The following is a 57671-nucleotide window of genomic DNA, read 5'->3' on the forward strand; positions in this document are numbered from 1 at the left end:
ATCGAATGCTTAAATGAGCGCATCTCCGGGGATGAGCCGATCGCCGACCTGCACGTCAAGGCGGGTGAGTTAAAAGGCGTCACGGTGCGCGGGAATCTCATTCCGCGCCTGATCGACGAGATTCCGGTGCTCGCAGTCGCCGCCACGCAGGCGGAAGGCGTGACGGAGATCCGCGACGCCAAGGAGCTGAAAGTCAAAGAATCGAACCGCATCGCCACCACCGCCGCCGAGCTGCGCAAGTTTGGCGCGCAGGTCGAAGAGCTGGAAGACGGGCTGCGCATCACCGGGCGCACGAAGCTGCAGGGCGGCGCGGTCGTCGAGACCTATCATGACCACCGCATCGCGATGGCGATGGCTGTCGCGGCACTGGCGGCCGACGGAGCAGCGACGATCCGCGACTGGGAGTCGGTTGACGTGTCGTTTCCGGGATTTGCCCAATTAGTGCAAAATATCAGATAATTTGTTGACAAGGAACTTCCTTCTGGAGTATGATATTGTCAAGAAGCTTAAGTTCTGGTTTCTCTCCACTCCTATCATAGTTTGCCTGCTCCTGCGCGGAGCAGGCCTCTTTTTTTGTTTCCGCGTCTTTTGTGGCCAAGTTCTGAATAGAATGATTTTGAACAAGGGCAAGGGGGCTTTCGCGTGAGGAGTCTAAACCTTTTTTATCACACGGTTACCGCTCAGGTTGTGATCGTCCTGTTTATTTCGATAAAAATATTGCTGGTGCCGTATTTGATTTGGCGTTTCTTGGGCGCATCTTCCGGGGCGATGGTCGTGCTCGACGTGACGACGATCGTGCTGGGCACGCTGCTGGCCCTGTCGATGGGGATGGTCGGCTATTATCAGGCGCGTCATTTTGACCGCGGCAAGGTGCTGCCCCAGTCGTTGTGGTACATGCTCTGCGTGCTGGGTCCGGCCGGGCTGTTTCTGCTCTACAAATGGGTTGTCGGCGCGGCATGGGACACCCATCTGCTGCTGTTTCTCTCCGGGTGGCTCTCAATGTTCTCGCATCCGATGAACCTGGTTGGCTTCTACGGGCAATGGGTCGACGGCGTGGCCTTGCTGGCGATGGCCGGCTGCTATCTGCTTGGCGTGTTTGTCTATCATGACGAGCAGCGCCATGAAAAAGCGGAAAAGATGGACTTCCAGCACCTGCGCGTCAAAGGTCGTTTGAAATGATGGTTTGTTAAATCGTGACGTCCTTATATATCAACCTTACTGTACCACCTCGGACGAGGTGGTATATTTTTTGTTTGCATAACGAACGTTCGTTCGTATATACTGTAGCTAACAACAGGAACATTCGTTCTGAAATTAGTGGCGGTGATATTGTGAAAGGGTACGATTTAACAGACAAACGGCAGATTTTGCTCGCCGATATGAACTCGTTTTATGCCAGCGTCGAGCAGGCGCACAATCCGGAGCTGCGCGGCAAGCCGGTCGTGATCTGCGGCGATCCGGAGCGGCGCAGCGGCATCGTGCTGGCGGCGAGCAGAGAGGCGAAGAAGTTTGGCATCAAGACGGTCGACCCCTTGTGGATGGTGCAGCAAAAATGCCCGCAGGCGGTGATCGTGCGCCCGCGAATGGAGACCTATGTGGAAGTGTCGCTGCGGATCATGGAGATCGCAAAGCGGTTTACGCCGCAGGTAGAAGTGTTTTCGATCGACGAAATTTTCCTCGACGTGACCGGGACGGAGAAGCTGTGGGGCGGCCCGTGGGAAGCGGCGCGCCAGTTCCGCCGCCTCGTGCAGGAGGAGACGGGCGTGGTCTGCTCGGCAGGCATCGGCTACAACAAGCTGGTCGCGAAAGTCTGCTGTGACACCAAGGCCAAGAAGTCCCCGGAAGGCATCTGGGAATGGAAGCCGCAGGACATCCCCCGCGAGATGCACCAGCTGCCGGTGCGCGAGCTGTTTGGCGTCGGCTCGCGGATGGAGCGCCATTTTCACTCGCGCGGGATCGTGACGATCGGTGACCTCGCCGCCTATCCGCTGCACCTTTTGAAGAAGCGCTTTGGCATCATGGGCGAGGTGTACCACCTCTCCGCCAACGGCATCGATTATTCGCCGGTGACGCCAAACACGTTCCGCCAAGACATGAAAAGCGTCGGGCACATGATGACCTTGCCCCGCGACTACGAGAAGCCCGAAGAGGTGGAAGTGGTGCTCCTGGAGCTGTGCGAAGACGTCTGCCGCCGCCTGCGCCGGATGGGGCGCAACGGGCGGACGGTGCACATGCACTGCGGCTACACCGGGCTGATCGGCGGCTTTTCGAAGCAGGTGTCGCTGCCGTTCTCGACGAACATCACCCGCGAAGTGTATGAGACGGCCTGCAAGATCTTCCGGGAGAAATGGAACGGCACAGCGGTGCGTTCGATCGGCCTCTCCGTGGAGAATCTGAGCGACGACCACGAGCAGCAGCTCGACCTCTTTCACGACCGCGAGCGCGAACGGCGTCTCGCCTACACGATCGACAGCATCAAAGACAGATTTGGCAACACCGCGCTGATGCGCGCCGCCTCGCTGACCGGGGCGGGGCAGGCGTTTGAGCGTGCGGGAAAGATCGGCGGACATTACCGATAATCGGGCAAAAGAGAGCAGTGTGCCATCGCGGCGCACTGCTCTTTATTATTTCTTAAGAAATTTTGTACTGGCTTCCTAAGATTTTTCGCGTACAATGAGAACTATACGGTGAATCCGACAAAGGAGAGTGGAAAACTTGGAATACCAACACGTCACAGTTTCCAGACGTTCTGATACATTTGTTTTTCTTTCGAAATTCCTGACTTCGCCCAAGCAAGTGGGCTCGGTCATGCCTTCTTCGCGCTACCTGACCCGCAAGATGATGGAGCCGGTCGACTGGAACCGGGTGCGTGCCGTCGCCGAGCTTGGCGCAGGCACCGGCGTGTTTACGCGGGCGATCAACGACCGTCTGCATCCGAAGGCCCAAGCGGTGGTGTTTGAAGCGGATGTTGCGATGCAAAGACGTTTGAAAGAGCAGAGCCCGTCCCTGCATTATTGGGGAGATGCAACCGAATTGAATTACGCGCGGGAACAGTTGGGGATGGGACCGCTCGACGTCGTTTTCTCCGGGCTGCCGTTTGCCAACTTCGAACAGGACCTGCGCGACAAGCTGCTCGCCGAAGTGGTCGACAGCTTAAAGCCGGGTGGACTGTTCATCGCGTTCCAATATTCGCTGCAGATGAAAAAGCAGCTGCAAGAGCGTTTTTCCAGCGTCAAAATCGGATTTGTGCCGATGAACGTGCCGCCTGCGTTCGTCTACATCTGCCAAAAATAGGGGGCAGATGGTAAAATGAGCGTGGACATTTTACTTGGCTATATTGAGCAGTACGGCTATTTTGCCCTCTTTTTTGCCTTATGGCTGGGCATTGTCGGGCTGCCAATCCCCGATGAGAGCGTCGTGATGACCGGCGGCTTTGTCGCTTCGGCGGGGCTGTTGCATACGCTGCCGGCTTTCTTGCTGACCTATCTTGGGGTCGTATCCGGCCTGTCGATCGGCTATGTGATCGGGTACCGGGCCGGCGCGCCGATTCTGGAGAAGATCGGCGCGAAACGAAAAGGAGCGAAACACCTGGCCCGTGCGCAGCGGCTGCTGGAGCGCTATGGTCCGGCTGCGCTGTGCTTTTCCTATCTGCTGCCGGTGGTGCGCCACATCGTGCCGTATCTGGTCGGCACGAACCGAATGAGCTTTGGACGCTATGCGTTGTATTCCTATACGAGCGGGCTGGTCTGGACCTTGCTGTATTTTGTGCTTGGCTACCTGTTTGGCGGGTATATTGAAGAGATCGCCGCAGCCGTGACCACCTACGGGATGTACGTGCTGTACGCCTTGGCAGGCGCCGGGGTGATCGTGTTTGCCGTGCGGAGGAGGAGAGTACTTTGGAAAAAGAACGCATCCTGATCGTCGATGATGAAAAGGAGATTCGCGATCTGATTGAGATCTATTTGAAAAATGAAGGCTATCGCGTGCTGCAGGCGGAAAACGGCGCCGAAGCGCTGGAGCTCTTGGAACACACCGAGATCGATCTGATCGTCCTCGACATCATGATGCCGAAGTTGGACGGCCTGACCTTTACCTTGCAGGTGCGGGAGAAACAGGACATGCCGATCATCATGCTCTCGGCAAAAACGCAGGACATGGACAAAATCCACGGGCTGTCGACCGGTGCGGACGATTACATGTCCAAGCCGTTCAACCCGCTGGAGCTGATCGCCCGCGTCAAATCGCAATTGCGCCGCCAGCAGCGGATGAACAAGGCGGCCGCTGTGCCGGTCGAAGCGGATGTGATCGAAATCGATGACCTGCAGATCAACACACAGACGCACGAAGTGCGCGTCGGCGGGACGGAAGTGCGCTTGACGCCAACCGAGTTTGACATCCTCGAACTGCTCGCCCGCAACCGCGGCAAAGTGTTCAGCGCCGAGCACATCTATGAAAAGGTCTGGCAGGAGCAGTATTACCGCTCCGGCGACAACACGGTGATGGTGCACATCCGCAAGATCCGCGAGAAGATCGAAGAGAACAGCCGCAAGCCGAAGTACATCAAGACGGTGTGGGGAGTGGGATATAAAATTGAAACGTAGACTGGCCGCCCTGTACCGCAACATCGTCATCAACATCAAGACCAGCCTGCGCACGCAGTTGATGCTGACCTTTCTCGTCTGTCTGGGACTGGCCGCCATCGCCGGGGTGGCGGTCACCGTGTTTATGGAAGACACGTTATCCACGCGCCATGAAGAGGTCGACAGCGGGGTGGAGAGACTGGAGATCGACACGCAGCATCTGGCCGAAGAGGTGGAGCGGATTACCGCGAACTTCCCGGATGACGAAACGCGCCGGAAAAGCGAAATCCAGCTCGCCTTAAACAATGGCGAGTGGAACACGTCCGGCCAAACGGCCAACTTCCGCATCATCGACGAGTCGGGCAATGTACTGCTGAAATCGACGAGCGCGCAGTGGGCGCCGGTTGACCTGCAGTACCTGCTGCGCACCTCGATGGAGCTGAGCGCCGACCTCAGAGCCAACCAGCTCGATTCCAACCAATATGTGGTGCTGGCATCCCCGGTGGAGTATGAAGGCCGGGATGCGTATATGATCTTCGAAGGCATCCCGCAAACGCGCGTGTATTATGTGCAGGACTTTTCGATGATCGGCTCGATCGCGTTTGTGATCGCCTTCTTGTTCCTGTTTTACATGATCACCAAGCGCAAGACCGGCTACATCGAGGAGTTGGCGCACGGCCTGCAGGTGATCTCCAAAGGCCAGCTCGAGCACCGCGTCCGGGAAAAAGGGGAGGACGAGCTCGGCATCCTCGCGCAGACGATCAACCACATGGCCCAGGAACTGCAGGCCAAGATCGAAGAGGAGCGGGAAGCGGAACGGGTGAAAAACGAGCTGATCACATCCGTCTCGCACGACCTGCGCACGCCGCTGACCTCGATCATCGGCTACCTGCGCCTGCTGCATGAAGACCGCGCCAAGACGCTGGAGGAGAAGCGCGATTATCTGCGCGTGGCGTTTGGCAAATCGGAGCAGCTGCAGCGGCTGGTGGAAGACTTGTTCGATTACACGACGCTGACCCACCACGACGTAAGGTTAAACACCCAGCGCGTGTCATTAAATGAAATGGTCGAGCAGATCGCGGAAGAATACGTGCCGCTGATGGAAGAGAGCGGGCTGCAATTGCAGAGAGAACTGCCCGCCGACGAGCTTTTTGCCGAAGTCGATCCGGAAAAATGGTTCCGGGTCTTCGAAAATCTGCTCGGCAACGCGATCAAATACAGCCACAAGCAAAGCATCGTCCGCCTGCGCCTGAAACAGCGCGACGGCGGCGCTATGATCCTCTTGGAAAACCAAAGCGACGCAATCCCCAAAGCGCAGTTGGAACGCCTGTTTGAGCGCTTTTTCCGCCTCGAGACCTCCCGCTCGACGAAAAGCGGCGGATCGGGTCTGGGCTTAGCGATCGCCAAGAGCATCGTCGAGCTGCATGGCGGCACGATCGGGGCAACCAGCGTCGAAAATCGCATCCAATTTCAGATTTGGCTGCCATTAGCAAAATAATTTTCAGTTTTCCGATAATATATCTTGTCATACACTCTTTGTTTTAGTATGATTAATCTCAAATGGGGTAAGAGATTATATCTAACTTTAATGAGGGGGTTTTTCCCAATGAAAAAACGTTCCGCACTGATGCTCGCACTCGCACTCGGCATGACCACTGTTACCGGCCTGACCGTTGACGGCGGACAAGCTCAAGCACAAGCTGGCGAACAGCAATTCCTCGTCGTCTTCAAACAAGACAGCGGTCTTCCGGCTGGGTATGAGTCGGTGATTGCCAATGCAGGCGGCTCCGTTAAGAAAGCCATCCCGCAGCTGGGTGCTGTGCAAGTCACTTCGAGCAACCCGGACTTCTTGAGCACCATCGAAGGCTCCAGCCTCGTTCTGAACGCAGGCATTGAAAATACAATCTACCCGGAAACGGTTGAAGGCGAGTCCTTCGAAATGCTGTCCGCTGCAGACGCAGTGAACACCGGCAGCGCAGACCTGTACAACCGTTACGGCTGGGATATCAAGCAAGTGACCGGCGACGGCGCAGCATGGAACCTGACCGGCGGCACCGGCAAGTCGGTTGACGGCAAAAACATCGTTGTTGCAGTTGTTGACACCGGGATCGACTACACCCACCCGGACCTGCAGAAAAACTACCTGTACGGCAAGTCCTTCGTACCGGGCATCGCTGACCCGAGAGACGACAACGGCCACGGCACGCACGTTGCCGGCTCCATCGCAGGCGTCGGCCGCATCCTCGGCGTTGGTCCGGACCTGAAAGTGGCAGCTTACCGCGTATTTGGCCCGACCGGCGGCGCTCAGACTTCTGACATCGCCAACGCGCTGATGACCGCAGCTGACGACAACGTTGACGTCGTCAACATGTCGCTCGGCGGCTACGACTGGTTCCAAGACCCGTCCTACGCAACGAAAGACGTTGTGGCAGACGTTCGCATGTTCAACCGCGCGATCCAATACGCGATCAAAGGCGGCGTAACCGTTGTTGGCTCCGCAGGCAACAACAACTACGACCTGTCCTCCCCGGGCCAGCTGTCCCAGACCATCGGCGCACAAGGTGCAACGCACCGCAGCCCGTCTTCTCCGACCCTGATCCGCGTGGCGGCAAACGGCTTTGAGCTGAACCGCACCTACTACTCCAACTACGGCGTAGGCAAGATCGACGTTACCGCTCCGGGCGGCGACTACGGCACCGCTTGGATCACCCAGAACAACCCGGCGCTGCGCAACGGCAACCTGCGCGCTCTGTCCACCGTTCCGGGCGGCTACGCTTGGTACATGGGCACCTCGATGGCAGCTCCGAAAACGGCAGCTCTGGCTGGCCTGATCATCGCTCAGCACGGCAAAGACGTGCTGTCCCCGCAACAAGTCAAGAGCATCATCCAGCGTTCGGCGACCGACATCAACAAGCCGGGCTACGACGGCGAATCCGGCTTTGGCCTGATCAACGCAGTCAACGCGTTGAAATAGTTTAAGCAAATGGAAAAGAGTCCCCGCTGAGGGGACTCTTTTTTGCGTGGAGTGGAAAAATGTACAGCTTGTGCAAAAGCTTCGTACAAGTTAACATAATGCTATACCACAACAAATCCAACGTACTCCTTCTGATTGGCATTTGCACTGTGGACTCGAGCAAAATGAACGGAATCCGTGCGGTTGACTCATGACCTTCCGCACGGTTACGACCCGCCCTGGCTAGGCGGGTCTTTTTTTGTGCTTTTTTATACACTGTATTTCCCTGATCTTTTTCGATATAATGGCAGATAGTCAAGGACGAAGAGAAAGGGGATTCAGATGAGCGTAAATAATGAAGGTTTCATTCAAATAGATGACCTCGACCAGCATGCTGCCGACACCCACCGCCCGACAATCGCGGAGCGCCAGCGCGTCGATTACCGCGAGATCGCCAAAGAAGTGGGCCGGCTTGGCGAAGGGAAGACCTACTTTATCCGCACGCACGGTTGCCAGATGAACGAACATGATACCGAAATCATGTCCGGGATGCTTGAAGAGATGGGTTACACGCCGGCACGCGAGATGTATGATGCCGATTTTATCCTGTACAACACCTGCGCCGTCCGCGAAAACGCAGAAGACAAGGTCTGGGGCAACCTCGGCACCTTGAAGCCGTATAAAGCGAAGAATCCCAACCTGATCATCGGCCTCTGCGGCTGCATGGCGCAGGAAGAGGTCGTTCGCGAACGCATCCGCACCACGCATCCGCATGTCGACATCGTGTTTGGCACGCACAACGTACACGTGCTGCCGAGCCTCGTCGAACAGGCGCACCACAGCAAATTGACGATCTTTGACGTGTGGGATGCCGCGCATGACGGCACGATCGAGAACCTGCCGAAAGTCCGCAAAGACGATGTGCGCGCCTGGGTCAACATCCAATATGGCTGCAACAAGTTCTGCACCTACTGCATCGTGCCGTTTACCCGCGGCGAAGAGCGTTCGCGCCTGCCGCAGGACGTCATCGAAGAGATCAAGCAATTGGCGGCGGAAGGCTACAAAGAGATCACTTTGCTGGGCCAAAACGTCAACGACTACGGCATCGACCTCGAAGGTGTCGATTTTGCCGATCTCTTGGAGCTGGCAGCCGGGGTGGACGGGATCGAACGCATCCGCTTCACCACGTCCAACCCGTGGAACTTTACGGACAAGCTGATCGACACGATCGCCCGCCACAAGCAGATCCCGAACTTCATCCATCTGCCGGTGCAGTCGGGCTCGTCGCAGGTGCTGCGCCGCATGAAGCGCGGGTACACCCGTGAGGAGTACCTCGATCTGGTCAGCCGGATCAAGACCCGCATCCCGGACGTGGCGCTGACCACCGATATCATCGTCGGCTTCCCGGGCGAAACGGAAGAGCAGTTCCAGGAAACGGTGTCGCTGCTCGAAGAGGTGCGCTATGAAGGCGCATTCACGTTTGTCTACTCGCCGCGCGCCGGCACGCCTGCGACCCGCCTGCCGGATGATGTGTCGGAAGAAGACAAGAAAAAGCGTCTGTACCGTCTGAATGAAGTGCAGGATGGGATCTCGCTGGAGCAGAACCAAAAGCTGGTCGGCCATGTGCTGAACGTTTTGGTCGAATGCGAATCGAAGAACAATGCGGACGTGCTGCAAGCACGCACCGAATCGAACAAGCTGGTGCATATCGAAGGCGCCAAAACACTGATCGGCCAAATGATTCATGTCAAAGTCACCGAAGCCAAGACCTGGTACTTGCGCGGTGAAGTCCTGCCGCAGGGGGTAATTGTATGAGCAACGCACTCGCCACACATCCCGTGCTCGCCGAGCGCGCCGAACAGATCGGCGCGATGGTGACGCGGTCGCTGGAAATGTCCATTTTTAAACAAGCAGAGCGCGACCTGCACCAAGACGGGGAAGCGCAAAGCCTGATCGCCGAGCTGCAGCAGAAGCAAGCGTCGGGTGAAGAGGTTGACGCTGTGCTCGACCGTCTGGAAGGGCTCGATGTTGTTCGTCATTTCACGTCCGCACAGCAAGGGCTGTCCGAAGTGATCGAGCATGTGACGAAAATTCTGACCGCGACCTTGTCGGGCCGCCTCGATATCGTGCTCGAACAGGAAGGCGGATGCTGCTCGTCCTGCCCGTCGACCGGCTGTGACGGCGTGTCCAGCGCGGCCGGATGTACCGGCAGCGCTTCGACCTGCTCGGCGTAATCGCGCGTTGAGCACATAAATAGAAGTTTTGACAGAAAAAGTCTGGTTTCTCAGAAGAGGAATCGGGCTTTTTTATTTGAATAAGGTTAGGGACAAACAGGACGAATTTTGACGAGTTTTGTTATAATGGACAACGAATGTGTGTAGAGCGGGAGGATTTAGCTGAAATGGCGAAGTTTACACCGATGATGCAACAATATATGGACACAAAAGCACAGGCGCCGGACGCCTTGCTGTTTTTTCGCTTAGGCGATTTTTATGAACTGTTTTTTGACGATGCGGTGACGGCCGCACGGGAGCTGGAGATCACGCTGACCGGACGGGGCAGCGGTTCGGATGAAAAGATTCCGATGTGCGGCGTGCCGCATCACTCGGCGGAGAACTATGTGCTGCGCCTCGTGGAAAAAGGCTACAAAGTCGCGATCTGCGACCAGGTGGAAGACGCTTCGGCCGCCAAAGGCATCGTGCGCCGCGAGATCGTGCGCGTCGTGACGCCGGGCACGGTGATGGAAAGCAAAGCCCTGCAGGAAAAAGCCAATCTGTACCTCGCGTCGATCGTGCATAAGGACGGCGTGTTTGGCGTGTCGTTCTGCGACCTTTCGACCGGGGAACTGCTGGTCGTCGAGCATGGGGACGAGCAGGCGATGCTCGATGAGATGGTGTGCTATCAGCCGGCCGAAGTTGTCGTGCCGGCGGGCGAAGCAGGGAGCGAATATGCGGTGACCGTGCAGGAACTCTTGCGCACGGTGCTGACGGCGGGCGGCGAGAAGTCGCATCGCCATGACCGGGCGAGCGAGACGCTGCTGGGGCATTTTGGCGTGATTTCGGTGGAGTCGTTTGGTCTTGCCGATCATCCGCTGGCGGTGTCGGCGGCGGGGATGCTCTTGTCGTACCTGCAATCGACGCAAAAGCGCAGCTTGAGCCACCTGAAGATGCCGTCGTATATCACGAGTGACGAGTACATGACCTTGGACGCTTTTTCCCGGCGCAATCTGGAGCTGATCGAGACGCTGCGGGACAAGAGCAAGCACGGGGCTTTGCTTGGGCTGCTCGATGAGACGGTGACGGCGATGGGCGGGCGGCTCTTGCGCCGCTTTGTCGAGCGGCCGCTGGCCAACAAGCAGCGGATCGAAGAGCGCCTCGATGCGGTCGGCGAGCTGAATGACCACCTGCTCTTGCGCGAAGATGTGCGCCAACTGCTCGATCTGGTCTATGACCTGGAGCGCCTGGTGGCGCGGGTGGCGTACGGCTCGGCGAATGCGCGTGATCTGCAGGCGATCGGATCGTCCTTGTCGATTTTGCCGCATCTGAAAGAGCGGTTGGGAGGCACGGCTGTCGGGCTGTTGCAAAACATCGCCGGGCGGATTGAAGATTTTGGGCCGGTCGTCGATCTGATCGAGCGCGCGGTGGTGGACGAGCCGCCCGTTTCTTTAAAGGACGGCGGGGTGATCCGCGACGGTTTTGACGAATATCTGGACACGTTGAAGCAGGCGAGCCGCGAAGGGAAGCAATGGATCGCCAATCTGGAAGCGACGGAGCGCGAGAAGACGGGCATCAAGTCGCTGAAAGTTGGTTTCAACAAAGTGTTTGGCTACTACATCGAAGTGTCGCGCACCAACGTGCAGTACGTGCCGGACACGTATGAGCGCAAGCAGACCTTGACCAACGGCGAGCGGTACGTGACGCCGGAACTGAAGGAAAAAGAATCTCTGATCCTGGAAGCGGAAGAAAAGCTGCTCGATCTGGAGTACCAGACGTTTGTGGGCGTGCGCGATGAAGTGGCGACGTGGCTTGCCAAGATCCAGCAGGCGGCAGAAGCGATCGCGCTGACCGACGTGTTGCAGTCTCTGGCGACCGTGTCGGCGAAACGCCGCTATGTACGCCCGATGATCGCGACCGATGACCGGATCGTGATCACCGAAGGACGCCATCCGGTGGTGGAAGCGATGCTGAAAGGCGAGCCTTTTGTCGCGAACGATACTTTGCTCGACAATGGCGGTCATCAGATCTCGCTGATCACCGGGCCGAACATGGCCGGTAAGTCGACCTATATGCGGCAGGTGGCTTTGATCGTGCTGCTCGCCCAGATGGGCAGTTTTGTTCCGGCCGATCATGCTGAGATCGGGATTGTCGACCGCGTGTTTACGCGCATCGGCGCATCGGATGACCTGGCGGGCGGACAGTCGACGTTTATGGTCGAAATGGTGGAGTTGGCGAACATTTTGCATCACGCCACGCCGAAGAGCCTGATCATCCTCGATGAGATCGGGCGCGGGACGTCGACGTTTGACGGCATCTCGATCGCGCAGGCGGTGGTGGAATTCCTGCACCAGAATCCGCAAGTCGGCGCGAAGACGCTGTTTGCGACGCATTATCATGAGTTGACCGAGTTCACCAAGACGTTTGTTGGCGTGCGGCACTACTCGACACATGTGCAGGAGCAAGGCGACGGCATCGTGTTCCTGCGCAAGATTCTTCCGCAGGCGGCCGACCGCTCCTACGGGATTCAGGTCGCCAAGCTGGCCGGGCTGCCGCAGGAAGTGCTGGCACGGGCACGGGAGATTTTGGCCGAACTGGAGCATGGCAAGCCGGAGTCGAAACTCGTTGTGTACAAGCAAAAAGATGAGCTGGGCGGCGCGATGATCCTGCGTGACGACGTGGTGCGCGAGGCGGCGACGGCGTATGAAACGGAAGCGCCTGCCGCTGCTTCTGTGAAAAAGAAGCCGGCCAAAGAGGCGTCGCCGTCGTTGCAGCTGTCGTTGTTTGCCGACGGAGCGGGCGAGCATCCGGTGGTGGAAGAGCTGCGCACGCTTGACGTGATGAAACTGACGCCGCTCGATGCGATGAATCTGCTCTACCAGCTCCAGCAAAAAGCGCGGGGAAGTGAGGCATAATGGGAAGAATTGAAGTCTTGAGCGACCTGCTCGCCAACAAGATCGCCGCCGGGGAAGTTGTGGAACGCCCGGCGTCGGTCATCAAGGAACTGCTCGAAAACGCGGTCGATGCGGACAGCACGCAGATCATCGTCGAGATCGAGCAAGGCGGGCTTGACCTGATCAAAGTCGCCGACAACGGCATCGGGATGGAGAAAGACGATGCTTTGAAGGCGTTTGAGCGCCACGCGACCAGCAAGATCAAGACCGACAAAGACCTGTTCCGCATCCGCACGCTGGGCTTTCGCGGCGAGGCATTGCCGTCGATCGCATCGGTGGCAAAAGTGGAAGTGAAGACGCGGACACTGGAGGCGAATGAGGGAACGCTGGTCAAAATTGACGGCGGCACCCTGGTCACGCATGATGTCTGTGCGGCGAAAAAGGGGACGGAGATCGCCGTGCGCGATCTGTTTTACAACACGCCGGCCCGCTTGAAGTACCTCAAGTCGATTCAGACGGAGCTGGGGCACATTTTGGACTATGTGAACCGGATGGCTTTGGCGCACCCGCAGATCTCGTTTCGGCTGTACCACAACGGGCGGCAGGTGATCCAGACGCCGGGCGACGGCAAGCTCTTGCATGCGGTCGCGGCGATCTACGGCAGCGACATTGCGCGGCAGATGGTGCCGGTGGAGTGGGAGACGTACGATTACAAGATCGAGGGCGTGGCAGGGTATCCTGAACTCAACCGGGCCAACCGCAACCATTGCTCCTTTTTCATCAACGGGCGTTTTGTGCGCAGCTATCAGATGATGAACGCCGTGCAGTCGGCGTACCATACGCTGTTGCCGATCAACCGCTATCCGGTGGTCGTGCTGTCGCTGACGCTCGACCCGGGTCTGGTTGATGTGAACGTGCACCCGAACAAGCTGGAAGTGCGCTTCTCCGAGGAAAAAGACGTGATGACCGCCGTGCAGCAAGCGGTGGAAAGCGCCTTGAAAGGTCAGACCTTTATTCCGAAAGCGACAGCGAAGTCGATCGATACCGAGCCAAAAGAAAAATCGTCGCAGGAGACGATGGACCTGCGCGTCATCTCGCCGCCTTCTGAACCTGCACCTGCACCGACGGCTCCGGCCAGATACATCCCCGGTGCAAACGGCCCCAAATACCGCGAACCCCTGCCCCAAGGCGGCGCCCTCGTCCGCGAAACGCCGACGACCTCGTACCGCCCGAAAGAGCGGGAGCGGGATCAAAATCTGACGCGCAAGCAGGTGGAAGCGGCGCTTGGGGCATACAAAACGCCACCGCCGCCTGCACCTGCACCGGTTGTGGAAGAACCGATTGCTAAAGAACCGATTCTTGAAGAAACAAGTGCCGAAGAAGCACGCTCCAACGTCCCGCAGTTCCAGCCGGTGGCTCAGGTGCTGGGCATGTACATCGTGGCGCAGGATGACACGGGGCTGTTTCTGATCGACCAGCACGCCGCGCATGAGAAAGTGCTGTTTGAGAAGTTCTCCGGCAGGCTGGCCACGCGCCAGATCCATCCCTTGCCGCTCTTGGTGCCGTTGACGCTGGAGCTGACCGCAGCCGAAGCTGCCCAACTGGAAGAGCGGATTCCGGCGCTCATGGAATGCCAGATCGAAGTGGAGAGCTTCGGCGGCAAGTCGTTTTTGATCCGCTCCGTCCCCGACATCTGGGAAGGGCAAAACACGCAAGCTCTCCTGCAGGAGCTGATCGACGAACTGCTCCAGGAAGGCAGCGCGCGCAACCCGCTGCAGCTGATCGAAAACAAAGTCATCACCAAAGCATGCAAAGCAGCGATCAAAGCAAACCAGTGGCTGTCGATGCCGGAGATGATCGCCTTATGCGACCAGTTGCGGGAGCTGAAAAATCCGTTCACCTGCCCGCACGGACGCCCGATCATCATCCACATGTCGAACTACGATCTGGAGAAGCAATTTAAAAGGGTGATGTAGGTGCAAAACCGTCCAATTACCGTAACCACCGGGCTGAAAGTCCGGGATGAATACGTCGAGCAGGCCCACGTCTACGCCGAAGCGATCGGCGGCACGTACGTCGAGCGCAAGAAGCGCGGCTTAGGCAAGATGCAGGAAATCTACGGCGATCCTCTGCTCGTCGTCTCCGAGCGGGTCAAACTGCACATCGGCGACGAAGAATTCTTTTTTCATCCAAGCATGGCAAATACAAGAATTAAGCGGCTTAAATCTGGCGACAATGATATCGTGATCGAATATACCGACGCCCGTCCCGGCGATGTCATCCTCGACTGTACGCTTGGCCTCGGCTCGGATTCGATCGTGTTTGCCCACGTCGCAGGCGAGACGGGACGGGTGATCGGCGTGGAATCATCGCCGGTCATCGCCTACATCGTGCAGCGCGGACTCAAGGAAGTCACCGTCGATGTCAAAGCGGTCAACGAAGCGATGCGGCGCGTGGAAGTGGTCTGTGCCGACCATCTCGACTACCTGCGCTCGCTGCCCGATAAGTCGGTCGACATCGTCTATTTTGACCCGATGTTCCGCCGCACCGTCGAGAAGTCGCAGGCGATGGAGCCGATGCGCGTCCTCGGCAATGACCGCCCGGTCGAACTGGCCGCCATCGAAGAGGCGAAGCGCGTGGCCAGACGGCGCGTCGTGATGAAAGAGCGCTGGTACTCCAAAGAGTTTGCGCGTCTCGGCTTTCAAATTTTGCGCAAGTCTTCCGGTTCGACAAATTATGGGGTGATTGACCTGGAGGAGGCGGGCATATGATGGGGGCAAAACCGAAGATTTTGATCATCGTGGGACCGACCGCCGTCGGCAAAACTGCGCTCAGCCTGGCCTGTGCCAAGGAGTTTGACGGCGAGATCATCTCGGCCGATTCGATGCAGATCTACAGGGGCATGGACATCGGCACGGCGAAGATCACGCCGGAGGAGATGGACGCGATCCCGCATTACGGACTCGATCTGGTCGCGCCCGACCAGCCGTATACGGTCGTGGAGTTCAAAACATACGCCGACCGCGTGATTCGCGACATTGAGGCGCGCGGCAAACTGCCGATCATCGTCGGCGGCACGATGCTGTATGTGAAAGCGCTGATCGATCCGATGGATTTTACGGAAGCAAAAGAAGACCCCGAGTTTCGCCAGCAGCTCTGGCAGCAAGCCGAAGAGCATGGCGGCGAACCCTTACATAAGCAGTTGCAGGAAGTCGACCCGGTCACAGCGGAGCGCCTGCATCCCAACGATGTCAAACGCGTCATTCGCGCGCTGGAAGTGCATCATGCCACCGGCGTTCCGCTGTCCGAGTCTTTTGCCAATCAGGCGGCAGAAGGGCCCTACGACCCGGTGCTGGTCGGCTTGAATCTGGAGGACCGGCAGGAGCTGTACGAGCGGATCAACCGGCGCGTGGACATCATGATCGGGCAGGGGCTGCTCGAAGAAGTGAAAACCCTTTTAGATGCGGGCTACCACCGCGACCTGCAAAGCATGCAGGCCATCGGCTACAAGGAGATCGTCGACCACCTCGCCGGGCGGCTGACGCTTGAGGAGGCGGTGGAGGCGGTTAAACAGGGCTCCAGGCGTTATGCCAAGCGCCAGTTGTCCTGGTGGCGACGGGAAGAGCGGATTCATTGGTTCGATGTCCAAACTGCGAACGAAGCAGAACGTTTGCGAAAAATCCGCAACTTGCTAGAAGGAATTTCATAGAAGGGGTACGAATACCATATAAAAAAAAGAGTGGGGGTAAATATTTTGAACAAACAACAGATCAATATCCAAGATCACTTTCTGAATCAGATCCGCAAGGATAACATTCCGGTGATCATTTACCTCGTGAACGGTTTCCAAATTCGCGGCGTTGTCAAAGCATTTGACAATTTCACGATCATCGTCGAGTCGGAAGGCAAGCAGCAGATGGTCTACAAGCACGCAATTTCTACGTTTACCCCGATGAAGAACGTAAGTTTCCACGCTGCTGAATAAGCGTTGAGATAGAATAACGCTTGAGAAGTGTTCCTTTGGAGCACTTCTTTTTTTATTAGGGCGCTTCTTTTTTATTTTCGGCAGCAGCGGGGAAGACTTGACGGTGAGGTGATGCAACCGTGTACAACCGTGAAGATCAATTGCCGCAGGGAGCTTCGATCGAGCATATCTTTGGCATCTTAAACGATGTCAAAACGGCAGAGCTTCCCGTCTCCGATGCTCTCGATTCGCTGGCCTACTGGTACCACGAAGCGTTTCAAACGGGCGAGATCAACGTCGAAGAGCCGGCCGACACCGACCTGTACGACGGGGAAGACATCTGGACCTAACGCAAGCAGCAGAAAAGACCGCAGGCCGACTGCGGTCTTTTTGTCGCGGATATTGCCTCAGACGGTGACCAGGAACCGAATGCTTGCATTGGTCTGTGGTTTTTTGTCGCGGAACGGCGGTCTTTAGAAGTTGATCGGTACGTTGTGCCCTCTTTTTTTCGGGCCTTTGCGGGTGTCCTTGATCATGCGGACTTCGAGCAGGCCGTTGCGGTATTGGGCGCGCGCCTGCTGCGGGCGGACGCGGGTGGGGAGGATGACGCTGCGGTCGAAGCTCCCGCGAAACCGTTCATCGAGGTGGAAGCGGTCTTTGGCGAAATTGTTGAAGCGGCCGGCCAGCGACCCGGAGACGCTGAGCTGCTCCGGCTGCACGTCAACCTTCACGTCACTCGCCGATTCCAGCCCCGGCACTTCGATGACGGCGACCACTTCCTGGCGGGTCTGATAGATGTCGATGCGGGGGAACTGGCCGCCGCTCGTCACATCGGAGCCGTGCAGACCTTGGCCGCCAAACATGCCTTGCCAGTCCGGCATCGACTGCAACTTGTTCAGCTCCGCCATCGGCAGCTGCTTCATCACGTTTTGCAGAAACTGCGGGCCAAACATGCGGCGCAATCCTTCGTTCATGTTGCCGAGACCGCGCATTTGATCAAATGAGTTCCCGTTGTTGTCATTGTTCATCATGCGCCTGTTTTCACCTTCCTTCGCTGTTACCAGCCTATGCGGATCGAGGCGGGAAAGGTGCTGCGGAGCAGAAAATTGAACCTTTTTCTAGCCAATGGGCGATATTGTGCAGTTTTGTTCGTTCAAAAGCGTTGAAAAGACGCTCTGTCCATGGTACATTATATCTCGTCAGGCGGGCAACAAACGAGCGCTTGACGCTGACAGTGAGATGTGATACAGTAATTCTCACGAACAATACAGGGGTATAGTTCAGTTGGTAGAACGTCGGTCTCCAAAACCGGATGTCGTGGGTTCAAGTCCTACTGCCCCTGCCACTTTCTTAAAAAATACCACTTGCATCACTTTGTGAGATGTGGTACATTATATACTCAGTCGATGGGGAGTCGCCAAGCGGTAAGGCAACGGACTTTGACTCCGTCATGCGAAGGTTCGATCCCTTCCTCCCCAGCCATTGATCTTTGAGCGGATGTGGCGGAATTGGCAGACGCACTGGTTTTAGGTACCAGCGGGCGACCGTGGGGGTTCGAGTCCCTTCATCCGCACCATTTTCTCTACAACTTGATACATGTGCCCATAGCTCAGCTGGATAGAGCGTTTGACTACGAATCAAAAGGCCGGGAGTTCGAATCTCTCTGGGCACGCCATTTTCACTTGGGGGTATAGCTCAGTTGGTAGAGCACCTGCCTTGCAAGCAGGGGGTCAGCGGTTCGAATCCGCTTATCTCCACCACTGTTCCTCAATAGCTCAGTTGGTAGAGCGCCCGACTGTTAATCGGATGGTCACAGGTTCGAGTCCTGTTTGAGGAGCCACTCTGGCTCGTTGGAGAAGCGGCTTAACTCACCGCCCTTTCAAGGCGGCATTCACGGGTTCGAATCCCGTACGAGTCACCATTTGGAGGTTTAGCTCAGCTGGGAGAGCATCTGCCTTACAAGCAGAGGGTCGGCGGTTCGATCCCGTCAACCTCCACCAGTTTTACAACTTAATCATTGTCGCGGGGTGGAGCAGTTGGCAGCTCGTCGGGCTCATAACCCGAAGGTCGCAGGTTCAAGTCCTGTCCCCGCAACCACATGGAGCTGTGGTGTAGTGGCCTAACATGCCCGCCTGTCACGCGGGAGACCGCGGGTTCGAATCCCGTCAGCTCCGCCACTTTTACAATTTGATTGTTCCACGGAGAGTTGGCCGAGTCGGTCGAAGGCGCTCCCCTGCTAAGGGAGTATACTGGAAACAGTATCGAGGGTTCGAATCCCTTGCTCTCCGCCACTTGCGGATGTAGTTCAATGGTAGAACTGCGGCTTCCCAAGCCGCCAGCGTGGGTTCGATTCCCATCATCCGCTCCACACAAGGGCCCATAGCTCAGTTGGCTAGAGCGCACGACTGATAATCGTGAGGTCGGAAGTTCGAATCTTCTTGGGCCCACCATATCTAGTGATAATGTCGCAGAGGTCACACCTGTTCCCATCCCGAACACAGAAGTTAAGCTCTGCAGAGCCGATGGTACTTGGACCGCAGGGTCCTGGGAGAGTAGGACGTCGCTAGGCAAAGAGAAAGACCCGATCCGTTACTGGATCGGGTCTTTTTTTGTCTTCAGTTTTTGGTTGACACCGTGTCATTTTTCGCTGTATAGTAACTCTTGTGACTTAAATGACACGGTGTCATTGTCCCATCAGAGGAGGGGAGAGACCTTTGATCGAAACATGGATTCGCGGCTTGGCGAAGGCCCGCTGGTTTGTGCTGATTTTGTGGGTGGCGCTGGTCGCAGGCTCGGTGTTCGTGATGCCCGATCTCGGGAAGATCATCGCGGAGACAGAGACGAAGTTCGTTCCGTCTGACGCCGAATCGGAGCAGGCGAAACAGCTTCTCGAGCAGATCACCACAGAAGATCAGGCAGGCTCAACAGCGATCGTCGTCATGCATCGCGACGGCGGGCTGTCCGCAGGCGACCGGGATTGGCTAAAGGCAAAATGGGAAGAACTGAACCGGGATAAAACAGAACTCGGCATTCAAAACACCCAGACTGCATACGATGAACCGGCGCTGGCCGACAAGTTTGAAAGCAAAGACAAAACCACACAGATGCTCCTTGTCGGCTTCCCGCGCGAAGACGCGGCAGAAGTGACACAAGAGAGCGTCGACAAGCTTCGTGAACGCCTCACCGAAGCGCCGGACGGTGCAGCAGCATACGTCACCGGCGGCGCGGCGATCATGAAGGACTACATGGCCACGTCGCAAGAGGGCTTGAAAAAGACGGAGTTCTTGACCATCGGGCTCGTGCTCGGGATCTTGCTGCTCGTCTTCCGTTCCCCGGTTGCGCCGTTTGTGCCGCTTTTGACCATCGGGCTGTCCTTTGTACTGTCCCGCGGTCTGGTCGCACTGGCGACCAAATACGGGATGCCGGTGTCCTCGTTCACCGAGACGTTCCTCGTCGCCGTTCTGTTCGGCGCAGGGACCGACTACTGCATCCTGTTGATCCACCGCTTCCGGGAAGAGCTGTCCAAAGGCTTGGATCGCGTCGACGCGCTGGTGAAAACGATGCAAACGGTTGGCAAAACGGTCATCTTCTCCGCTTCGACCGTCCTGATCGGCTTTTTCATGATCGGATTCGCGAAATTCGGTCTGTATCAGTCGGCAGTTGGCGTAGCGATCGGGATGGCGGCGACGCTGATCGCAGGCCTGACCTTAACCCCGGCCTTGATGATGATCCTCGGCCCCAAGATGTACTGGCCGTTCCAGATCAAACCGGGCAAAGATCATGGCGAATCGAAAATGTGGGGCGGCATGGCGGGTCTCGTATCCAGAAAACCGCTGTTGGTGCTGCTGATCACAGTGATCGTGCTCGCACCGCTGACCCTGTTGTTCCAAAACGAGCGCTCGTTTGACGAGATCGCCGAGATCGACCAGAACATCGGGTCGGTCAAAGGCTTCCGCACCATCGAAGACGCCTTCTCGTCCGGGGAGATGTTCCCGGTGACGGTGGCGATCACCGCTGACCAGTCGATGCGCAACGCCGAAAGCTTGGCGGCGCTGGAGAAGATCTCCGAAAACGCCAGCCTTGTACCTGGCGTCAAAGAAGTCCGCAGCGCGGCACGCCCGCTTGGCGAGCAGTTGGAGGAGCTGGTGCTCAGCAACCAGCTCGGCCAAGTCAACGACGCGCTCGGCGAGATGAAATCGGGTGTCACCGAGCTGAAAGACGGTCTGACCGAAGCGTCAAACGGCCTGACCAGCGGCAACGGCGACATCGACAAGCTGCAAAACGGCTTGGGCGAGATTGCGACCAACCAATCCAAACTCGCGCAAGGCACCGGCCAGATCGCGCAAGGCCTGCAGCAAGGCGCTGAGCAGATTCAAGCCGGACTTCCGCAGCTCGAACAGCTCAGCTACGGTCTTGGCGAGTTGAAGACCAACACCTTCAAGCTCCAAACTGGTCTGCAGACGATCAGCGGCGGACTGGGCAGCGTGCAGCAAGGCTTGACCGGCACGGCAACGGGCGTGCAAACCTTGCAGCAGACCTCCGCTTCGATGGCGGCCGATCTGCAGCAGCTGCTGCAAGCCTATCCGCAGCTCGCCAATGACCCGTCCTTCCTCGCCCTGCAAGGCAAGCAGCAAGGCGTGACACAAGGTCTGTCCGGCGTGTCTCAAGGGCTGGGCCAGATCAATCAAGGCATGCCGGCGCTTGTCGGCGGCACCGCTGAGCTGGCGAACGGCCTCGGCCAGATCGGCGCGGCGCAAGGCCAGATGCAGGCGGGCGTCGCTCAACTGCCGGGCCAGATGAACCAACTGGCGCAAGGTTTGAACCAATCGGTGTCCGCGCTGAACCTGATCACCAGCGGCCAAACGCAGCTGGCAGACGGCGCGAAGCAAGCGGGCAGCGGCGTAGGCGAACTGAAGGCCGGCCTGAACGACTTGAACAAAGGGCTTGGCGAAGGCACCGACGCTCTCGGACAGATCGCTGACGGTCTGACGCAGGTCAAAGACGCCCAGACCGGCATGATCGAAAACGGCGCCAAGCAAATCGACGGCTGGTACTTGCCGCCGGAGATGGTCGACGAGAACGCCGACCTGAAAAAAGCGTTCGACAGCTACCTGTCTGCAGACGGCAAAGTGGCGAAAGTGGAAGTGGTGCTTGACGTCAATCCCTATTCCCACGAAGCGATGAATCTGCTGGATGATATTCGCACGTCGATCGAGCAAGGCGCGTACGGCACGGCGCTGAAGAGCGCGGAGATCAAGTTCACCGGCAACACCGCGTCGTACAAAGAGCTTGAAGCCATTTCCAAAGCCGACTTCATCCGCACCGGCGGACTGATCCTGCTCGGGATCTTCATCGTCCTAGCGCTGATGCTGCGCTCGGTGCTGGCGCCGATCTACCTGCTGGTGTCGCTCGGGTTCTCGTACCTGGTGACGATGGGGATCGTCGAATGGCTGTTTGTCGACATGCTCGGCCAGCCGGGCTTGTCGTGGACCGTTTCCTTCTTTGCCTTCATGCTGCTGGTCGCGCTGGGGGTCGACTATTCGATCTTCCTGATGGCGCGCTTCCGTGAAGAGTACAAAGAGACGCAAAACGTCGTCACTTCGATGAAGCGCGCGATGACCACCACCGGCGGCGTGATCATCTCCGCGGCGGTGATCATGGGCGGCACGTTTGGCGCGATGATTTTCTCCGGCGTGGCCGCGATGGTGCAGATCGGCGCAACCGTGCTGATCGGCCTGACCATCTACACCACGATCGTGATGGGCCTGATCGTGCCGGCGCTGGCGATCCTGTTTGGCGAAGCCAACTGGTGGCCGCTGAAGCGTTCCAAAAAGTCTTCCGTTACGAAAGACGAAGCTGTACAATACTAGGGAGAAGGGGCGTGCAAAACGCCCCTTTTTTCTAAAGATTTGAGGTGTGACTTTTGCAAGTGCAGAAGAAAGAAGTTCGCCAGGAGCGGATCTTGGCAGAAGCTGCCCGTTTATTTGCGGAAAAAGGCTATGAACAGACCACCGTGAGCGACATCGTCAAAGCTTGCGAAATGGCACGCGGCACATTTTACCTGTACTTTGACTCGTTGGAATCCGTTTTGACCGAGCTGTTTCGCAACACGACCGACCTCCTGTGGGAGGAGATCACAAGCATCAGCGGCAACAGCCTGACCGGGGACGGGGTGCTGAAGACGATCATCACATCGCTTTTCCACGCCCTGGCTGATAAAAAAGAACTGCTCCAAGTCTACCGCTCCGGCGGCGGGCATGAATTCCAGCTCTTTAAGCACCGCGCCTTTTGTGAAAGCATCGGCAACCGCGTCGTCGATCTGATGAAAGAGGGGCAGGCAGCGGGCGAACTGCGCATCTGTTCTCCTATGCTGGTCTCGCAGATGATCGTGTCGCTGGTCGACTCCATGGCGTATTACACCTTGGTGCTTGAAGAAGGCCGCCATGACCGCGAGCAAGTGGTGGAAGAGCTGTGCGATTTTATCTTATACGGAATTTCAAAATAACCCCTTGCCAAAATGGACAACATAGTCTAAGGTACAGACACAGAACGTTTCATTGGATTGGGGATGCATATGAGTAAAACACCGGCAGAAACCCGCGTCGTCGTGGGCATGTCCGGCGGCGTCGACTCTTCGGTCACCGCTTGGCTGCTCAAGCAACAAGGGTACGATGTGATTGGCGTATTCATGAAAAACTGGGATGACACCGACGAGTTTGGCCACTGCACAGCAGAGGACGACTTTGCCGATGTCCGCCGCGTCTGCGATAAGATCGGCATTCCGTATTACACGGTCAACTTTGAGAAGGAATATTACGAGAAAGTGTTTTCTTACTTCCTCGACGAATATAGAAAAGGCCGCACGCCCAACCCGGACGTGCTGTGCAACCGCGAGATCAAATTCAAGCAGTTTCTCGATGCGGCGCTCGACCTCGGCGCCGATTATATCGCGACCGGCCACTATGCCCGCGTGGAGCTGCATGAAGGCGAGTACCGTCTGCTGCGCGGGGTGGACCAGAACAAAGACCAGACCTATTTTTTGAACCAGCTCAACCAATACCAGCTGTCGAAAGCTCTGTTCCCGATCGGCCACCTGCCGAAGCCGGACGTGCGCAAGATCGCGGAAGAGGCGGACTTGGCGACGGCGAAGAAAAAAGACTCGACCGGCATCTGCTTCATCGGCGAGCGCAATTTCAAAGAGTTCCTGAGCGGATACTTGCCGGCCCAGCCCGGTGAGATGCAGACATTGGCCGGCGAGGTGAAAGGCCACCATGACGGCTTGATGTACTACACGCTCGGCCAGCGCCACGGGCTTGGCATCGGCGGCTCGGGCGATCCGTGGTTTGTCGTTGGCAAGGACTTGGAGCGCAACGTGCTGCTCGTCGAGCAAGGCGAGCATGAAGAGCTGTTCTCGCGCGGACTGTTTGCGACCGATCTCAACCTGATCTCCGCAGCGAACCGCCCGGAGACCTTCACCTGCACCGCTAAGTTCCGCTACCGTCAGCCCGACCAAGGCGTCACCGTACACCTGCGCCCGAACAACACTTGCGAGATCGTCTTCGATCAACCGCAAAAAGCGGTCACTCCGGGCCAGGCGGTCGTGCTCTACGATGGAGATGTGTGCCTCGGCGGTGCGACGATCGACAAAGTGTATAAGACAGAAGCAGAAGTGAAAAATAGAGTAGAAGTCATTGGGTAATTCCCAATGGCTTTTTTTATTTCTACGCGATGTGTAACGTAAAGAGGTGACAATGGTGAACAATCGAAACTTCGTATTGCATGCACTGGGACAGGCGCTTCATGAAGCAAAGCGGAGCGGTGTTCATGAAGCGGTTTTACGCGAACTTCCACAAGCGGAATATGCGTGGATGATTACTGACCGTAAAGGTTTCCTGGTACAGCTCGGGGAAAATCATTTTGTGCTGGACATTTTTACTTCAGAAGAGAAGGCGCATCACTGCGTTGCCCATCTGCAGATGCAAGGTGGCCAGTTCAAAGGTTTGCAACCCACGACATATGCCTTTACCCAAACTTTTGAGGCGATGGCGGCCAACATTAAACCGGCTGTAGCAGTAAACCGATTTTCACCTGAGGAATTGACCGTTTCCTACGAGAACGTGGAGAAGCATATGTCGTTCAAGTAGCTGATTTTAGCAGCATATGGTATGTTGAAAAAGCCATTGGCATGTTTGGCCAATGGCTTTTTTGTTGCTCAAAGGAGTGATTCAACAGATGAAACATAAACTGGCCACCCGCAGCGACTCGGAATTGATGCTGGAAAAAAGTTTTGGGGTCGAGCGGCGGGAGACACCGGAATTTACCGGCTATGTGACAAGAGTTGATATACATAAAGCAAAACGGCAGGCGGTGATGCGCCATGAGGAACACGCGTGGCTGATCATCGACGATCATTATAAATGGATACAATTCTTCCCCGAGCATTCGGCCAGCACGGTGACGCTGATGATGGACGACCGAGATCGCATCGTCATTCGTTATATCGACATCTGCCTGGCGCACGGCATCGACCCGGATACAGGCATTCCGTGGTATGACGATCTCTATCTGGACATCGTCGTCACGCCGGAAGGGACGGTGTACCCTGCTGGACGAGGACGAGTTGGACGAAGCACTAAAAGACGGCAAAATCACGCCAGAGCAGCACGGTTTTGCCTGGCAGGAAGCGAAACGCATTATACTGGAGATCTAGCAGGGAACCAGCCTGTTTCTGACCGTATCATGATCAAAGCGGAAAACTCCGCCCAATTTTTCTTCTCCTTGAAGGATTGAGCCCTTGTGCGTCAAATATTCTTCTGTTGTGGAGAAATGGTTACACGCAAGTAGGAGGCAAGCCTCATGGAACAGATTACAACGGAGTATTTGACTCATTTATATAGCGAGTTACAGGACTGTAAACAGCCGGTTGTCACCCAGCAGCAATTGGAGTCGCACCTGTGGGAAGCGGCGAACATTTTGCGCGGGTCGATCGACTCGTCCGATTATAAGATCTACATCTTCGGGATGCTGTTCCTCAAACGCATGTCTGACGTGTTTGTTGAGGAAGCGGCGCGCATCTACGCCGAGACGGGCGACACGCATCTGGCCTTGCACGACCCGGCGGCGCACCAGTTCTTTGTGCCGGCGGATGCGTTGTGGAGCGGTCTGCAGCAGTACCGGACGATGGTCGGGAAGCAGCTCAACTCGATTTTTTCCGCCATCGAGCAGGCCAACCGCGACAAGATGGAAGGCGTGCTGGAGACGATCGACTTTGATGTGAAGTCGCTCACCGACGGCACGCTGACACAGCTGATCCTTCATTTTGAAAAATTGACTCTGGGCAACTCCAATCTCGAGAAGCCGGACATCCTAGGCGCCGCCTATGAATACCTCGTCGCCCAGTTTGCTGACGACGCCGGGAAGAAGGGCGGCGAATACTACACGCCGCACAAGGTGGTGCAACTGCTGGTCGAACTGCTCGACCCGCAAGAGGGCATGATGATCTCCGACCCGACCTGCGGCTCGGGCGGGATGCTGATCGAATGCGCCAAACATGTTGAGCAAAGCGGGGGTGGAGCCCGCCGCCTGACCTTGCACGGGCAGGAGAAAAACATGAACACCTGGGCGATCTGCAAGCTGAACCTGCTGCTCCACGGGCTGCTCGATCATCAGATCGAACTCGGCGACACGATCCGCACGCCCAAGCTCGTCGAAGCAGATCGGCTGAAACAATATGACCTCGTCATCGCCAACCCGCCATTTTCCTTGAAAAACTGGGGGCTGGAGGAGGCGAAAGCAGACCGCTACGGGCGGTTCGTCTATGGGTTGCCCAGCAACTCCTACGGAGACTATGCGTTTGTGCAGCACATGGTGGCATCGCTCAACCCGCATGGCAAACTCGCCGTCGTCATGCCCAACGGCGTGCTGTTTCGCGGCGGGCAGGAGCATCCGATCCGCCGCGAACTGCTCGAAGCCGACCTGTTTGAAGCGGTGATCGCGCTGCCGCCGAACCTGTTTTTCGGAACGGGCATTCCGGCTTCGATTCTCGTGCTGTCGAAAAACAAGCCGGTGGAGCGCCGGGAGAAAGTGCTGTTGATTCAGGCCACCAACGGCTTTCAGGCGCGGAAAAACCAAAATTTCCTGCGCGAAGAAGATCTGCAGAACATCGTTGGCGCGTACCGGGAGTTTCAAGATCTCCCCGGCTATTGCAAAGTGGCGGCGCTCGATGACATCCGCAAGCAGGACTACAACCTGAACATCTCCCGCTATGTGGACAGCGGCGGGCAGGGCGGACGCGTCGATCTGGAGCAGGCGATCAAGAGCCTGCGTCAGTTGGAAGCGGAGCGCGACGAGGCTACGGCGGCGATGTACTCATATCTGAAGGAGTTGGGGCTGTGATGAGCGGCGGTCATCGTGACGGCTGGGAACGGGTGCCGCTCGGATCGGTCTGCCGGCTGCAGGGCGGGTTTGCTTTTAAAAGCGCGGCGTTCACCACAGAGGGCGTTCCGATCGTCCGCATGTCGAACATGAAGGAAACCGGGCTCGACTTGACAGACGCTGTTTGCTATCCGGAGGAGCTGCTCGACGGGCTGGAGCGATTTTTGCTGCGCCCCGGCGACTTATTGCTGGGGCTGTCCGGGTCGATCGGCTTTTCCGCACAGGTAACGGAAGCGCATACGCCAAGTTTGCTCAACCAGCGCGTCGGGCGTTTTCTGGTCGACCCGGCGCGGCTGTCGGTCAACTATCTGGCTCAACTCGTGAAGAGCAGCCGCTTTCAAAAGACGCTGCACGCGCTGGCATCGGGCGGTGCGCCGGCCAATCTGAGTTCGAAAGACGTGGAAGGCATTCTGATCGACCTGCCGCCGCTTGCCGAGCAGGAGCGCATCGCGGAGATTTTGGGAACGGTCGATCTGGCGCTGGCCAAGACGGACGCGATCATCGCCGGAACGCAGGAAGTGAAGCTGGGGACGCTTGACCATCTTTTGCAAAAGGGCATCGGACATGAGCGCTTTGAGGAGACGGAGTTGGGCGATCTGCCCGCTGGCTGGCAGGCGGTGCCGCTTGGCGAGGTCTGCCGTGTCAACCCGGGCTATCGGCTGGTTAAAGGGGAGACGTACCCCTACATTGAAATGGCGGCGCTCGACACAACGCTCCCGGAGATTCACTACCTCCTAGAACGCGTCGTAAACGCGCCCGGCGGGACGCGTTTTCAGAAAGGCGATGTGCTGTTCGCCCGCATCACACCGTGCACGGAAAACGGCAAGATCGGGCTGGTGCCGGAATTGCCGGGCGGCATTGGCGTCGGCTCGACAGAATTTATCGTCCTCTCGCCTCAGCCGGAGCATCTGCTGCCGGAGTTTCTGTACTACACGGTGCGCAGCGACCGGGTGCGCAGCTACGCGATCTCGCGGATGAGCGGCACGACGGGTCGCCAGCGCGTGCCGGGCGAAGTGTTCAAAGAGGAACTGCTCATCGCCTTGCCGCCATTATCCGAACAAAAGCAGATCGGGGAGATGTTGCGCGGATTTGACCGCAAGATCGCCGCGGAGCAGCAGAGCCGCAAAGGGCTGCTGGAGCTGAAGACCGGCCTCGCCGACCTGCTTTTGAATCCAAAAAAATGAAACTGGCGCGGCGGGAAGCAGGAATAAAGTAAGAATTTGTCGAAATTGACTAACGATTGAGCGGTTTTAAACTCAAGTTTGAATCCAAAGCAACTCCAGCGGAGTAAGGAGCTTTGTTGTTATGAGTGACCATTCACAAGAACGGAAACGCGGATGGCAGCCTGCAGCCAAGGGGACAGGGCTGTTCATTTTGCTGATCGGAGCCCTGTGGCTGCTCGGCAGAGATGTGCTGCCAAGCGCAGAGCGCTGGGGCCTGTGGTATGACGGGCTGTTTGTGCTGCTGGCGGCGGCTGCGGCCGAGTGGCAGGGCCGACGGACCCGCCGCCCCGTGCGCCGGGCGCTGGAACGGTATCAGTCGCTGTACGAATACAACGTGGACGCGATCTTCATGTTGGATCTGCAAGGCAAGGTCGTCGAGTTTAATCCGGCCGGGCACAAACAGGACCCGAAAGGCTATGTCACCGGCTACACGGCTGACGAATTGATCGGGGATAACTGGCTGCTGCGCTTCCCGGAAGAGGAGTCGGCGAAGTGCCAGGCGTATTTTTCCAATGCGGTGCAGGGGCGCGAACAGGTCTTTGAGACGAGAGCGTGGCACAAGGACGGACACCTCGTCGACCTGAACGTCTATTTCATTCCGATGCGCGAAGCAGGCAAGATCGTCGGCATTTACGGCATCGCCACCGATATCTCGGAGCGCAACAATGAGCGGCGCATGCTGATCGAAAGCGAGCAGCGCTACAAGTCCTTGTTCGAAAACAATCCGGACGCCGTCTATTCGATTTCCCTGAAGGGGCGGTTTCGGACCGGCAATCCCGCTTGCCAGAAGATCACCGGTTACACGGTGGCCGAATGGTCGAAGTTTTCGATGCGCCAGATGCTGTCCGAAGCGTCGTTCGAACGCTGCTACGAGCATTTTCAAAAAGCGGTGCAGGGCATCCCGCAAAAATTTGAGCTGCCGTTGGTGCGCAAGGACGGACAGCCGATCGAGTTGACCGTCACTTTGATTCCGATCATCGTCGATGAGAAGGTGACCGGGGTCTACGGGATCGCCAAAGACATCACGGAGCGCAAGCGCAGCGAACTGGAACTGCGCGCGACCAAGGAACAGCTGGAGTCGTTTATCTCCAACTCGCCGGACGCGATCTACATGTGCGACCTCGATGGATTTGTCCATCAGGTCAATCCCGGCTTTGTGCGGATGTTTGGCTACGCGGCGGACGAGGTGATCGGCGGCAAGATCCGGCTGATCATTCCCGATGAGCTGTTTAACGATGAGCTGGAACGGCTCAAAGAAGTCTGGGCGTCGAACTGGCAATACAACTGCATCGATACGATCCGCCGCCACAAAGACGGGCGGTACTTGAACATCAACCTCACCTTGTCGCCGGTGCGCGACAGCAACGGCTATGTGATCGGCATGGTCGGGATCGCCCGCGACATGACAGCGCGTCAAGAGATGGAAGAAGCGCTGCGCCAAAGCGAGGCGAAATACCGCTTGATCACCGAGAACATGTCCGATCTGATCGGCGTGTCGAACCGCGATGGCCTGCTGGAATATGCGTCACCTTCGTTTAAGACGCTGACCGGCTTTGGCCCGGAGATGCTCGAAGGCAAGCAAGGCTTTCCGCTGCTTCACCCGGACGATGGGCGGGAGATGGCGAAACACATCCTCAAGGTGCTGCGTGACAAAGAACCGTTCCAGACCCAGTTCCGCACCTTGCGTACAGACGGCCACTACCTGCTGATCGAAGGGCACGGGGCGCCGGTGCTGAACGAGGAAGGCGAAGTGGACGCGGTCGTCATCGTCGGACGCGACATCACAGAGCGCGAGCGGACCGAAGAGCTGTTGCGCAAATCGGACAAGCTCTCCGTCGTCGGTGAGCTGGCGGCAGGCGTCGCACATGAGATCCGCAATCCGCTGACGGCGATCAAAGGTTTTATCCAGCTCTTACAGATGGGCGGCTCGAACAAGGCGCACTACTACGAGATCATGATGTCGGAGCTTGACCGGATCGAATTTATCATCAATGAATTCCTCGTCCTGGCCAAACCGCAGGCGGTGCGCTATCAGAAAAAGGACATTCGCACGCTTCTGAACAGCATTGCGGCGCTGCTCGACACGCAGGCGATCTTGAACAACGTGGTGATTCGCATGGAATATGAAGCGGACTTCCCGCTCATAGAATGTGAAGAGAACCGCTTGAAGCAAGTGTTCGTCAACGTGATGAAAAATGCGATCGAAGCGATGCCCGGCGGCGGCGAGCTGCTGATCCAGGCGCAACAGACGCCGGACGATCAGGTGATGCTGCGCTTTACCGACACCGGGTGCGGCATCCCGGAATCGCGGATTCCCAAGCTTGGCGAACCGTTTTACACCACGAAGGAAAAGGGCACCGGCCTCGGGCTGATGGTGTCCTACAAGATCATCGAAGAGCACGAAGGCATGATCGCTGTCACCAGCGTCGTCGACGAAGGGACGGTGGTGGAGATCTTGCTGCCGGCTGCCATGAGGGAGAGGGTATAGGTGCAGAACACGTATTTTTTCACCGGTTTCCCGGGCTTTATCGCCAGCCGACTGATCACGCGGCTGGTCAGGCGGGACGAGTCTGCAAGCTTTGAGCTGCTGGTGCATCCCAGCCAGTTGGAAAAAGCGCAAGTCGCCGTGCGCGACCTCTGTGCGGCCGGAACGGGCACGCCGGAGCAGTTTGTGCTGATCGCAGGGGATATTACGGAACAGAACCTCGCGATCGAGGACGAGTATCTGGACGAGCTGGAAGACCGCGTGACGCACGTGTTCCACCTCGCTGCTATCTATGACCTCGCCGTGCCGCAGGACATCGCCTACCGCGTCAACGTCATCGGCACGGAGCAGGTCGGGAAGTTTGTCAGACGCCTGCATAACTTGCAGCGAATGATCTACTTTTCCACAGCCTATGTGTCGGGCGACCGCACGGGCCAGATTTTGGAGACAGAGTTGGAGCTGGGTCAAGGGTTTAAGAACCATTACGAGTCCACGAAGTATGAAGCGGAGCGGATCGTGCAGCAGCTGCGGGAAGATCTGCCGGTGACGATCATCCGGCCGGGCATCGTGATGGGGGATTCGAAAACGGGCGAGACGGTGAAGTTTGACGGGCCGTATTTTGTGATGCGGTTTCTGGATGCGTTTTCCCAGTTCCCGCTGCCGTATGTTGGGGCATCGGAAGCGCGGATCAACCTCGTGCCGATCGACTATATCGAAGCGGCAACGGTGCACCTCGCCCATGCCGGGGCGGAGGCGAACGGCGTGTTCCATCTGACCGACCCGTATCCGTACCGTGCGCGGGAAGTGTACGAGCGCATCTGCCAGGAGCTGGTCGGGAAAAAGCCGATCTTTACGCTCCCGGCGGCGATGATCTCCTCGGCGCTGTCGATCGGGGCGTTTCGCCGGTTTGTGAAGGTGGAGAAGGAGACGATTGCGTACTTCTCCTGCCGGGCCGAGTATGACTCGACGGAAGCGCAGAGGGTTTTAGGGGCGGCTGGGATTCAGTGTCCGGATTTTCATTCGTATATTGAGAAGGCAGTGGATTATTACAAGGCACACCGGAATGATCCGGAGAAGATGATTTTGGTGAGATAGTTTAGAGGGGCAGTTTCTGACGCTTGCAGAGCGGGAGAACTGCTCTTTTTTGAAGAAAAAGAATATGATCTCATAAATGATGAGTTATATGGTTGTGTACACTCACTGATGTAAAAACGAAACACGAATGTATTCGCTTTCCTGCTCAGAATGATTACAGCCGAAAAAAACGAACCTGAGCTCGGTGGAATGCCGAACTCAGGTTATGTTTTAGGTCACAATAAGGTTTTATTCGGGAACAATGCCTTTCCAAACCTTTTCAAAGTCTTCCTTACTAATCTTCATTGGAACAAAATGTCCAAACTCATCCTCAGCAATTTCCTCAATCGTAGGGACCGGAACTTCGCCCAGCCCTGATCCTCCTACTTCAACAGCTTCGTATGCGTATCCATAACGCCCATCTCGATAAAATTCGATCTTACGGACTTCATATCTTTCATCGTCCATTTCCGAGTAAATGAGAATTGGATCATTCTCATCGTCATGTAACCACTCACACTTCATATACTCCACTTTCTATCCCAGCCTTTCTATTTCAGAATCACTCTTCCGTAACTTACAATTCGTCCGCTGAGATCCAATGGTACATCGTTTGGAACTACGTACACGCCAGGTCTCCCCATTTTCACCGGTAAACCTGTCACGTCAATTCCAATATAGTGCGTATATTTTTTCCCTTGCCATGGAATGCTCAAAAATTCCTTGGAAAGTTGTCCCGGTGTCTTCTGACCAGGAACAAAGTCAGACATGTATTGACCATCTCCGTACCTTACATCCTTTGGGCTAACTGACTTCAACGAAGGATTCAATTTGTTGGAGGATACAATCCCGTTCATGCCAGCCTCATTTGTGTAGTGATAAAGAGTGGTGCTGCTACTTGACCCCCCGCCTGCGACTCTAGGAACTGGCGGTCCAAAAATTGCCTCTCCTATAGCTCTACCAACTGCAGGGTTTCCACCGGCATATGGGCCATCCATGTGTTTCTCCATCATCCCTGAAGGGTCGACCAAAAGGATCGGGTTGTTTCTTGAATAATGATAACTTGGCATTTTTGAAATTGGGTCAGCAGACAAGAACACGCTTGTCATCGGGTCATAATATCTTGCGTTAAGGTAGTACAGCCCTGTATCCCGATCATAGCGATAGCCTGCATACAAATAAGGATTAAACTTAGCAGCTTCGCCCGTCTCCGAGAGGAGCACGCCCCACGCATTATACTTGTAGGTGGCTACGATGTTGCCGCTCGAATCGGTCAGATTGATGATATCTCCACGATGATTGTGAACCGTGTAGTACGTAGCGCCTCCGTCATTCATATCGGTGATGCTCAGCAGTTGCCCAGTCGGGCTCCACGTGTAGTACTTCTGGAGGACAGCGTCTGCAAACTCGGCCACTACGTTGTTGCTGTCTCCGTCGTAGAGATACTGGGTGACATGTTCTTGGACCCGCTCCATCACGCGGCGCCCTAAGTGGTCGTACTCGTACGAAGCCACAACAGAATTGTCTGCTACACGTATTACCGCTGTCAAACGACTTGCAGCATCCCACTCATATGTGTAAGTGCCGTTCGACGTAACACGACCCGCTGCATCGTAAGTCCATTCGACATTGTCTACTTTGACTAATTGAGTTTTCGTCGAGTCGTATTGATAGGTAGTAGAAGTAACAGTCCCGTCTGCCAGCTTTGCTTCTTGATGTATCCGATTTCCAAATGCATCGTAGACGTAAGTTATCTCTTCGCCTGTGGAAGCTGTTTCTTTTTCCAACTGGCCTCTTGGGGTGTACTGGTAGCTCCACTTCGTGCCAGTTTGATCTTGGACCGAAGTGAGGTTCTGTTCTTTATCATACTCGTAGGAGAAAGCGGACAACAATGCGCCTGAAATCGTCTGATTGCGGATTTCGGTGACGTGTCCCAAATTGTCGTACTCGGCGTGCATGATGGTGTCGTTACCCTTTTTCAACGTGGAGATCTTGTTGTGCTCGTTGTACAGGAAACGGCTTGCCTTTCCGTCCGCATCGGTCATGGCGATCGGCTGATTGACCAGATTGTAAGAGAACCACTGTGTCTTCACAGTCGCGCTTTCAAGCGATTTCAGCGTTTTTTGTGTGACGTTACCGTTCTCGTCATATGAATACTCGACCTGGCCCTGATTGTCCTTCCAAAGGGTCATACGATTTAGTTCGTCATAATTGGACGACCAGGACAGTGCTAATTTTAGGTCCTTCACCTCTTTGATGTTGCCGTTGGCGTCGATGTTGGCAAACTGGTAGCGTTTCGCTCCGTTCAGCGAGATGTCGGTCTTCCGATCCGCTTTATCATATCCATAGGAGAGGGTCTGCCCGTTCGGCAGTTTGGTTTGTTTCAAGTTCCCGTTTGGCGTATAGGTGTGCGTGGTGATCTTCCCAAACGGGTCGGTTACTTCGGAGATCTGATCAAGCGCGCTATACTTTAAACTGGTCTGTCTGCTTTCCCCTGTCGAAGCGCTGTCTGTGATCGCAAGCAGTTGTCCGTCACGGTCATAAGAGTACTTGATCGTTAAGTTCCCGCCAGGCAGCTTCACCTCGGTCAAACGGTTCAAGGCATCATAGCTTTTGTTCGTAACGTATTGTTTTGGGCTGGTGATCGACGTCTCGTTTCCCGATGCGTCATACTCATACGTGCTGCTGTTTCCGTTTGCATTTGTCGTCTTGCTGAGCCATCCGGTGCCCGCTTTGTATCCGTAACGGGCCGTAACGCTGTCTGTCTGTAGCCGAACGTTGTCGAAAAATACAGTTCCTGTCGTGCTGCCAGTTCGAAGCAGGGGTTTGAGGAACACCGTTCCTGCGATGGCCTGATCATTTGGCAGTTCAACACTTAAGCGTTTCCAATCACTGGTGCCGTACTGACTGTTCGTTACGGCGCCAAGTAAAGCTCCGCTAGAATCGAACATGGCGATCTTGAGAGTTGCCGTTGCGCCGTTTGCAGTTTTGACAAAGGCACTGAAATTGTATGATTTGTTTTCATCGTATTGGAGCAAGGATCCATAGTTGTAGCCCGTCGAACCTGTCGGATCGGAGGTGGTCGATACAGACACGGCACGATTTCCAGCATACACATTGGTGCCGACACCTGCGGCACCACTTACCAAAGAGTACGTGCCGTCAAGTGGCGTTTTCTCCCAAAATTCCGGCAGTTCTGCGCCAGAGATGCCGCGTTCGAAACTGGAGTTATCGAGCAGGTTGTAGGCTGTGTCGACCGGGTTTTTCTGGAGCTGTATTGCGTCAAAAGAGGAACTGCCTTCACCAGTGCCGTTTGCAGTGGCGACCTTCACGCGCACTTTTGTCGTATTCACAGGGAAATCGCCAGGTCGAATTGCCGTGTTCCAGCGCTGCCAATCAAACGCTCCATTCAAACTTATTTTGCCGACTTCACCGAGATACCCATCACTACTGTTGTAGGCCAACACCGAAAGCACTGTGTTTTGATTACCTGATTGCTGCAATGCCTTCAGATACCCGGAAAGGACATATTCTTTTGTTGGTTCAACACTGACCAGATCGGATTGCAGCACCGTGTACCCCAAAGCCTTGCTGCTCGATGCGGACAGACGGAGCGCCTGCTGGCCGACAAAAGCGTCTGCCTCCTGTGCCCACGCCGCTTTTTCTCCAGCGTTAAAGCTGAAATGTGCTGGGGTTCCATCTTCGTTAGGTTCACTTTCAAAACTGCTGTTGTCGACCAGATTGTCTGCCCAGCCAAGGTAACTGGTTTCGCTGGTCACGTTTCCGTCCGCATTGTGCTCTTTCGATTGACTGGTGTAGTAAGGATCGCGGGAAGTCTTTTCGTGCTTTCCACTGTCGTACGTGTAGTAAGACTTTTCCTTTTCCCCGCGTAAACCTTGGCTAGCGACAAGGTTTTGGTCGGCGTCGTAGGAGTTCCAAGCCTCATCGTTTTTGGGATTCTTGCTGTAGGTCAAACTTCCTTGATCATTGTATTGATAATTCCAGACGCGGCCCATCGGATCAGTATGGGATGTTTTTTCATTGGCGTTCCATCCGTATTTATCGGTCAGTTTCAGAACGGCAGGGTCGCGCTGAAGCATTTCCATGTTCAAGTTTTTGTTGTATTGATAGAGCCTCTTTTTGCCTTCTCCGTCATAGTTCGCGGCTTGCATTGTCGGCGCATAGGCGGTGTACTGATCGCCGGAAACGAATTCTCCGACTGCGGATGCTTGTTCCAGCTGTACCGCGTCAAACCAACTCGTCCCTGCACCAGTTCCGTTTGTAGTCGCTAGCTTTACTGCGACAAAAGCGGTGTTTGTCGGGAGCGAAGAGTAAGTTTTCGCGACCCGCTTCCAATTGAACGATCCTTGCTCGGTCGGACGAGTCGCTGACTCCACTTCACCGATTAAAGTTCCGCTCGCGTTGTAAGCAAGCAGCGACAAAAGGGTATAGTGCGCACCTGAAGTCTGGGTCGCTTTCATAAAGCCGCTCAGCGTATACGCTTTGCTACGGTCGACTGAAATTTTTTCGGACAGATAGACCGCGTAAGGTGTGGCAGTTCCGGAAGCCACGCTTACTTTCAGTGCCTGCCCGTAAGGCGAGCCTGCCGCAGCATCCTTAAGACCTGTCGCTTGCCCTTCGTTGCCGATCAGATGATCTGGAATCAGATCTCCGTCTGCATCTACTTCAAAGTTGCTGTTGGACATCCCGTTTCCAACGTTGATCGCTGAGATGAAATCATCGTCTCCATACTGATAGTACGTAGTTTTTCCTTCCGGCGTAACGGAAGCAGCCAGGTTCCGGGCGTTGTCATAGCGGTAGAGGATATCGCCGCCAACCGGGGCGGGTGCCGGTTGGGTCACTTTGGTCAGGTTGCCGGAACCATCATAGAAGTAGGACCACCTTTTACCAGCAGGGTCGGTGGCGGTTGCCACTTTTCCGTTCCCGCCGTATGTCAAGGTGATCGCGTGACCCGCTTTGTCTTTGAAGCTGGAAACCTTACCGTACGCATCCCGCAAAAAGGTGACAGTGTTGCCGGCAGCATCTCGAATTTCGGTTAACCAGCCGCCTTTGCCAAACGTGTAGGTGGTTTTTTCCGGAGTTTTGATCAACAAATTTGAACCGGATCGTTCGAGCTTCCAATACAGGCCCTCCAAAGGCTCATAACCGGTTTTCGACGCGTTTTGCTCAAAGAAATGAATTGAACCGTCAGCTTCCTTCAGCCTCACGGATCCATCAGTTAGCTCTTGAAGACGGGCATCAAACGCCGAGCTCCACCCATATCCAAAGAAACCACTTTCAGTGGAACGACTGTTGTACGCCCGGCTCAATTCGACATCGGTACCAAGCCCTGGGTAGGAGATGTCCATGAAGGACTGGTAAAGATTTAGGTTTGCCATGTTCACTGGCCCGTCAAATGTCCAGAAGGACTGTTCACCTAAAGGCTCGGGAACGTAGTTGATCTCAAGGACAGGTCCATAATGCGGCCCGTTCTCTGGAGAGGAGGCAATTATTTCGCGCATCACGTGCGTCTCATTCTGATAGCGTAACTCTATTCCGTAGTTAGGTTGCTCGCCGGTGTACCAGTCTTTCACGATCTTCGTGATATCGAAGCTCCACCAGTCTCCCTCTGCAGCTTTTGCTGTATAGGAAGCTTTGTTTGTATCATCGACAAATCCTGCGGTGTTCGCCTGATTCCAAGTAACAGTGTCATGTGACCACGGCTTTTTGATTCGCCGAGCTTCCACGATCGGCGTCTGTGTTGTTTCCCAAATCTTAACGTTTTGAACCGCGAAATGTGCCTCGTGTACAACGGCACCGTTCGGCAGATCGGGCAGTTGAAATTGATAGAGCGAGCGGGCGACTCCATGGTTATCTCCGTTACCGATTAGTGTGTTGTACCAGTCGGTGAACTTGACACAATTCCCAGCGCTATTATAGCCGCAAGCGGAGTTCGGGCTGAAAGATTCGACAAATGTATCGTAGACTTTCGTGTTGAATTCAGCTCTGACCGTGGGATCGATCTGCACAGGGTAGGCGCGTTCCGGATCTTGCAGCCATGTTGCATCTGCAACTATGTCAACGTACACTTTTCCATTTTCATCCGATTTAAATTTATATTCGACCTGATGGGTCATGTTCTGGTTTGCATCGACCATGAACGGTCTTTGCAAGGTCAAGAGCGGCGTGTTTTGTCCCTGTTTAAAAAAGGAAACGGAGCCGTCTTCATTGGTTTGGTAGGTTAGATTAGATGACTTCATTTCAAACGAATAGACGGACGGAGCAGATGCATCCTTAAGTATGATCGTCTCCTTCAGGCCGTAAGCTGTCACATCATAGGTCAAATCGACTAGCGGAACAATATTTTCATATTTGATCATGTTGCCGTTGATTATGCCTTCTGTGTCTCCAGCAAACAGCGGTCGGAAGGACAGGGCAGTCCCTTCAAAGTGAAAATCGGTAAACCCAGAGTTTGCCGTTCGTTTCAGTTCAACGGCAAATCGATTTGCTTTGTTGCGGAAGTTTCCATTCGCTTTTTCTTGCAGATTTGAATCGATTGGAAGCCAACTTCCAGTACTTTCGTTTTTATAGTGTATTGGTTGCCCGTATACTTTGACAGTCGTGCTGCCATTTGGGTTTAGAAACCGTTTGGAGTTGATTGTACGTTCTTCCTGGAGCTCGACAGGTTCGGTCGGAGCCGATGAAAAGGATTCATCTTTGCCAAGTGGACGATCTTCGGTCGCTTGAACGGACGATGCGCTCCCGGGTACGGCACCGAGCAAGATCGCGAATGATAAAAGGATGCTCATGGCAGAGCGAAAACGTGATTTTCTTAACACATATTTTCCCCTCTCAGATGTTTAGTTCGATGATGTTAGGAGTTTGATTCCTCTAGGATATATGAGCAGATAGAGATTTATAAGATGTGGAGGTTTGGGAATGCAGGTTAGGATTGAGAGGGGAACCAGAGTTCCTGAACTGTTTGGTCAAAATTGAGGACTCGCATAATCGAAAGTATCAAAGTGATCATAACGGCAACCCCACGTAGATTCGAATCTTGTCCTCTCCGCCAAACGTTAAACAGCAAGGTTTCATGAGGGTTTTCCACTGATTGCGGAGAGACCGCATGGACTCTTTTTTGTTGGCGAGTTCGCAGCTTTGGTGTTGTTCCTGATTCCGCGGGAAGAACCGGCTGATTACGTGTACCGTGAATTTCCTCAAACGCAGGGCTGGGGCAATTTGAAAGTGGAGAATACCACGGAAAGCGATAAAGTTGCTACCCTTGAAGTGACCTACGAGGCAGATAAGACCTTTCAAGCACATGAGAAGTGGTTTATCAAGGAAAGAACCAAGTTGCAGGACCTTCCGGGAGGGCAACTTGAAAAATGGCACGGTTATGTCTATTTAGCAAAAGATGGTCTGCTTTCTTGGGAAGCCGTTCAGTAAGAAAAAAACTGGTGAGAGATTTCTCACCAGCTTTTTAATGCACACGCGGTTTCGATATGCATGTTTTGCTCTATCAAAATACTATGAGAAATTCCCGTCTACAATATGTAGATGGGCATTTTTAATAAATAGGAATGTTAGATCGTCAGTAAGTAGTGGGCTAAGTAAAAGGATTCTTTTGTTTCGTTGCAACTTGCTAGTTCTCACCAATGGTATAGGTGATGCTGTGCTTTACCGACACCGGATGCGGCATCTTGGAATTGCGGATTCCCAAGTTTGGCGAACCGTTTTACACCACAAGGAAAAGGGCACCGTCCTCGGGCTGATGGTGCTGCACGAAGGCATGATCGGTGTCACCAGCGTCGTCGACATGGGGACGGTGGTGGAGATATTGCTGCCGGCTGCCATGACGGAGAGGGTATAGGTGCAGAACACGTATTTTTTCACCGGTTTCCCAGGCTTTATCGACAGCCGACTAATCACGCGGCTGGTCAGACGGGACGAGTCTGCAAGCTTTGAGCTGCTGGTGCATCTCAGCCAGTTGGAAAAAGCACAAGCCGCCATGCGCGACCTCTGTGCGGCGGGAACGGGCACGCCGGAGCAGTTTGTGCTGATCGCACGAAGCGAACCTCGCGATCGAGGACGAGTATCTGGACGAGCGCAGGACATCGCCTACCGCGTCAACGTCATCGGCACGGAGCAGGTCGGGAAGTTTGTCAGACGCCTGCACAACTTTCAACGCCTGATCTACTTTTCCACCGCCTATGTGTCGGGCGACCGCACGGGAAAGATTTTGGAGACGGAGCTGGAGTTGGGGAAGGGATTTAAGAACCATTACGAGTCCACGAAGTATGAGGCGGAGCGGATCGTGCAGAAGTTGCGGGATGATCTCCCTGTGACGATCATCCGGCTGGGCATCGTGATGGGAGATTCGAAGACGGGTGAGACGGTGAAGTTTGACGGGTCGTATTTTGTCATGCGCTTTCTGGATGCGTTCTCCCAGTTCCCGCTGCCCTATGTCGGGGCATCGGAAGCTAGGATCAACCTCGTGCCGATCGACTATATCGAAGCGGCAACGGTGTAACTCGCTCATGCGGGAGCGGAGGCGAACGGCGTGTTCCATCTGACCGATCCGTACCCGTACCGCGCACGTGAAGTGTACGAGCGCATCTGCCAGGAGCTGGTCGGGAAAAGCCGCTCTTTACACTCCCGGCGTCGAAGATCTCCTCGGCGCTGTCGATCGGGGCGTTTCGCCGGTTTGTGAAAGTGGAGAAGGAGACGATCGCGTACTTCTCCTGCCGGGCCGAGTATGATTCGGCGGAAGCGCAGCGCGTGTTAGGGGCGGCTGGGATTCAGTGCCCGGATTTCCATTCGTATATTGAGAAGGCAGTGGATTATTACAAGGCGCCACCGGAATGATCCGGAGATGATGATTTTGGTGAGGTAATTTAGAAGAGCAGTTTCTGACGCTTGGAGAACGGGTGAACTGCTCTTTTTTGAAGGAGCAGAACATGATCGCAAAGTGGCTGTGTAAGTTGGCAAAATCATCATTAAGCAGAATCGTCTGCTTGGGGTTTCAATATGGGAGCGGGCTGCTTCCGGTCAAAAAAGTGTTCGTGTCGCCGCGCGTGATCGGGTTTTATCATCCGAAACCTTCGTACTCTCGGCACATGCTGTTCGTTCCGAAACGGGCGGTGTCTACGCTTGAAGCATCGGACGTTGTTCCCGGCATTGTTGGAAGCAGCGCAGATGGCGGCGAAAGGGCAGGAAATTGAGAGCTATGTCTTTCCGCTAGAACGGCGGTCCGCGGCAAGAAGTGATGCAGGTGCATTTTCACCTCATTGCGGAGAGACCTTGACTGTACAGCCCAAGTGGCGTGGCGAGACCGTGTATGAAGACGAGCAGGTGACTGTGTTTTGGCGCCCGAAGAGTTCTTATGAATGAACAGTATGACGAGATACTGAGTAAGTACCATGTTGAGGATGACCAATTACCGTTCTGAATCATCGACCAACCTGAGCGGTGAGTCATTTACTATACACGACCCGTTTTCAAAAATCGCGCTGCCCAACTTTGTACAATTCCCCAGTGGCTCATATAGCCCTCCAAGAAACTAATCCAACCAACGACAGCCATTAACTAGTAGAGCCACCTTCACGAGCCTTGGAGGGTGTGCTGAGGATCATCAACACTTGTATTGCTAGGGGGCAATGGACACTAATAAGGTCAGATAGCTTGACATCATAGACCGAAAGAAACTGATGTTGCTACAGTCTTCTGCGGTTTCGAGGGTACTTTAACCGATGCTCCAATACCATGATAGTTACAAATAAAACCGATCTCCATACTCCAAGAAGATAGATCCACCAATCGTACCAGAGTTCACCACCTAGTAAAAAGTTTGCGTAAAGGTAAATATAAAATTAGTAAATATTAGCCACGGTGATTACAACTGAGTCTTCTCGTTCAATCGTGTTTTTGTTATAATTATCAGAAATGGCGAAAAATCCGGGAGGTTCATATAAAATGGTGATTGACGGTAAGGGGAATATTGGTGAAAAAATCAGAACATATAGAGAAGAAAGAGGATTAAGCCAAAAGGAGCTTGCTGAAAAGGCGGATGTGTCACCGTCAACGATAAGCAAGGTCGAAGGTGGAGTCTTTACTCCGTCGCCCGATAAACTTCAACGTGTCGCGGACGCGCTTGGTATCCCGTTCCATGAACTGATTGATTTCTCCGCTGAGTTGGAGATCAGTACCCAAGTCATGATTGTGAAAATTTTCGTAGAACGGAAAGAGTACCACTATGCATTGAAACACATTGCTGACCTAGAAAAGCGTGGTGATCTCCTTGAGCATCAAAAGCAAGATGTTATCTTGTTCAAGGCTGAATCATATATGAGGACGGGGCGTACCGAGGAAGCTATTACCCTGCTTTCTGAACTTCGTACAAGCCTAGAAAAATTCCAAGGAGACGAACATCTTATTGCAGATGTATTTAACCGTTTAGGTAATGCCTACTTTCTTGCCTCCAACATCACCCATGCACATGCACATTATGTTAGGGCGCATCAGTTGTCTTTAACTTTCGCTATCTTTGACGAACTGGCGGCGAAAATATCCTATAACCTCGGGATGATATGCAGTTGGCTGAAAAAGCCTTCGGAAGCAACAGAACATCTCGAAAATGCAGAACGATACTTCCGTGACATTTCCGACCACATCAAATTAGCCGACACCCTTTTTAGACAGGGACAATGTTATCGTGATCTAAACAAAATGGAACTAGCGGAGAGGTATTTGAACGAATCTTTTGTCATATATAAATCGCATAACCACCTCGTACTGGCGCAACATGTTCGCTACAACCTCGCAAGCACGGTGACAGCCTTAAACGAATTTGACCTTGCGATCGAACAGCTTCTGGAGTGTATTGACAACTTCAAAGAGTTACAGAGTTGGAATATGGTTGTTTATACCTATGTGCGAATTGCGGAGATTCACTTAGAGAATGGTCGTTACAAAGAGGCTGAGAAGTTTCTAGTGGAAGCGCAACAAGTGTTACGTTCGGTTGAGCTTCCTGAGTATGACCATAATAACGTCTATGCCTTTTACTACAGAGTTTTGGCAAGGTCGTTATACACCATAGGCAAATATTCTGAAGCAATTGAAATGTCGTTTAATTCGTCGGAACTCTACGGTAAAATAGGGGTTAAGAGAGACGAAGCTGATTCTTTAGAGATTGCGGTGGACTCTTACTTAAAACTCGGTGATACAAATGAGGCGATCCAGCTTTCAAGACGTATCAGTGACCTGTTAAGGTACTCTCTCGACATATTCGCCAATCCGGAGGTGTAATGATGGAAAGACTCGTCAAGATCATGGTTTGCGCTGCTCTCGTTGGTTCTGTTTTTTGGACGGCAGCTCTGTCAAAACAGCATAACGCTGACTACACGGGGCCGGGTCCCATGAGTATCGGAATCTCTGTGGCTACCAACATGGGTCCCGAACCGATGACAATTGGAGATGATCAACTAAAGGATGCTATCTTCGAGACTCCTAGGCAACATGGTATCGTCTCTTATACAGCATAGTGACAAGGAAAACTCTTAAAAAAACCCTAGCCAAGCTAGGGTTTTTCTTTGTGTAAACGTGATGAATGATCAAGTCTCGTTTGTCTTGCAATTCAATATTTATTACTGAGTGCAAACCCCTTAACATAGCGTTATAAGCGGTTTCCTAGATTGACATAAAGAATATTGCAGAAGAAGAAAACCGTTTTACCAAGTAAAGGGGGTCACTCCAAATGTCGTTAGGTAGCAAGATCAGAGAGCTTCGCTTGAAAAAGGGGCTTACCCAAATGGAGCTTGCCAAAGGGTTAATAACTTCAAGCATGATCTCGCAAATTGAATCAGATCGAGCTCGCCCATCTTACAGAGTTTTGGTGGCTATTGCTGCCCGTCTGGATGTTCCGCTTGAGGAACTTTTGAAAGATGTGAATCTCGAACTCGAACATTTCAGCAAATACAAGATGGCTATGAGCATGGTTCGAGCAAAAGAGTATCAGACCGCGATTCCGTTGTTAAATGATCTCTTAGAAGTCTCGCTACATCGGATTCCAACAGAGGGGTTGCTTTTGGAACTTGCGCTTTGTCACATTGAAATGGAAAATGTGCTGGAAGCGGAGAAGGTTTTGAATCAGTTGTATCAACTGGTCAACAACGGTCAGAAGGATCGCCTAGCTTCTGAGGTATTGCTACAAATGGGCAAAGTGGCGGCTTTGAAAAGCGAATATCCGATTGCCCTTTTCCATACGAGCAGGGCTTGGGATGAACTGCAAAAGGTCGAGGAGATCGAAGAGGACTTCCATGCGAAAGTTTTGATGCAACTTGCTGTCCTCCACGAAAAGGTTGGTAAGGTAGCAGAAGCGTCCCAGTATTACGAAAAGGCATTGCTTTTGAACCAATCCAACGGCGAAGATCGAGCAACCACGTACCTGAGACTTGCAACGGTGTATGATCGGCAAAAGAAGTACGAACAGGCAGAAGAGTATGCGACAAAGGCGTGTGTGTTGTTAGAGGAACAAGCCAACGAGAAACAGCGGCGAGAGATGCAACACCGTTTGATCATGCTTGAGCGTGGAGCGAGTAATTGGTGGCTGTCCGTTCAAAAATTGTTAACCCTTGTAGAGCAGTTCGAACGAAATGACGAAAAATCAAGTGCCGGAAAGGTTTATGCTGATCTTGGACTCATCTGCTTAGAGAACCAAGAGCTTGATGAAGCCTGGGCATACGCTGAAAAGGCGAAAAGGCGGCTTTCTGATGCTGATTCCACAATGGGGACAGTTCACTGGGTCTTGTCGTTTGTTTATTTTCAAAGTAACGATGAGATAAAGGGACAAGAACACCTCGACAGCGCCGTGAGGATTTTTGAACAGTATGGCAAGTTTGCGGAGTTGGAAGAGATCACGCTGCACGTATGCCGGTATCTGAGCGACAAGGGGGATCACCGTGCAGCATTTGAGCGAATGGAACGGTTTCATCAATACATGATGGGACAATTAGAGCGGCGTGGGATCGTCCTGTGAAAGTAGAGTTGATGAACACGTATGAAAGGTTGAACTGGGAAAGTTATTCCCGCACAAAGGTACGAATCGGGAATTTAGCAGGTTGCCTGTACATTCATAAAAAACATCGAGATCGCTGGTACTTTCGCGGTCATCGAGTAGAAGCACCCAATTTCTCTCTAGCGATGACCAAACTTGAAGAGCGTATTTTCGGCGTAGAGGGTTTGTCGGACGGTGTTTTATGGGAAAGAGTCGGTGTCATGATCGGTGTGAATGGCATCTGGGGATACATGTATAAGAGCGTGACGAGGCAAGGTGTTTGGATATGGTGTGGGCATGAGTTTGAAGCTGAGACAGAAAAGCAAGCAAAGGCAAAGATCGTTAGCGAACAAATAAATTTTTCATCTGATTCTGGATGAAAGTACAAAAGACGAGGTTCTTGCAACCAAGTGAGGGGAACCACAGCGGATCAACAAGACGACTACAGCGGCAGGTGTATCCGAACATTGGGTGCATTTTCTGAACAGATACGAGTACCTTGAAAATGAAGTTGTGACTGCGGTACAGGAGTAAACAGGGCGATCCTAGCGGGTCGCTTTTTTGTATGGTCACGGGGAACGGCAGAGAGTCAGGAAGGTAGGGTAAGTCTAACCTCCCCAGCAGCCCGTGTTATTGTCCTCGATAACAATTATGGAGAGCCGGTCTTTTCCCCGATGTTTACTTGTGTTTTTGTCAATTTGCCTGATGATCACCGACAACGGAATTAGGATACCGCCATCTAGAAGGCTCTGTATGGTGTGTTGGGCGGGGTTAGGTCTGTACGGGCGCGTCTGTAGATCATCGTCAGCGGAGCGAGAAGGGCTGTATGCGTTGGTTGTGGGGGGGCGACAGGGCAACAGTAAAAGGTGAGACTCAAAGCCCTACCCTGAATCTGGATACCTTGTCAAAGGAGCAACGAAAGGTACTATATCAGTTCTATCTATGTTGGAAAAATGCTGAAATAACTGCGGTCGAATTTATGTCGAAGTTGAATCTAAAGAAAAACTCCTTCTACAAGATCGTAAACGAGTATGAAGAACAGAAAGACGCTTCTTGACTACATTTGCCATCCGTTGGATGGCTTTAATTATTCCCATAAAATTGGAATATTAGCAAGTTTAGAAAAGTCATTTTTCATTTTGTAAAAAGAAGGATTTACCATAGACATAGCAAATATAAAGAAAAAGATGATTAGTCATCGAAGAAAATCAGGGAGGGTATATGGTGGAGGAATTAATTAAGGTTAAAAATGAGTGTCAAAACATCAAAATGAAGTACTTAGTTCGTGTGAGAAAACCTGACACGAATGAGTATGTAGCGTTTAATGTTCCATTGGCTAATGATATGCCTATGGAAATTAAGGATCTTATTTTGGATAGTATTATCCAGAAGGTAAGGGGACTTGATTGTGTACCGTTCAATCCTACAATTACCGAAGTAGGAATGCTAGAATGTTTACCAGTATCGGAAGTAAATAATTACGATAACATCCATGCTGCTGTAACAAGCACATTTTCAGAATCTGTTTCCGAACTGGATTTTGATGATATATGGGGTTATTGTATTTGTATCAGGTACGGAAACAACTCAGTAAAAGAAGCAATATTTTTTAAAAAGTTTGCCTACCCGAAAGTGTTAAAACAAAGCATTCTAATGACAATAGTGGGTGACGTTTATAATAAACTGGATAGTGATATTGTTACTGTCGACAATGAGACACATGCTTTTTCGCTAAACAATATTTTATACATCCTCAATAAAGGGCAATTTGAGCGTTTTTTTAACTATAGTAGTAGCTATCAAAAAGTTGTCACTGAATCAATTGAAACACTGAAGGAATTAGATGTAATAGAGAATTTTGATGTATTTGTTGGTAACTGTCTGAATAGTGATACCCTTACAAGACGTTTGGTGAAGATTATTACTGATGAAAGATTCGAAACATTAAAAAGAAACATGCACAATGTGCAAAGTGTGGTAGATGATTTTTCGTTGAATGTTAAATTGGAGGGTGGAAAAATCGTATATGACGAGGATAGTCCTGTTTCAGATATTATAACATTAATAAGAGGAGCATGTGTAATTGGCGCTCTTGACAAAGAAAAGTACCTTGCGAGTGATACCAAAGTAGTGGAGGCGAGGTAGGGAGGGCAGCATGAAAGGAAAAATTCAACGTTTTTTGTTCGCCGGTATTAAACTAGTCTTGTTCCTTTCATCGTATATCCCATTGATCTTCATTTTAATGATGCAATTGATTAAAGCGTCGGTAAATGACCAGCCAAATGATGTCAAAATTAGCTTAAAGAATATGAGGTCTTGGCTGTATTTACTACGGTCTGATTATTTTTGGTATGTACTACTGCTATTGCTTTTCAGTATAATTCTGTGTTTGATTTTATATCTCGTATTGCGCAAAACAAAATCAACCAAAAATTTGGAGTCTTCTCTTAGAATCAAGAGAGTAAATAACATCAATAGCAACTACATAACGAACTATTTTGCGGTATATATATTCCCTTTTATAACTCTTAATATGACACAGTTTGACGGAATTGGTACTGTGGTCTTATTAACGTGCATAATTGGTTATGTATATATCAAAAATGACATTTTGTACATTAATCCTATATTAAATATTTTATTTAAATATAATGTATATTCGGCTGAGATAGAAGAAAACAATGTAACTACGGAAGTAATACTCTTGAGTAGAAAAAGTCGAGCGAAAATTAAGATCAGTCCGGATATTTCAGTCCATAAGATTGGCTACAATGTGTTTATTGAATTATGATACAAAACCATTCAATTGTGATAAAAAAGCCACTACTGAAGGTGGCTTTTTTATGTCCATGAAATCGCAATTTTATTTGATGGGAGGATTGGGGAGAAGGATCAATGACAGGGGGGATGTCATTGATCCTTCTCCCTTTGATGTTTTTTGATGAGGTCAGCGTGATTTCTACGATTAGGTTTGGAATATACTGTTACAGCCAATGCCAATTGACCAAAAGCTGACGCTATTGCCTGTCCAAAAATTGACGGATATAATGACCACGTACAAATTAAAAAAAGGAAAAAGACGACTCTGTATGATGTGCCGCTGCGCTAACAGTTGCACCAGAGTCGTCCCAAAAAATCGCATGATCATTTTATCAAATTATGGGCTCGAAGAAAATAGAAAACGTGGTGTTTTTCGTTAGGAGTGCAGAGCAGCATATCTGCCCTGTCTGTGAGCATGAACTGTTCGTGATCGGTAGCAGGAGTCGCATTGGGCGTAAGCCAACCAGTGAACGGGTCACCTATATCATTCGTCGTTTGCGTTGCAAGGGGTGCGGGAAGATCCATCATGAGTTGCCGGACCTGCTCGTTCCTTATAAACGTTATGAAGCCGAATGCCTTGAAGCAGTCTTGTCTCAGGCGCAGACCTCAGACGTAGCCGCTGATGAATCAACCCTGTATCGCTGGCACATTTGGTTCAAGGTGTGCTGGCAATACTGGGTTAATTGTTTATCAACGGTTGCAGCGCGTCAAGAAAATCCGGTGGAGCCATTGTCCGTACCTTCACCGTCTGCACTCCAAAGGATCGGACATTACGTTGGACAAGAGGCAGGTTGGCTGGCGAGAGTTGTCCGACCCATCGTTCATTCTCAATTATGGGTACATACCCGTTTCGCCTTCTTGTCCGCGATTCCCTAAGGTATCGTGAATCTACATCCTATTGGAAAGGACTGTAGATTCCTATGAAAAACGACAAAAAGGCAGAAGAGATCGCCGTCGAACGGATGCAGTTGATCTCTCCTCTGTTGGCCGATGGTATTGACCCTGGAAAAGCCAAAGAGCTGAAGAAAGCCATTTGTGAACAAACCGGCTTATCCGAAAGAACTCTCCGTCGTTATCTATCTGCCTACCGGGCCGAAGGTTTCGCCGGACTTCGACCTCAAGGGAAGGGTCAAAGGCAAACAGCCGAAGCAATTACTCCCTATCTCCTTGAGCAAGCCATCCTGCTTCGCCGAGAAGTACCCAGCCGCAGTGTTGCACAAATCATTCAGATCTTGGAGTGGGAAGGTTTAGCGAAGCCCGGTGAGATCAAGCGCAGCACCTTGCAGGAAAAATTGATGGAGAACGGCTACAGCACTCGCCACATGCGACTATACTCAACCTCTGGCCTTGCGGCCAGACGCTTTCAACACAAACAGCGTAACCAACTGTGGCAAGCTGACATAAAATTCGGGCCGTATCTACCGATTGGTGAAGGCGGAGCCAACAAGCAAGTCTATCTCGTTGCGTTCATCGACGATGCGACTCGTTATGTGTTGCATGCGGCTTTCTATCCAACACTCGACCAAACGATCGTAGAAGACTGCTTCCGTTTCGCAATACAAACAAATGGCGTACCTGATTCTGTCTACTTTGATAACGGCAAGCAATTTCGAACCAAAAGTATGACTCGTACATGTGCAAAACTTGGCATACGTCTTCGCTTTACTAGGCCATATGCAGCCGAATCCAAAGGGAAAATCGAGCGCTTCAACCGGGTCATAGACAGTTTCCTAACGGAAGCTGCGCTTGAAAAGCCCCAGACACTCGACCAGCTCAATCTGTTGTTCCAAGTTTGGCTCACCGAATGTTACCAGACCAAACCCCATTCCGCACTCGATGACAATTCTAGCCCGCAGGTGGCATTTCGAAGCGGCTCGACGCCGCTCCGGCTCGCCGAGGAATCTCTCATTGCGGATGCGTTTTTACACAGCGAAACGAGAAAAGTGGACAAGGCTGGCTGTATTAGTTTTATGGGGAAGAAATACGAGGTCGGGCTTTCTTTCATTGGACAAAAGGTTGAAGTCGTCTACGACCCGCGTGACATCTCGACGATTACAATTGAGTATGGCAGCCATACACCGTGGCAGGCGAAAGAACTGATCATAGGTGAATGGGCAGGAAGACGCCCCTCTATCCCGTCGACAATTGAACCGCTTATAGTCGAAGGTTCACGGTTACTGGACGCTGCGGAGAAGAAGAATCAAGTCAGGAAAGAACGTCAAACACGCGCCGTCTCATTCCGCAAAATTCGGGAGGAGGCGAAGCGAGATGTTTGAGGCGTTTTATGAAATGGCGAGAACCCCTTTTTCTCGTGATATGCCTACCCATGAGCTGTATGCGTCGGATGTTTTGGAAGAAACGCTTGAGAGATTGGAATATACGGCCGAAAGGCAATGGTTCTCCGTTGTGACCGGCGATTGCGGAACTGGTAAAACAACGACCATCCGCCGATTCGCGGATGTGCTCGACACATCGAGATTTAAACTGTTGTACCTATCCGATTCAAAGCTAACGCCTCGCCATTTTTACAAGGGATTGCTTGAACAGTTGGGGTGTGAAGCGAAGTTTTATCGAGGGGACAGCAAGAGACAACTGCATCGGGAAATTGAGCTGATGCGGGGGATTCATCGCCTGCAACCAGTCGTGGTGGTCGATGAAGCGCATCTGCTAGACAAAGAAATGTTTGAAGAAGTACGGTTTCTGCTGAACTTCAAAATGGATGCCCAGAGTCCAATGGCTCTGATCCTGGTCGGACAAAATGAACTGTGGGATCGCCTTCAACTCCAGATGTTTACGGCCATTCGGCAAAGGATTGATCTACAGTGCAAACTGGTTCACTACGACCGCGCACAGGTTGGGGCGTACATAGCTCGTCATCTGGAATATGCGGGCGTTAGCCGTGACATTTTCACGGATGGTGCGGTCGATGAGATCTATCGTTATTCAAGTGGTACGATTCGCTTGGTTAATAAGGCTGCCACACATAGTCTGATCTATGGAGCAGCAAATAAGCATCGAATCATTGACGACCACATGGTGAAACGGGTAATCGCGGGAGAATTGACTTGATTCTCCCGTTTTTTCTTTCAGGTTTAACATCGCTCACGCGGTCATCTTTTTCGTCAATTCTTGGACAGCAGAGCCTGTCAATTTACGGACATTATAGGGCAGTAGTAACAATATACTTATACTTAGGAGGTAAAATAATGAATAATATGAAGAAATTCATGCTGGCTTCCTTGTTTGTGACAGTCACTATGAGCCCTGTCAACGTATGGGCATCCGCTCCTACGCATGCTGTTCTGAAAACGCAACCTCAACAGGTGACCAGCATTGAAAGTTTGATTCCAAAAAAGATGGCAGCGCAATTGCAGAGCGATGCTTTGGAGTTGATTTCCGATGCGGCTGCGATTGGGATACTCGAAAGCGTCTCCATGGTGGCCGCAAAGGGGGAAGAATCCGCCGATTGGCATCAACGATTTGCAGAGGGACGTTTCCAAGTCGAGCGTGTCGTACCGATTTATAATTTGTTAGGTGAACTGGCTGAAGTGATGGTTGTGATCAACGACGGGTGTGTCATTACAGATGTTGCCACTGGGGAAGTAGTACAGGTTAGCTTCAGCGGGGTGGACAAGGCGTATCTGGAAGACAAGGCGGCTCTCTATGTACATGGCCTTGAACATTTTGCTGTCGATGAAGCAGGAAATGTAGTGGAAGGAAACAAAAAAGGACAAAAGATCCAAACCGTAAAACAAAAGCATGCAGGAAAGGTGCAGAAAGTTCAGAAGAAGGTAAATAAAAAGTGGGGACAACTGGCGAAAGAAAACAAAGAGAGAATCCTGGATGCTTTCAATCCGGCAGGTTTAAACGAAGGGAACTCCGACTCGGATTACATCACTGATCCGAACTTGTGGTTGTTGCGCTATTACCCGAACAACCATAACGTGTTGCGGGACTTGTCCGTTACCCAATTGTACAGCTATTCGCGCTACGTGCCGGAAATATTGCAATCGAGTTGGAATACGAAAGAAAATGACTGCGCAGTCATCTCTTCCTTGGAGATCATGGGGTACTACTGGTCGTTGACTTCTACTCAGAAGACAGCCGCCTACAACGCTATGATCAACTCTAGCTATTTTGAACAACCAGATGACGGCGTCTATCCGTGGAACAACGATGCGCTTTTCAAGGCTGGAGCCGATTCGATCGGGAAAACACAGCAAACGTCTGACGATCCGGAAGATTACAGCCCGTCATACAGCGATATCAAATCATATTTGTTGAACCACGGGCCGGGCTATTTGAGTTTTGGCTATAATGATCAACCATATGTCGACCATACAGTTACGGTAAAAGGGGTAAAAGAATTTAAAACCACCTATACCGATACCCTGTATATTAAGCGCAACTTCTATGACAACTTCTTGATGATCAACGATCATTGGGACTACACGTCGAGCGATGCATACGTTCGATATCGAGATGATGAAACTTGGTACTACGTTTCGATCGTTAAGAATTAAACTGTTTCCTTGATGGAGAGGGAGGTCTTGTACTTGAAGAGACGTGCATATCTGTTGGCAGGTGTTGGGGTGCTCTTGCTCGTTTTTTTATTGAGTCCGTTGGGGTTTGATCTGTTTAGAAAAGCCATCTTCACAGATTTACTCCAATCTTCACCCTCGACTAAAAAGGTAGCCGCTCTTGTGCACGTGGAGCCAGAATCTATACAGGACCTCGGCCAAGCAGAGGTAGGGGAAGGGCTGTATACCCCGCGCAATTGGGTCTTTCACTCAGGGGATTCGCTCTATCTGGTGGAGCGGTACTTGAACAAAGGGGACAAATACGCGTGCTGCTACGCAGTCGTGGCTCAAGGAGTTCCCTTGTCTTTGGATGATGCGCAGCTCGTAGAATCTATCCGGCTGGAGGGGAGCGTGCTGTCTAAGCATGAGGTGCGATTCTATCGAGATTCTGCTCTGCGGGAGACGGTTACCTATTATAAAACAGCGCTTGAGAATTTGGGTGAAACTTATATCTCGCTTGTTTCGGTAGATGGCAGACGAATCAACTTCTTTCAAAATCCCCAGGTTCAAAACTTTTAGAGGAAGAGTTTTTAGGTTCATGAGGTTTTTCCACAGTTTGTGGAGAGATTGCATGAACCTTTTTTATTGATCCAACCACAAACTTTATTCCTTCAGGAAGGTTTATGTCCATTTACTAAAGAAATAAAAGGAGAGAGAGTTTTCAGAGATTTTGCAAAGCCAGGAGGTTGAACGATGGAAGTGACAGAGACGGGAGCAATCTTGGAAGAAGAAGAGGTATTTGTCTATCCGGCATCGTTTGCCCAGCAGCGGTTGTGGTTTCTTGATAAGTTGCTGCCGGGGAGTCCGATGTATAATATACCGTTTGCCGTTCGCATGCAGGGCAAGCTGAATCTTGACGCTTTGTCGCAGAGTTTGAATGAGATCGTCGAGCGCCACGAGACGTTGCGTACCGTCTTCTCCGAGGAAGACGGCGCACCGATGCAGGTCATCTTGCCGCACGTGCCGTTTGCTATGCCGTTGCTCGACCTGCGCCATCTGCCGAAAGAAATGCGCATGGAGCATGTGTCCAAACTGGCCGGGGAGGATGCCAACCGCGCTTTTGATCTGGCGAAAGGGCCGCTGATGCGGACTTCGCTGCTGAAACTCGACGAAGAGGAGCATGTCCTTCTGCTCACGATGCATCACATCATCTCCGACGCATGGTCGTGCAATGTGCTGATGAAGGAGATCGGCGTGCTGTACGAAGCGTTTGTCAGCGGCCAGCCGTCACCGCTTCCGGAGCTGCCGATTCAATATGTCGACTTTACCGCTTGGCAGCAGGATCATCTCAGCGGCGAAGTGCTGGAGCGCCAAATGAATTATTGGAAAAAACAGCTTGGCGATCATCCGCCCGTGCTACAGCTGTCGACCGACCGTCCTCGTCAGGCTGCACAGAGCGGTCGCGGGGCGTTCCTCAGATTCACACTGTCCACAGACCTTTGCAACAAGTTGTCCGAACTGTCGCAAGGGGAAGGCGCAACCTTGTATATGACCATGCTGTCCGCGTATGCCGCGCTGCTCTCCCGCTACACGGGGCAGGAAGACATCGCCGTCGGCACGCCGATCGCCGGGCGTAACATCGGGCAGATCGAAGGGCTGATCGGCTTTTTCGTCAATACGCTGGTCATGCGCGCCGATCTGTCCGGCGACTTGTCGTTCCGTGAGCTGTTGACGCGCGTGAAAAAGACGGCGCTGGAAGCGTATGCCCATCAGGATCTGCCGTTTGAGCGGCTGGTTGAGGAGCTGCAGCCGGAGCGCAACATGAGCAGCACGCCGCTGTTCCAGACGATGTTTTCGCTGCAAAATTACAGCGCGGAAACGGAGTACCGGGTGTCCGGCCTGACGCTGAGCGGGCTGGAGACGGGGCAGAACATGGCGAAGTTCGATCTGAACATCTCGCTGATCGAACGCGCGGGCAGCAGCATTCGCGGGTCGTTTGAATACAAGGTCGACCTGTTTGACGAGTCGACGATTGAGCGGATGGTCGGCCACTTTGTCAAACTGCTGGAAGGCATCACGGCCAACCCGGATGCAAAATTGGGCTCGCTGCCCATGCTGACCGAAGCGGAAACGGAGCAGCAACTGGTCGCATGGAACCAAAATGCGGTGGAGTACCCGCGCGACAAAACGATCCCCGAGCTGTTCGAGGAGCAGGCGGCTCTGCACGCCGACCGTCCGGCAGTTTCCTTCGAGGGAACGGTGCTGACCTACCGCGAGCTGAACGAGCGGGCCAACCGTCTCGCCCATGCTTTGCAGAAAAAAGGCGTCGGGCCGGATGTGCTCGTCGGGCTTTGCATGGAACGCTCTTTGGAGTTGATCGTCGGCCTGCTCGGGATCGTCAAAGCGGGCGGGGCGTATGTGCCGCTTGACCCGGCGTACCCGAAAGACCGCCTCGCTTACATGCTGGAAGACAGCGCTGTCGGCGTTCTCCTAACGCAGGAGAAACTGCTCGCCGAACTTCCCGCGCACGGCGCAGACGTGATCTGCCTCGACCGCGACTGGCCGCAGGTGGAACTGGAGAGCGCAGCAGCACCGGAGCTGGCTCTCACCCCGGATCATCTCGCCTACATGATCTACACATCGGGCTCGACCGGCAAGCCGAAGGGCGTGCTGATCCCGCATCGCGGCGTGGCCCGTCTGGTGAAAAACGGAAACTACGTGATCGCCGGAGCGGAAGATGTGCTGATGCAACTCGCGGCGATCTCCTTTGACGCGGCGGTGCCGGAAATCTGGGGCACGCTCTTGAACGGCGCCAAACTGGTCGTCTTCCCAGCCGAGAAGCCGACGATTGACGACATTGTGCGCGTGATCAGCGAGGAAGGGGTAACGATGGCCTTTCTGACGTCAGGTCTCCTGCCTCAGCTCGCCGAAGCGGACCTGAGCTCCATGCGTTCGCTGCGACGCCTGTCGGTCGGCGGTGACGTGATGTCCGCCCTGCATGCCAAAAAGGTGCTGGAAAAGCTGCCCGAGTGCATGCTGGCCAACGCGTACGGCCCGACAGAAAACTCGGTCGCTTCGACCGTTTTCTGGATGACTCACCCGGACGATGTTCCGGCGGTGGTGCCAATCGGTCGCGCCGTTCGCAACAATGAGCTCTACGTGCTCGACCGTCATCTGCAGCCGGTGCCGGTTGGAGTGCCGGGCGAACTGCATGTCGGCGGCCCGGGTCTGGCGCGGGGTTATTGGAACCGCCCTGAACTGACCCAAGAGATGTTTATCGCCCATCCGTTCCAAGCGGACGGGTCGCGTCTGTACAAGACGGGCGACCTGGTGCGCTATCTGCCGGACGGCAGCTTGGAGTTCCTCGGACGGATCGACCATCAGGTGAAAATCCGCGGGTTCCGCATCGAGCTGGCGGAGATTGAAAGCGTGCTGAACGACCACCCGTCCGTCGCGGCGGTTGTCGTACTGGCTCGCGAAGACCGTCCCGGTGACAAGCGTCTGGTCGCGTATGTGGTTGGTGAAGCAGAGACAGAAGTGACGAGCGCCGAACTGCGCGACTATCTGAAAAACCTGCTCCCCGACTACATGGTGCCGTCCGCCTTCGTCATGCTCCCGAGCCTGCCGCTCACCCAAAACGGCAAAGTCGACCGCCGTGCGCTGCCTGCGCCCGATTCGGGCGATTACGGAGCGGGCGTGCAGTATGAAGCGCCGCGCAATGAAGTGGAAACACGCCTGACCCGCATTTGGCAGGTGATCTTAGGGCTTGATGGGATCGGCATCCGCAACTCCTTCTTCGAACTGGGCGGTCATTCGCTTCTGGCGACGCAGACGATCTCGCGGATCAATGAAGCGTTTGATCTGCAGTTGCCGCTGCGTGCGATGTTTGAAGCGCCGACCATTGCGGAGATGGCGGAGCTGATCGAAACGGCGGTCACTGCCAAGCGGGAAGAGGACTTCCCGCCGATCGTGCCGGTGTCGCGCGACGGCGAACTGGTCTGCTCGCTGGGACAGGAGCGCGTCTGGCAGCTCGACCGTATGACGCCGGGCACGCCGGTCTACAACATCGCCACGGCGATGCGCTTCGTCGGCAAGCTCGACGTGCCGGTGATGGAGCGGGTGCTCAATGAGATCATCCGCCGCCACGAGTCCTTGCGCACCGTGCTCTACGATGCGGGTCAAGGCGTACGCCAGCGCGTGCTGGCACCGGAGTGGAAGGCTCTGCCCGTCATCGAAATGCTTGGGCTGACCGACGAGCAGCGTCGCGCGGAAGAACGCCGCCGCTTGCAGATCGAGGCCGAGCGCAATTTTGACTTGGAAGCGGAGGCACCGATGTACATGTGCCTGCTGAAGTTCAGCGAGGAAGAGCATGTCTGGATCTTGAACATGCACCACATCATCACCGACGGCTGGTCGATGGGCGTGTTCTCCGGCGAGTTCTCCAAGCTGTATGCGGCATTTGTGCAAGGCCAGCCTTCGCCGCTCCCGGAGATGACGATTCAATACGCCGACTTCGCCGCGTGGCAGCGCGGCTGGATGCAAGGGGAGTTTTACGAGCGCAAGTTGGGCTACTGGGTCAACCACCTCGGCGACGCTGCTGTGCCGAGCTTCCCGACCGACTTCCCGCGCCCGGAGCTGCTCGATAAGCGGGGCAGCCGCCTGCGATTTGGCTTCTCCAAGGAGTTCACCGAGCAACTGCAGATGTTCTGTGCGCAAAACGGGATCACGTTGTTCATGCTGCTGCTTGGCGCGTACAACACGATGCAGCTGCGCAACGGCGGCGGCGATGACATCACCGTTGGCTCGCCGATCGCCGGGCGTTATCGCAAGGAGCTGGAGCATCTGATCGGCTTCTTCATCGGCAATGCGCCGATCCGCGGCGATCTGCGCGGCAACCCGACCGTCAAAGAACTGCTCGTCCGCATGCGCAAATCGACCTTGGGGGCGTTTGAGCACCAGATGATCCCGCAGGCTTTGATCTCGGAGGCTATGCAGCGCAAGACGCCGCTGTACCAGACTCTGTTCATCTTGCAAAACTTCCCCGTCTCCGGGGAGGCGTTGCCGGAGCTGACGATTCATCAGGTGGAAGCGGAGATGGACGTGTCCAAATTTGACTTCACGATCGCGATGGGCGAAACTGCTGACGGACGCCTGGTGGGCTCGTTTGAGTACAGTACCGAATTGTTCAAACGGGAAACGGTGGAACGCCTGCTGCTGCATTTTGAAATGATCTTGAAGGCGTTTGTGGAAGATCCGGAACAGAGACTGTCAGAAATTGCTTTGCCTTAACCGACGCTTATGCGTCGGTTTTTTTATTTTAGAGCAGGTCAAATTTTCAAATGTGTAGAATTTAATGAATAACTCGAATCTGAAAAGTGGGGGCTGGGTCATGACGGTGTCGGAACTCCTCAAGCGGAGAGCTGCCGAGCAGGGCGGGCAGACGGCGTATGTATTTTTGAC

General features: G+C 53.6%; 44 protein-coding genes, 13 tRNA genes and 1 rRNA gene (2 of these 58 running past the window's edge). 55 read left to right on the forward strand and 3 right to left on the reverse strand.

Translation table 11 applies throughout. The features are described 5' to 3' along the window. From aroA to CBW65_RS18410, 16 genes are all read left to right on the forward strand, one after another. Positions 1-459 carry the end of a 3-phosphoshikimate 1-carboxyvinyltransferase gene (gene aroA / locus CBW65_RS18330; protein WP_332457843.1) on the forward strand. Its footprint begins 822 nt before the window's first position, so 459 of the gene's 1281 nt are visible here — the last part of the coding sequence; its start codon lies beyond the left edge, outside the window; it ends in the stop codon at positions 457-459. A 183-nt stretch (positions 460-642) separates the two neighbouring features. Beyond that, positions 643-1179 carry a hypothetical protein gene (locus CBW65_RS18340; protein ID WP_087458068.1) on the forward strand — a complete coding sequence of 179 codons (537 nt, stop codon included), beginning with the start codon at positions 643-645 and terminating at the stop codon, positions 1177-1179. 152 nt (positions 1180-1331) lie between these two features. Further along, positions 1332-2579, forward strand: coding sequence for a DNA polymerase IV (locus CBW65_RS18345; RefSeq protein ID WP_269767963.1), 1248 nt, complete (start codon positions 1332-1334; stop codon positions 2577-2579). Positions 2580-2808: 229 nt separating this feature from the next. Further along, positions 2809-3294 (forward strand): class I SAM-dependent methyltransferase, encoded by a 486-nt coding sequence (locus CBW65_RS18350; RefSeq protein ID WP_087458069.1) that lies wholly within the window; start codon positions 2809-2811, stop codon positions 3292-3294. A 15-nt stretch (positions 3295-3309) separates the two neighbouring features. Beyond that, positions 3310-3918 (forward strand): DedA family protein, encoded by a 609-nt coding sequence (locus CBW65_RS18355; protein ID WP_087458070.1) that lies wholly within the window; start codon positions 3310-3312, stop codon positions 3916-3918. Next, a complete protein-coding gene (locus tag CBW65_RS18360; RefSeq protein ID WP_087458071.1) occupies positions 3897-4601 on the forward strand; it encodes a response regulator transcription factor in 705 nt (234 codons plus the stop codon). The genes CBW65_RS18355 and CBW65_RS18360 overlap by 22 nt, the downstream gene beginning before the upstream one ends. Further along, positions 4591-6078, forward strand: coding sequence for a sensor histidine kinase (locus tag CBW65_RS18365; protein ID WP_087458072.1), 1488 nt, complete (start codon positions 4591-4593; stop codon positions 6076-6078). The genes CBW65_RS18360 and CBW65_RS18365 overlap by 11 nt, the downstream gene beginning before the upstream one ends. Before the next feature lie 108 nt (positions 6079-6186). Next, positions 6187-7554, forward strand: coding sequence for a S8 family peptidase (locus tag CBW65_RS18370; protein WP_087458073.1), 1368 nt, complete (start codon positions 6187-6189; stop codon positions 7552-7554). 321 nt (positions 7555-7875) lie between these two features. Then, a complete protein-coding gene (miaB, locus tag CBW65_RS18375) occupies positions 7876-9348 on the forward strand; it encodes a tRNA (N6-isopentenyl adenosine(37)-C2)-methylthiotransferase MiaB (RefSeq protein ID WP_087458074.1) in 1473 nt (490 codons plus the stop codon). Beyond that, positions 9345-9767 carry a YlbF/YmcA family competence regulator gene (locus CBW65_RS18380; RefSeq protein WP_087458075.1) on the forward strand — a complete coding sequence of 141 codons (423 nt, stop codon included), beginning with the start codon at positions 9345-9347 and terminating at the stop codon, positions 9765-9767. The genes miaB and CBW65_RS18380 overlap by 4 nt, the downstream gene beginning before the upstream one ends. A gap of 167 nt (positions 9768-9934) precedes the next feature. After that, complete coding sequence (gene mutS, locus CBW65_RS18385; protein ID WP_087458076.1) at positions 9935-12661, forward strand: DNA mismatch repair protein MutS; 2727 nt, start codon at positions 9935-9937, stop codon at positions 12659-12661. After that, positions 12661-14616 (forward strand): DNA mismatch repair endonuclease MutL, encoded by a 1956-nt coding sequence (gene mutL / locus CBW65_RS18390; RefSeq protein WP_087458077.1) that lies wholly within the window; start codon positions 12661-12663, stop codon positions 14614-14616. Before mutS ends, mutL begins: the two co-directional genes overlap by 1 nt. Then, positions 14617-15411, forward strand: a complete 795-nt coding sequence (locus CBW65_RS18395) for a class I SAM-dependent methyltransferase (RefSeq protein WP_087458078.1) — start codon at positions 14617-14619, stop codon at positions 15409-15411. It abuts the gene before it with no gap. Further along, entirely contained in the window at positions 15411-16349 is a 939-nt protein-coding gene (gene miaA / locus CBW65_RS18400; RefSeq protein ID WP_087458079.1) for a tRNA (adenosine(37)-N6)-dimethylallyltransferase MiaA, read from the forward strand. The genes CBW65_RS18395 and miaA overlap by 1 nt, the downstream gene beginning before the upstream one ends. Before the next feature lie 45 nt (positions 16350-16394). Beyond that, positions 16395-16625: an RNA chaperone Hfq gene (hfq, locus tag CBW65_RS18405; RefSeq protein WP_038094535.1), complete on the forward strand. Its 231-nt coding sequence runs from the start codon at positions 16395-16397 to the stop codon at positions 16623-16625. Between the two features lie 119 nt (positions 16626-16744). Further along, positions 16745-16954 carry a hypothetical protein gene (locus CBW65_RS18410; protein ID WP_087458080.1) on the forward strand — a complete coding sequence of 70 codons (210 nt, stop codon included), beginning with the start codon at positions 16745-16747 and terminating at the stop codon, positions 16952-16954. Positions 16955-17077: 123 nt separating this feature from the next. On the opposite strand, the gene CBW65_RS18415 is transcribed toward CBW65_RS18410, so the two are convergent. Beyond that, a complete protein-coding gene (locus CBW65_RS18415; RefSeq protein ID WP_087458081.1) occupies positions 17078-17635 on the reverse strand; it encodes an Hsp20/alpha crystallin family protein in 558 nt (185 codons plus the stop codon). Positions 17636-17873: 238 nt separating this feature from the next. Between CBW65_RS18415 and CBW65_RS18420 the strand changes: the two genes are divergently transcribed. The 23 genes from CBW65_RS18420 (at position 17874) to CBW65_RS18530 (ending at position 31841) form a co-directional block, all read left to right on the forward strand. Further along, positions 17874-17949: transfer RNA gene (locus CBW65_RS18420), tRNA-Trp, on the forward strand. 62 nt (positions 17950-18011) lie between these two features. Then, positions 18012-18086: transfer RNA gene (locus CBW65_RS18425), tRNA-Gln, on the forward strand. A gap of 11 nt (positions 18087-18097) precedes the next feature. After that, positions 18098-18180, forward strand: a tRNA-Leu gene (locus CBW65_RS18430). 22 nt (positions 18181-18202) lie between these two features. Then, positions 18203-18279: transfer RNA gene (locus CBW65_RS18435), tRNA-Arg, on the forward strand. A 9-nt stretch (positions 18280-18288) separates the two neighbouring features. After that, positions 18289-18364: transfer RNA gene (locus CBW65_RS18440), tRNA-Ala, on the forward strand. Between the two features lie 4 nt (positions 18365-18368). Continuing rightward, positions 18369-18444 (forward strand) — tRNA-Asn (locus tag CBW65_RS18445). A gap of 4 nt (positions 18445-18448) precedes the next feature. Beyond that, a tRNA-Glu gene (locus CBW65_RS18450) sits at positions 18449-18525 on the forward strand. A 3-nt stretch (positions 18526-18528) separates the two neighbouring features. Next, a tRNA-Val gene (locus CBW65_RS18455) sits at positions 18529-18604 on the forward strand. 21 nt (positions 18605-18625) lie between these two features. Continuing rightward, positions 18626-18701, forward strand: a tRNA-Met gene (locus tag CBW65_RS18460). 3 nt (positions 18702-18704) lie between these two features. After that, a tRNA-Asp gene (locus tag CBW65_RS18465) sits at positions 18705-18781 on the forward strand. A 23-nt stretch (positions 18782-18804) separates the two neighbouring features. Beyond that, positions 18805-18895: transfer RNA gene (locus CBW65_RS18470), tRNA-Ser, on the forward strand. Between the two features lie 3 nt (positions 18896-18898). Continuing rightward, positions 18899-18972 (forward strand) — tRNA-Gly (locus CBW65_RS18475). Positions 18973-18977: 5 nt separating this feature from the next. Beyond that, positions 18978-19054: transfer RNA gene (locus CBW65_RS18480), tRNA-Ile, on the forward strand. A gap of 2 nt (positions 19055-19056) precedes the next feature. Then, a 5S ribosomal RNA gene (gene rrf / locus CBW65_RS18485) occupies positions 19057-19173 on the forward strand. A gap of 145 nt (positions 19174-19318) precedes the next feature. Next, positions 19319-22474 (forward strand): MMPL family transporter, encoded by a 3156-nt coding sequence (locus CBW65_RS18490; RefSeq protein WP_198299653.1) that lies wholly within the window; start codon positions 19319-19321, stop codon positions 22472-22474. 59 nt (positions 22475-22533) lie between these two features. Beyond that, positions 22534-23109: a TetR/AcrR family transcriptional regulator gene (locus CBW65_RS18495; RefSeq protein ID WP_157722050.1), complete on the forward strand. Its 576-nt coding sequence runs from the start codon at positions 22534-22536 to the stop codon at positions 23107-23109. Between the two features lie 69 nt (positions 23110-23178). Further along, the gene (gene mnmA, locus CBW65_RS18500) at positions 23179-24303 is read left to right on the forward strand and encodes a tRNA 2-thiouridine(34) synthase MnmA (protein WP_198299654.1); all 1125 of its coding nucleotides are present in this window, start codon (positions 23179-23181) and stop codon (positions 24301-24303) included. A 55-nt stretch (positions 24304-24358) separates the two neighbouring features. Further along, the gene (locus CBW65_RS18505) at positions 24359-24748 is read left to right on the forward strand and encodes a hypothetical protein (RefSeq protein ID WP_157722051.1); all 390 of its coding nucleotides are present in this window, start codon (positions 24359-24361) and stop codon (positions 24746-24748) included. Between the two features lie 88 nt (positions 24749-24836). Further along, positions 24837-25394 (forward strand): ribonuclease FAU-1 family protein, encoded by a 558-nt coding sequence (locus tag CBW65_RS18510; RefSeq protein ID WP_157722052.1) that lies wholly within the window; start codon positions 24837-24839, stop codon positions 25392-25394. 66 nt (positions 25395-25460) lie between these two features. Further along, a complete protein-coding gene (locus tag CBW65_RS18515) occupies positions 25461-26999 on the forward strand; it encodes a type I restriction-modification system subunit M (RefSeq protein ID WP_087458086.1) in 1539 nt (512 codons plus the stop codon). Next, positions 26999-28222 (forward strand): restriction endonuclease subunit S, encoded by a 1224-nt coding sequence (locus tag CBW65_RS18520; RefSeq protein WP_087458087.1) that lies wholly within the window; start codon positions 26999-27001, stop codon positions 28220-28222. The genes CBW65_RS18515 and CBW65_RS18520 overlap by 1 nt, the downstream gene beginning before the upstream one ends. 121 nt (positions 28223-28343) lie before the next feature. Next, the gene (locus tag CBW65_RS18525) at positions 28344-30749 is read left to right on the forward strand and encodes a PAS domain S-box protein (protein ID WP_087458088.1); all 2406 of its coding nucleotides are present in this window, start codon (positions 28344-28346) and stop codon (positions 30747-30749) included. Next, positions 30750-31841 (forward strand): SDR family oxidoreductase, encoded by a 1092-nt coding sequence (locus CBW65_RS18530; protein WP_087458089.1) that lies wholly within the window; start codon positions 30750-30752, stop codon positions 31839-31841. A gap of 228 nt (positions 31842-32069) precedes the next feature. On the opposite strand, the gene CBW65_RS18535 is transcribed toward CBW65_RS18530, so the two are convergent. Next, positions 32070-32345: a DUF6881 domain-containing protein gene (locus CBW65_RS18535; RefSeq protein ID WP_087458090.1), complete on the reverse strand. Its 276-nt coding sequence runs from the start codon at positions 32343-32345 to the stop codon at positions 32070-32072. A gap of 26 nt (positions 32346-32371) precedes the next feature. Next, positions 32372-38659, reverse strand: a complete 6288-nt coding sequence (locus CBW65_RS18540) for an HYD1 signature containing ADP-ribosyltransferase family protein (protein WP_087458091.1) — start codon at positions 38657-38659, stop codon at positions 32372-32374. 319 nt (positions 38660-38978) lie between these two features. On the opposite strand from CBW65_RS18540, the gene CBW65_RS18545 reads away from it, so the two are divergent. From CBW65_RS18545 to CBW65_RS18625, 16 genes are all read left to right on the forward strand, one after another. Beyond that, on the forward strand, positions 38979-39266 hold the full coding sequence (locus CBW65_RS18545) for a hypothetical protein (RefSeq protein ID WP_087458092.1): 288 nt from the start codon (positions 38979-38981) through the stop codon (positions 39264-39266). A 244-nt stretch (positions 39267-39510) separates the two neighbouring features. Continuing rightward, complete coding sequence (locus CBW65_RS24605; RefSeq protein ID WP_198299863.1) at positions 39511-39690, forward strand: hypothetical protein; 180 nt, start codon at positions 39511-39513, stop codon at positions 39688-39690. After that, a complete protein-coding gene (locus tag CBW65_RS24915; RefSeq protein WP_232463365.1) occupies positions 39691-40350 on the forward strand; it encodes an SDR family oxidoreductase in 660 nt (219 codons plus the stop codon). A gap of 176 nt (positions 40351-40526) precedes the next feature. Beyond that, the gene (locus tag CBW65_RS24920; RefSeq protein WP_232463366.1) at positions 40527-40685 is read left to right on the forward strand and encodes a hypothetical protein; all 159 of its coding nucleotides are present in this window, start codon (positions 40527-40529) and stop codon (positions 40683-40685) included. Positions 40686-40777: 92 nt separating this feature from the next. Then, complete coding sequence (locus CBW65_RS18560) at positions 40778-41041, forward strand: hypothetical protein (protein ID WP_157722053.1); 264 nt, start codon at positions 40778-40780, stop codon at positions 41039-41041. A gap of 751 nt (positions 41042-41792) precedes the next feature. Further along, complete coding sequence (locus CBW65_RS18565) at positions 41793-43124, forward strand: helix-turn-helix transcriptional regulator (RefSeq protein WP_198299655.1); 1332 nt, start codon at positions 41793-41795, stop codon at positions 43122-43124. Positions 43125-43572: 448 nt separating this feature from the next. After that, a complete protein-coding gene (locus CBW65_RS18575; RefSeq protein WP_087458097.1) occupies positions 43573-44853 on the forward strand; it encodes a helix-turn-helix domain-containing protein in 1281 nt (426 codons plus the stop codon). Next, a complete protein-coding gene (locus CBW65_RS24350; protein WP_157722054.1) occupies positions 44850-45251 on the forward strand; it encodes a hypothetical protein in 402 nt (133 codons plus the stop codon). The genes CBW65_RS18575 and CBW65_RS24350 overlap by 4 nt, the downstream gene beginning before the upstream one ends. Before the next feature lie 844 nt (positions 45252-46095). Beyond that, complete coding sequence (locus CBW65_RS18585; RefSeq protein ID WP_157722055.1) at positions 46096-47016, forward strand: Kiwa anti-phage protein KwaB-like domain-containing protein; 921 nt, start codon at positions 46096-46098, stop codon at positions 47014-47016. Positions 47017-48030: 1014 nt separating this feature from the next. After that, complete coding sequence (locus tag CBW65_RS24925) at positions 48031-48567, forward strand: DUF6431 domain-containing protein (protein WP_232463330.1); 537 nt, start codon at positions 48031-48033, stop codon at positions 48565-48567. Between the two features lie 44 nt (positions 48568-48611). Then, positions 48612-49967: a DDE-type integrase/transposase/recombinase gene (locus CBW65_RS18600; RefSeq protein ID WP_087455884.1), complete on the forward strand. Its 1356-nt coding sequence runs from the start codon at positions 48612-48614 to the stop codon at positions 49965-49967. After that, on the forward strand, positions 49960-50760 hold the full coding sequence (locus CBW65_RS18605; protein WP_087455883.1) for an ExeA family protein: 801 nt from the start codon (positions 49960-49962) through the stop codon (positions 50758-50760). The genes CBW65_RS18600 and CBW65_RS18605 overlap by 8 nt, the downstream gene beginning before the upstream one ends. A 137-nt stretch (positions 50761-50897) precedes the next feature. Continuing rightward, positions 50898-52214, forward strand: coding sequence for a hypothetical protein (locus tag CBW65_RS18610; RefSeq protein ID WP_087458101.1), 1317 nt, complete (start codon positions 50898-50900; stop codon positions 52212-52214). 33 nt (positions 52215-52247) lie between these two features. Next, on the forward strand, positions 52248-52790 hold the full coding sequence (locus CBW65_RS18615) for a hypothetical protein (protein WP_087458102.1): 543 nt from the start codon (positions 52248-52250) through the stop codon (positions 52788-52790). Between the two features lie 174 nt (positions 52791-52964). Next, positions 52965-57500: a non-ribosomal peptide synthetase gene (locus CBW65_RS18620; RefSeq protein WP_087458103.1), complete on the forward strand. Its 4536-nt coding sequence runs from the start codon at positions 52965-52967 to the stop codon at positions 57498-57500. A gap of 100 nt (positions 57501-57600) precedes the next feature. Beyond that, on the forward strand, positions 57601-57671 hold the 5' portion of the coding sequence (locus CBW65_RS18625; RefSeq protein ID WP_198299656.1) for a non-ribosomal peptide synthetase. 12808 nt of this gene lie beyond the right edge of the window; the window shows 71 of its 12879 coding nt (coding positions 1-71); its start codon is at positions 57601-57603; the stop codon falls past the right edge of the window.

It is taken from the genome of Tumebacillus avium, from assembly GCF_002162355.1.
Taxonomy (GTDB): domain Bacteria; phylum Bacillota; class Bacilli; order Tumebacillales; family Tumebacillaceae; genus Tumebacillus_A; species Tumebacillus_A avium.

What these genes read in the sequence shown, in the direction of transcription:
- CBW65_RS18350 (WP_087458069.1), top strand. Translation starts at nt 2,809, where the DNA reads ATGCCTTCTTCGCGCTACCTGACCCGCAAGATGATGGAGCCGGTCGAC.
- CBW65_RS18355 (WP_087458070.1), top strand. Translation starts at nt 3,310, where the DNA reads ATGAGCGTGGACATTTTACTTGGCTATATTGAGCAGTACGGCTATTTT.
- CBW65_RS18370 (WP_087458073.1), top strand. Translation starts at nt 6,187, where the DNA reads ATGAAAAAACGTTCCGCACTGATGCTCGCACTCGCACTCGGCATGACC.
- miaB (WP_087458074.1), top strand. Translation starts at nt 7,876, where the DNA reads ATGAGCGTAAATAATGAAGGTTTCATTCAAATAGATGACCTCGACCAG.
- CBW65_RS18380 (WP_087458075.1), top strand. Translation starts at nt 9,345, where the DNA reads ATGAGCAACGCACTCGCCACACATCCCGTGCTCGCCGAGCGCGCCGAA.
- mutS (WP_087458076.1), top strand. Translation starts at nt 9,935, where the DNA reads ATGGCGAAGTTTACACCGATGATGCAACAATATATGGACACAAAAGCA.
- mutL (WP_087458077.1), top strand. Translation starts at nt 12,661, where the DNA reads ATGGGAAGAATTGAAGTCTTGAGCGACCTGCTCGCCAACAAGATCGCC.
- miaA (WP_087458079.1), top strand. Translation starts at nt 15,411, where the DNA reads ATGGGGGCAAAACCGAAGATTTTGATCATCGTGGGACCGACCGCCGTC.
- CBW65_RS18415 (WP_087458081.1), bottom strand. Translation starts at nt 17,635, where the DNA reads ATGATGAACAATGACAACAACGGGAACTCATTTGATCAAATGCGCGGT.
- mnmA (WP_198299654.1), top strand. Translation starts at nt 23,179, where the DNA reads ATGAGTAAAACACCGGCAGAAACCCGCGTCGTCGTGGGCATGTCCGGC.
- CBW65_RS18510 (WP_157722052.1), top strand. Translation starts at nt 24,837, where the DNA reads ATGAAACATAAACTGGCCACCCGCAGCGACTCGGAATTGATGCTGGAA.
- CBW65_RS18515 (WP_087458086.1), top strand. Translation starts at nt 25,461, where the DNA reads ATGGAACAGATTACAACGGAGTATTTGACTCATTTATATAGCGAGTTA.
- CBW65_RS18520 (WP_087458087.1), top strand. Translation starts at nt 26,999, where the DNA reads ATGAGCGGCGGTCATCGTGACGGCTGGGAACGGGTGCCGCTCGGATCG.
- CBW65_RS18525 (WP_087458088.1), top strand. Translation starts at nt 28,344, where the DNA reads ATGAGTGACCATTCACAAGAACGGAAACGCGGATGGCAGCCTGCAGCC.
- CBW65_RS18535 (WP_087458090.1), bottom strand. Translation starts at nt 32,345, where the DNA reads ATGAAGTGTGAGTGGTTACATGACGATGAGAATGATCCAATTCTCATT.
- CBW65_RS24605 (WP_198299863.1), top strand. Translation starts at nt 39,511, where the DNA reads ATGCGGCATCTTGGAATTGCGGATTCCCAAGTTTGGCGAACCGTTTTA.
- CBW65_RS18560 (WP_157722053.1), top strand. Translation starts at nt 40,778, where the DNA reads ATGATCGCAAAGTGGCTGTGTAAGTTGGCAAAATCATCATTAAGCAGA.
- CBW65_RS18565 (WP_198299655.1), top strand. Translation starts at nt 41,793, where the DNA reads ATGGTGATTGACGGTAAGGGGAATATTGGTGAAAAAATCAGAACATAT.
- CBW65_RS18575 (WP_087458097.1), top strand. Translation starts at nt 43,573, where the DNA reads ATGTCGTTAGGTAGCAAGATCAGAGAGCTTCGCTTGAAAAAGGGGCTT.
- CBW65_RS24925 (WP_232463330.1), top strand. Translation starts at nt 48,031, where the DNA reads ATGGGCTCGAAGAAAATAGAAAACGTGGTGTTTTTCGTTAGGAGTGCA.
- CBW65_RS18600 (WP_087455884.1), top strand. Translation starts at nt 48,612, where the DNA reads ATGAAAAACGACAAAAAGGCAGAAGAGATCGCCGTCGAACGGATGCAG.
- CBW65_RS18605 (WP_087455883.1), top strand. Translation starts at nt 49,960, where the DNA reads ATGTTTGAGGCGTTTTATGAAATGGCGAGAACCCCTTTTTCTCGTGAT.
- CBW65_RS18610 (WP_087458101.1), top strand. Translation starts at nt 50,898, where the DNA reads ATGAATAATATGAAGAAATTCATGCTGGCTTCCTTGTTTGTGACAGTC.
- CBW65_RS18620 (WP_087458103.1), top strand. Translation starts at nt 52,965, where the DNA reads ATGGAAGTGACAGAGACGGGAGCAATCTTGGAAGAAGAAGAGGTATTT.